A 53,521-nucleotide genomic window follows, 5' to 3' on the forward strand; every position below is an offset into this window, starting at 1 on the left:
ACCCGGCCCTCAAGCGCCGTGGCCAGCGCCGCCATCGATTCACCGACGAGCAGTGCATGGTCGACGTTCGCCGCCATGATCGGATCGACCAGGGCCGCGTGGAACGCCGGGCTGCCCTCGCCCAGTTCGCGCATCTCGCCCAGCACCACGATGCGCCGCGCGGCCGGCTCCTCCCCCAGCAGCCGGATGGTGGCATTCATCGACAGCGGATTGGCGTTGTAGCTCTCGTCGATCAGCAGCACATCGCCACCCGCAACCGGAACCCGGCTGCGCTCGCCCCGCCCCTTCAGGCCCGGCATCTCGGCCAGCGCCAGCCCCGCGGCGGCCAGATCGCCTTCGGCCGCGTGCACCGCCGCGATCACGGCCAGTGCGTTCGATACCCAGTGCGCGCCCGGCTGCGCGACTGTGAAGGTCAGCTCCGCCCCCGGCAGAACCGCGGTCACCAGCGTGCCGCGCAGCGATCGCACTTCCTCGCGCGCCCGCACGTCCGCGCCCTTGTCACGCCCGAACGTCCAGATCCGCGATGCATAGGGCGCCGCCGCCGCCGCCAGCCGGTCGCGATGCGGACTATCATAGGGGATGATGGCGACACCGCCCGGCTCCAGCCCCTGGAAGATCTCCCCCTTGGCATCGGCGATTGCAGATTCGTCCCTGAAATGCGCGACATGGGCGGGGGCGATCGCAGTCACCAGTGCCACATGCGGTCGAACAAGCCGGGTCAGCGCGGCCAGTTCGCCGGCATGGTTCATACCCATCTCGAAGATGCCGAAGCGACTGTCGGCCGGCATCCGCGCCAGGCTCAGCGGCACGCCGGTATGATTATTGTAGCTCTTGACCGAGCGGTGGGCGCAGCCCGGTTCCGGCCGGTCGAGCGCGGCGAACAGGGCTTCCTTGGTACCCGTCTTGCCGACTGATCCAGTGACCCCGATGATCCTGGCCGCAGTCCGCGCACGCGCCGCGCGGCCCAGCGCATCGAGCGCGGCCGTGGTGTCGGCGACGCGAACATGCGGATGGTCTACCGGCTCGGACACCACCGCACCCGCGGCGCCGGCTGCGAACGCCTTGTCGATGAAGCGATGGCCATCGGTCGCCTCGCCCGTCATCGCCACGAACAGATCGCCGGGGCCGACCTCGCGCGAATCGAAGGCGACGCCGCCGACCGCAAAATCGCCCGCGGCGGTGCCGCCGGTCGCCGCGGCGATCTCCGCTGCGGTCCACAAGGTCGTCATCCCGCGCACTCGCGCGCAACCTGGACATCGTCGAACGGCAGGACGCGGTCACCCACTATCTGCCCCTGTTCATGCCCCTTGCCGGCCAGCAGCACGATATCGTCCGGCCCGGCATCGCCGATCGCGCGCGCAATCGCTTCGCGCCGGCCGCCGACCTCGATCGCCCCGGGGGCCGCCGTCATGATCTGCGCGCGGATTGTGGCCGGATCCTCGCTGCGCGGATTGTCGTCGGTCACGATCACATGATCGGCGCCGGCCACCGCCACCGCACCCATCTCCGGCCGCTTGCCGGTATCGCGATCGCCGCCCGCGCCGAATAGCAGGATCAGCTTGCCCTTTGCGTGCGGGCGCAGCGCATCGATCGCGGCCTGCAGGCCATCGGGGGTGTGCGCATAGTCGACATAAACGGGGGCGCCAGCCTTCGAGATCACCGCGCGTTCCAGCCGGCCGCGGACCGGCGCGAGCCGCCCGAGACCCGCCAGCGTGGCCGCCACATCCCCGCCGGTCGCGATCACCAGTCCAGCCGCAGTCAGCGCGTTGGCCGCCTGATAGGCACCGATCAAGGGCAGCTTCACGGTGTGCCGCCCGCCATCCGCTTCGATCACCAGCGTCTGGCCAAGTTGGGTCGGCACCCGATCGATCAGCTTCAGCGTCTCGCCCGCGCGGCCGACCGTGATCAGCCGCAGCCCACGCTCGCGGGCCAGTTCGATCACCCGGATCGAGGCGGCATCGTCGCTCCAGATTACTGCAGCGCCATCCCTTTCCACGACCTCGGTGAACAGCCGCAGCTTCGCCTCGAGATAGGCTTCCATCGTACCGTGGTAATCGAGATGGTCGCGGCTCAGATTCGTGAAGGCAGCGGCATTTACCGGCAGCCCTTCGGTACGAAACTGGCTCAGGCCGTGGCTGGAAGCTTCGAACGCGACATGGCTGACGCCCTCGCGCCGCAGCCCGGCGACGTTGGACAGGAAGGTCACGATATCGGGCGTGGTCAGCCCGGTCGAAACCTGGTCGTCGCTGGTCGTGACGCCCAGCGTGCCGATCGACGCGGCGTGGAACCCCGCCATCCGCCACAGCTGGCGAGTCAGCTCCACCGTTGATGTCTTGCCGTTGGTGCCCGTAACCGCGACCACCTTATCCGGGAATGGCGCGAAGAAACGTGCGGCGGCGCGGGCGAAAGCGCGGCGCGGCTCCGCGTCGGCCACATGCAGCGCGCCTGCCACATCCGCTTCGGGCCGGGTGACGACCGCGATCGCGCCGGCTGCGATCGCCGCCGGGATATAGTCCTCACCATTGGCGGCCGCGCCGCGGAAGGCGCCGAACACGGTCCCGGGGGCCACCTTGCGGTGATCGATCGCGAAGCCGGTAACGCGGGCTTTGAGGGCGCCTTCGGCCTGATCGCCGAACAGATCAGTCAGCCACACGATGGCTCTCGCCTGCCGCCTTGGGCTTCCACAGCAAGGGCATCAGCTGCGACGTATCAATGTCGCGCTCCTCTTCGGGAATGATGTCCAGCATCGGCCCGATCCGCGAGACGACCCGGTTGATCACCGGGCCCACCGTCCAGGCGGCGGTGGCATAGCCATAGGTGTCCGCCGTGCCCTTGGGCTCGTCCAGCATCGCGATGATCACATAGCGCGGCTTGTCCATCGGGAACACGCCGGCAAAGGTGGAGACCAGCGAATTGCGCTTGTAGCCGCCCGCCGACGGCTTCTCGGCGGTGCCGGTCTTGCCGCCCACGCGCATGCCCGGCGCGTCCGCCTTGCGGCCCGACCCGTCCAGCACCACCAGCCGCATCAGCTGGCGCATCTTGTAGCTGGTCTCGGGCGAGATCACGCGGCGGCCGGCCGGCACATGCGCACCATCGCGCTTGATCAGCGTCGCCGGGCGCCACACGCCACCGTTCACCAGCGCGGCATAGGCCGATGCCAGGTGCAGCGGAGTCACCGCGATGCCGTGGCCGTAACCGGTCGTCATCGTCGTCGTGCGTGCCCAGAATTTCGGCCACAGCGGCATGCCGCGCGCGCCCAGTTCGATATCGGCCGGCTTGTCGAACCCGACCTGCTGAAAGAAGCGCCGCATCCGCGTCTCGCCCAGTTCGTCGGCGATCCGCGCAGTCACGATATTCGACGAATGAACCAGCATCTCGGGCAGGTTCATAAAACGGTTCTGGGCGTGGAAATCGGTGATCTTGTAACGGCCCACCTGCAGCGGATGGGTGGCATCGTAGCGCCGCGCCATATCGGTCACCACGCCATGTTCGAGCGCATTGGCCGCGGTCAGCATCTTGAAGGTGGAGCCAAGCTCGTAGACGTTGGTCGTCGATTTGTTGAGGAACGTCTCGAACGGAGTCCGCCCGGTCGCGTTGGGATTGAACGACGGCAACGACGCCATCGCCACAATTTCACCGGTATCGACGTCCAGCACCAGGCCGCTGGCGCCGATCGCCGAATGCTTGACCATCGCGGCGTTGAGTTCGGTTTCCATCGCCGCCTGCACGCGGCTGTCGATCGACAGCATCACCGGCCGGCCGCGCTTGGCGGGATCGGTCAGCGCCGCATCCATCACCTTTTCCATGCCGGATGCGGGATTGCCGTTCTGGTCGATCCAGCCCAGCACATGGCTGGCAAGGTTGGCGTTCGGATAGAGCCGCTCGGGCTCCCGCGTGAAGGCGATCGCGGGTTCGCCCAGCGCGTTCACGCGGCGCACCAAATCGGGCACCGCACGCCGGCGCAGATAGGCGAATTTCTTGCCGGATTTCAGGATCGCCAGATACTGCGCCTCGGTCTTCTCGGGCATCAGCTCGGCCAGGCGATAGGCCAGCAGCGCGGGATCGCCGATCAGCTTGTTGGGATGCACGCCCACCGACCAGGCGTCGATCGTGCGCGCCAGCGTGACGCCGTTGCGATCGACGATGTCGCCGCGGTCCGGCAGCAGCCCGGTCGCCGCCGCCCCGCGATCGGGCCGATCGGCAAAGATCGCGAGATAGGCCAGCTTCGATGCCACCACCCCCGTGACCAGCACGAACAGCAGCATCACCACCATCAGCCGGAAATGGGTGGTGGCGACAAGCTGCTGGCGCTGGCCGGAAACGCGCAGCCGGTCCGGTCGGGCGACGATCGCGGTCACTGGTCGCGCTTGCCCTGCCTGGCTTCGCGTGCGGCCATCCGCTCCAGCTCGGCAGCGAACCCGTCGTCATCGATCGCCGCGGTCTGGCGCACGGCCGCCAGCTTCTCGCCCTTGGGCTTCAGGAACGTCGCCTGACGCAGCATCGGCGGTTCCTCCGCCGATACCGGCACGGGCGCCGCCTGCACCGGCGCAGCGGCACGGGCCGGCGCGCTTGCCAGCTGCACCGCGGCCGGCGCCGGCGCGATCGACGGATCGATCAGCGGCCTGGGCGGCGCATCGAGACTTGCAAGCTGAAGCTCCCCCGCCAGGAACTGGCTCGCTTTCGCCGGGGTCAGCGCCAGTACTTCCTGGTTCCAGCGCTCGAGCTGCGGCAGCCGGCCACGCGTATCGAGTTCGGTCTCCAGCCGGCGTACCTCGCGCTTGCCCGCCAGGATCGATCGCTCGAGCTTCGCCAGCTCCGCCCGCTCGCCCGCCACCCGCTGGGTGACGACATAGCAGCCCAGCGCGGTCGTCGCGAAGACGCCGACCCAGACCAGCGAACGGAAACGCGAGGCGATCATGACGACGGACCTTTCGGAAGAGCGCTCCAGGCGGGAGCGGCGGTGCGGCGGGCGACGCGAAGGGTGGCGGAACGGGCACGGGGATTGCGATCGATCTCGCCCTCGTCGGGGCGGACCGGCTTGGCGACGGCATCGAAGCTGGGCTCGGCGGCAGGGCCGACCGCGGGGCGATGGCGCGACCCGGCCGGCATCGCGCCCGACCGCTCGCGCAGGAACAGCTTCACGATGCGATCCTCGGTGGAGTGGAACGAGACCACCGCCAGCCGGCCGCCAGGCTTCAACACCTGCTCGGCCGCGGCCAGCCCGTCGCGCAGCTCGTCCAGCTCGCGGTTCAGGTGGATGCGGATCGCCTGGAACGTGCGGGTTGCGGGATCCTTCTTGTCGTGCGGGCGATGGCCCAGCGCGCGGCGCACGACGGCGGCCAGTTCGCCCGTCGTCGCCAGCGGTCGCGCGGCCACGATGAAGCGCGCCACCCGCCGGGCGCGCGGCTCGTCGCCATAATCGGCCAGCACGCGCGCGATCTCGGCCTCGTCCGCCCCGTTCACGAAATCGGCGGCGCTTTCCCCTTCCCGGTCCATCCGCATGTCCAGCGGACCATCGGCCTGGAAGCTGAAGCCGCGCTCCGGCCTGTCCAGCTGCATCGAGGACACGCCGATGTCGAACGTCACGCCGTCCACTGCGTCGGCGTGCGCGGCCAGCGTCGAGAAGCGGTCATGCACCAGCCGCAGCCGCCCGCCGGCCGATGCGACCAGCGCCGCGCCTTCGGCAATGGCATCGGGATCACGGTCGAACGCGATCACGTCCGCGCCCGCCGCCAGGATCGCGGCGGAATAGCCGCCAGCACCGAACGTGCCGTCGACATGAGTTTCGCCGGCCGCCGGCGCGAGGCCCGCGATCACTGCATCCAGCAGCACCGGGACGTGAGGGGCCGCGCCGGTCACAGCAGGCCCCTGTCGCGCATCGCGCGTTCCAGGACGTTGACGATGCGAGGCTTGTCAGCCTGCTGCTCGCGGCAGGTAGCGGGGTTCCAGATCTGGAAGCGACCGCCTGCCGCACCGAACCAGGCATAGTCGGTGATGCCGGCGATATCGCGCAGGTCCGCCGACAGCACCATGCGGCCGGCGTCGTCGAATTTCACCCATTCCTTGGTCTGCAGGCCCTCGGCCTCGGCATCCTCGAGCGCGGCCATCTCGTCGATGCCTTCCTGCTGCGCGATCCGGCGGGCCAGCGCGGCGCTGAAGGTCGGCAGGTAGGTGGGGTCGAACGCTTCGAGGCAGCGGAACCGCTCATGCTCGCCGACCAGGATCATCTTCTGATCGGCTTCGCTGCGCTGGGTGCCGGCGGCGCGGAAACGACGCTCGATCGTCGAACGGAAGCTGGCCGGCAAGGACACGCGACCCTTCGCGTCCACTGCGTTCAGATATCCGCCGGCAAAAGGCTCGATGACGTCCAACAGTCGACCCCGTTTGGCCGGCGCCACCCCCCTTTGCCGCCCCACATCCGGAATGGCCGGTGCGGAACATCAAAGCATGGGAATGCGAGCCTGCCCCCTCATGCGAGAAGGCGTATCAGGGGAAACCATGGAATTCAATGGTACATCTTGGAACGGCGCTGTTGATCATGAGCCGTTGCGAAAATGTCTCCTCAGCCAGAAAAGCGCGGATTTCTGCGGCCCACGCGGCTCCATGGCCTGTGGATAACCATGTCCATGACTTTCTCTGCGGGGTCGGCTCGAATGGGAATTCATGGTCTGCGCAACCGTCGCCAAATCAGGGCGCACGCAACCGCGAGCCCGCCACCCAGGAACAACAATAGAACGTTTGGAACGAAAGGCAACGAGTCGTTCGAAAGCGGGGTATCGGCTGCCAGCGATTCGATCGCATACGCCAAACGTGCCGTCCCGGCCGGGGTGAACAGGAGGTCGGCATCGGCCACGATGATCGCCCGGCCGCGACCAAGCCGGCAATCGGCGGCCAGCCCGTCCCATGCCGTCATGCAGCCTTCGCCCGTGGCGCGATCCGGCGTGATCGACACGTGCCAGCGCGCGAGCAGCGGCAGCATCGTCGGGGATGCCGGTGGCCGGCCCGGATGGCCGAGCGGCAATCGGCTCGCGCGGGCAAGCGCCGGATCCGCCAGCCACAACAACCGTCCCCCGCGTCGCACCCAATCATCCAACGCCACGAGATCGGCCGGCGATTGATCGCGCGGCTGCGCGGCAAGCAGCAGGCGCTGGCCTGCAAGTGCTGGGCCGGCGCTGGTTTCGATGGGGATCGCGGCACGTCCACCCAGCGCGGCGCGCCAACTGTCGTCGATCGGCGGGCCGGCCAGGGTTTCGCCGATCCCGCCTTCGGGCCAGAACAGCGGCAGCCCCGTCAGAACCGCGATCGGCGGAGCAGCCGGCAACGGCGCGGGCGCCAGCAGGCCGATGCAGAGTGCCGCGATGAAACGGATCAGCGGGGCGCGGCCGGGGCGGGCGGCAGATCGGCCGTGGCCTGCCCGTTGGCCATGGTCTCCGTCGTCTCGGGCGTGCCGCCCGGCGTCACACCCAGTTCCGCCAGCGGTTCGGCGGGATCGCTGCCGTTGATCGATTCCTCGATCGCTGCAGCGCGCTGCTCCAGCCTCGCTTCCTCCGAATCCCGGGTAAGGCCGAACAGGGCCGCCGCGAGCAGCGTGAGCAGGAATACGATCGCCAGACCGGTCAGCCCGATACGGACTCGCTGCATGCCACCCCTGATTTCCCCGTCGATTGATCGACGGACCGCGACCGGCATGGTTTAGACCAGCCGGCCGCCGCAGTTCAACCCGCGGGACGCACGAGCCAACCCGGCACTGCGAGCCCCTTGGCAGCCAGCCAGTCCGGGTTGAACAGCGTCGAGAGGTAACGCATCCCGGAATTGCAGAGGATCGTGACGATCCGGTGCCCCGGGCCAAGCTGCCGCGCCAGCGCGATCGCCCCGGCCACGTTGATGCCCGACGACAGGCCCAGGCAAAGCCCCTCCCCGGTCAGCAGGCCGAACACCTGCTCCAATCCTTCCTCGTCGGAAATGCGGAACTGGGTATCGACCGGCGCACTCTCGAGATTGGCGGTGATCCGGCTTTGGCCGATCCCCTCCGCCACCGATGATCCTTCCGCACGCAATTCGCCATGCGCATAATATTCGTAGAGCGCGGCACCGTGCGGATCGGTGAGCGCGATTGTCACGTCGTCGCGATACTCCTTCAGGCCAAGCCCGACTCCCGCCAGCGTGCCGCCGGTGCCGACTGCGCAAGTGAAGCCGTCGATCCGGCCCTCGGTCTGCTCCCAGATCTCGCGCGCGGTGGTGCGGATATGGGCCAGCCGATTGGCGATATTGTCGAACTGGTTGGCCCAAAGCGCGTTCGGCGTCTCCTCCGCGATCCGGCGCGACTGATGGACGTAATGGGCGGGGCTCGAATAGCTGGCCGGCGCCACCTCGATCAATTCCGCGCCCAGCGCCCGCAGCGTATCCTTCTTCTCGCGGCTCTGCGTTTCCGGGATCACGATGATCGTACGATAGCCCTTGGCATTTGCGACCAGCGCCAGCCCGATGCCGGTGTTCCCCGCCGTCCCCTCGACGATCGTCCCGCCGGGCGCGATCAGGCCACGCGCCTCGGCATCCTCGACGATGAACAGCGCAGCGCGATCCTTCACCGATCCGCCGGGGTTCATGAATTCGCACTTGCCGAGAATCTCGCAGCCCGTGGCCTCGCTCGGCCCGTTCAGGCGGACAAGCGGGGTGTTACCGATCAGGGCGAGCGTCGAGGGGGCTGTGGCCATCGGCGCGGCATAGGCCAGCACCGCCGGCCGGCCAAGCTGCGAAGTCTTTAGCCGTTCATAGCTGGGTAGCGGGCGGCGCCACTGCGGCCGGCAGCCGCAGCCGCGACAACAGCCCACCCAGATCCTCGCTCTCTTCGAGCAAAATCGTGCCGCCATAGATCTCGACCACGTCGCGCACGATCGCGAGACCGAGGCCGGTGCCGGGCTTGCCGGTATCCAGTCGTGCGCCGCGTTCGAACAGCTTGCCGCGCTCGGCTTCCGGAATACCGCGACCGTCATCCTCGACCAGTATCTCGACGAAGCCCGCCTGCCGTTCCACCGTCACGAACACGCGCCCGCCGCCATATTTGGCGGCATTCTCCATCAGGTTGCCGATCATCTCGTCCAGATCCTGCCGCTCGACATGGACTGCGGCGGACTTGTCTCCCGCCAGATCGATGGTGACGTGGCGATAGAGCCGCGACACCGCGCGCTCGACCGCCTTCAGCGATGGCCAGACATCCGAATAGCTCTGGGCGGCGCCCCGCCGGCCGACCGCGCGTGCGCGGGCAAGGTGATGATCGACCTGGCGGCGCATCGTCGTGGCCTCGCGGATCACGGTGGCCTCCAGATCGCTGCTGCGCGCGGTCGCCTCGTTCATGATCACAGTCAGCGGGGTCTTCAGTGCGTGCGCCAGATTGCCGGCATGTCGGCGGGCTTCCTCGGCCTGGCGATCATTATGGGCAAGCAGGTCGTTCAACTCCTCGACCAGTGGCGCGATCTCGATCGGCAGGCGTTCGTCGACCCGCGCCAGCGCGCCGGTCCGCACCTGCGCGATCGCGCGGCGCAGCTTGCGCAGCGGCCACAGCCCGAACGTGGCCTGCAGCGCCGCCAGGATGATCAGGCCAAGCCCCAGCAGCGCGAACGAACGGATCAGCGTGCGGCGCAGTACCGAAATCTGCTCGTTCAGCCCGCTACGCGCCTGCGCGACCTGAAAATGCCAGGTGAGGGGTGATCCCGGCAGGCGCACGTCGCGCTCCAGTATCCGCAGCGGCCCTTCCTGGAATTCGTCGCTGTCGTAGAAGACGAAGCCATCGCCATGCGTGCCGGGCCGCTGCTTCAACCGCCGGTCCCACAGCGATCGCGACGGGAACGCCTCCTGCCCCGGTGCCGAGACCTGCCAGTAGAGCCCCGAGTTGGGCTCCAGGAAACGCTGGTCGCCGAGCGGCCGGTTGAACCGCACCTCGCCATCCGGCCCGATCTCGGACGAAGCGATCATCGCGGTCAGCACATATTCGAGCTGCGCGTCGAAATTGCGGGTCACCGCATCGGCCAGCACCCGATCGAGCGCGAAGCCGCCGCCCGCCAGCAGCAGGAAGATCCAGAGCGCCGCGATGCCAATCATCCGCCGGGTCAGCGAACCGGCATTGTTCGTGTTCGCAGCCGGCAGCAGGCCCAGCCGGCTGCGCATCAGCCGCCACCAAGCAGTGAGGCGCAGCGGGCGCGGCGCACGCTCCGCGACCGGTGGTGGCTCTGGCGCGGAATCGGCCATGGCGGGCTCAGCCGGCCGGCTTGGCCTCGACATCCTCGAGGCTGTAGCCGAGACCGCGGATTGTTGTGATCACATCCTGGCCCAGCTTCTTGCGGATCCGCGTGACGAACACTTCGATCGTGTTCGAATCACGGTCGAAATCCTGATCGTAGATATGCTCGATCAGTTCGGTGCGGCTGACGACCTTGCCCTTGTGGTGCATCAGATAGCTCAGCAGCTTATATTCCTGCGCCGTCAGCTTCACCGGCTCGCCCGCCAGCGTCACCTTGCCGCTCCGCGTATCCAGCCGCACGTCGCCGGCGATCAGCTCGGAGGATGCGTTGCCCGCCGCCCGGCGGATCAGCGCACGCAGCCGTGCGATCAGCTCCTCGGTTTGGAACGGCTTCGCCAGATAGTCGTCCGCGCCGGCGTCCAGCCCGGCAACCTTGTCGGACCAGCTGTCGCGCGCGGTCAGCACCAGCACGGGCGTGTCCTTGCCTTCCTTGCGCCAGCGATCGAGCACGGTCAGCCCATCGACTTCCGGCAGGCCGAGATCGAGGATGATCGCGTCATAGCTCTCGGTCGATCCCAGGAAATGGCCGTCCTCGCCATCGGTGGCGAGATCGATCGCATAGCCGGCACCTTCCAGCGTGGCACGCAGCTGGCGACCGAGATTGGGCTCGTCCTCGACGATCAGTACGCGCATCGAAATGTCATCCTCACGACATGGGTCCGGCGGGGGCGTTATCATGACGCCCCCGTTCAGGGAAATCGGCTGTCGCGGAGCTGAACCCTTCAGGCCGTCGCCAGTGCCATCACCGCGCGCGGACGCCGGCGGAGGCCGATCCCAGCGAGACCGAAGCCGCCGATCATCAGTGCCCAGGCCGCCGGTTCGGGCACCGCGCTGATCGTGGCCGGCGCCAGTGTAAGCGTGACATCGGCGAAGGTCTCGCCGTTGCTGCCGATCAGGCCGCTGATGGTGGACCCGGCCAACGCCGATTCGCCGAGGCTGAGCGGCCGGAAGATGGTGTATCCGCTGAGCGGGCCATCGACGAAGAACGATAGCCGGTCCGTCCTCAGCCCGCCGTCCGCATCCTCGACGATGAACAGCGGACCACCAAATTCGAAAAGCCCCAGGATCGGCGACAGCGTCTCGGCATAATCATAGCCGGCCTCGCCGGTGATGCCGGTCAGCGTGTAGATGGTGACGCCGTCTTCCAGCACGCCATCATCGGTTTCCAGCTGGCCGCTGCCCAGCGTGCCATCGCCGACGATCGGCGTACCGACGAACGAGAAGTCAAAATAGCGCGCGGCATGGGCCGGCATCGCGGATGCCAGCGAAAGGACAGCGGCAAACAGGACAGGCAAACGCATCTTCAATCCCCCATACGATATGGGAGATCCGATAAATGGCCGCTGTGACGCAGAAAAGCGGGCAAACGCGGTTTACGCCGTCCCGAAGCGGGATCAGTCAGCCCGACCGATGATCGCACCGGTCCGCGGATCGACATCGACCCAGATCACCGACCCGCGATCCATGAACTTCAGCCGATAGCGATCCTCGTGCAGTTCCGGCCCGAGATAGCGCGCGCCGCCCATCCGCGGGAGCACGCGGCCCTCGATCTCGCGAAGCGGCTTGATCCGCCCGGCGCGCGCATCTTCATAGGCGCTGTTCTGTTCCGGCCGCGGACGCGCATCCGCCGCGCCCGCCAAGCCCGTGGCCGCCAACATGCCGGAGACGAGAAGCAATTTCATGAACATGGGCGATGACATAGGGTACGCGCATTGAACAGGCCGTGAATGCAGGACGCGGCGTTTGTTCAGCCGGTGTTGCCGCATTGCGATCCCTCGCTCGATGCGGCGAGGATTTACATCGCCGGCCACCATCCCTAGCTGCCCGCGCATGTCGGCACCCATTCTCTCCATGCAGGATATCGGCCTCGTGCAGGGCCATGGCTGGCTGTTCAAGGGCCTGGATATCTTCATCGGCCCCCGCGATCGGCTGGCGCTGATTGGCCGTAACGGCGCGGGCAAGTCGACCCTGCTCAGGTTGCTTGCCGGTACGCTGGAGGCGGATGAGGGCCGCCGTACCATCGTGCCGGGGACGCGGGTGATCCTGCTGGAACAGGAACCGTCGATCGCAGGCCATGCCACGCTGCGCGAATTCGCGCTGGCGGGGCCGGATGCGCCGCTGCCGCACGAGATCGACGCGATCGCCGACCAGATCGGCGTCAACCTCGATCGGGAGGCAGCAACCGCCAGCGGAGGCGAACGCCGCCGCGCCGCGATCGTCCGCGCGCTCGCCCAGGAGCCGGACGTGCTGCTGCTGGACGAGCCGACCAACCATCTCGACATCGCCGCGATCGACTGGCTGGAACAGTGGCTGGCGCGCTTCAACGGCGCGTTCGTCGCGATCAGCCATGACCGTACCTTCCTGACCCGCCTCACGCGCCAGACATTGTGGCTCGATCGCGGCGCCATCCGCCGCCAGGAGATTGGCTTTGGCGGGTTCGAAGCGTGGACCGAGAAGGTGTTCGAGGAAGAGGCCCGCAATGCCCAGCGGCTGGATGCGCGGCTGAAGATCGAGGAACATTGGCTGCTGCGCGGGGTCACCGGGCGCCGGCGGCGCAACCAGGGCCGCCTGACCAAGCTTAAGGAAATGCGCGCCACCCGCGCCGCGATGCTGGGCCCGCAGGGCGCAGCCGCGCTGTCGATCGCTTCCGACGACGTGAAGACGAAGGTCGTGATCGACGCCGAGCATGTCACCAAGCGCTTCGGCGATCGCACCGTGATCCGCGATCTGAATTTCCGGGTGACCCGGGGTGACCGGATCGGCGTGGTCGGCGCGAACGGCGCGGGCAAGACGACGCTGCTCAAGCTGCTGACCGGGGAGCTTTCGACCGACGAAGGCCGGGTGAAGCTGGCGAAGACGCTGGACCGGATCGTGATCGATCAGCAGCGCAGCCTGATGGCCCCCGACAAGACGGTGCGCGAAGTGCTGGCGGACGGCGGCGACTGGATCGACGTGCAGGGCACGCGCAAGCATGTCCACGGCTATCTCAAGGAATTCCTGTTCGAACCCTCGCTGGCGGAGGCCAAGGTTGGCACGCTATCCGGCGGGGAGCGATCGCGGCTGCTGCTGGCGCGCGAATTCGCCCGGCCGTCCAACCTGCTGGTGCTGGACGAGCCGACCAACGACCTCGATCTCGAGACGCTCGATCTGCTGCAGGAAGTGATCTCGGATTATGACGGCACGGTGCTGATCGTGAGCCATGACCGCGATTTCCTCGATCGCACCGTCACGGTCACGCTCGGGCTCGACGGATCGGGCAAGGTCGATATCGTCGCCGGCGGCTACGAGGACTGGGTCCGCCAGCGCAGCCCGGCACGGACCGAGCAGAGGCGGCCGGCCGCGAAGGTCGAGGCCCCCGCCCCGCCGCGCGCCCGCACCAAGCTCAGCTACAAGGATCAGCGCGATCTCGATCTGCTGCCCAAACAGATCGAGGAGATCGAGGCCGCGATCGCCCGCGATGAAGCGGCGCTCGCCGATCCCGATCTCTACACACGCGATCCAGCGAAATTCGATGGCCTGATGGTTGGCCTGGAAACCGCGCGCCGCCGTAAAGAGGAGGCCGAGACTCGCTGGCTGGAACTGGCGGAACTGGCAGAAGGCCTGGGATAAGGATCGTCCCCGGCACGGGGAGGGGGACCGCGGCGAAGCCGTGGTGGAGGGGGGCTTTCGGCAGACGGAGCGTTCGCTGCGATCCCCCTCCACCATGCTGCGCATGATCCCCCTCCCAATTCCGGGGAGGATTTATCCCTTCGCCATTTTCGCCACGTCGAACTTGCGATCCGCGACGAACTCCGAGCGCAATGCGAACTTCTGCACCTTCGTCGCGCTCATCGGCCAATCCTGCACGAACCGGACATAGCGCGGCACCTTGTAGGTCGCGATCCGCCCCAGACAGTGGCGTACCACATCCTCCTCATCGATCGCGGCGCCAGGTTCGGGCTCGACGAAGGCGCACGCCACTTCCATCAGATGATCGTCGGGCACGCCCACCACCTGCGCCATCCGGATCGCCGGATGCGTCATCAAGAAACTTTCCAGCTCAACTGCGGCGACATTCTCTCCGCCGATTTTCAGCATGTCTTTCAGCCGGCCGTCGTAGATCAGCCGCCCGCCCGGCCCGATCCGACCGAGATCGCCGGTGCGCAACCACCCATCGGCCGGGATCGCGGCCGCGCTGGCCTCCGGATCGTCATAATAGCCGGCGAACAGGCAGAAGCCCTTGAGCTGGATCTCGCCCGCCTGCCCGTCCGGCGCAATCTCGCCGGTGTCCGGGTCGATGATACGCACCGCCATACCGTCGAACAGCCGGCCGTTGGTCTCGATCAGCAGATCAGTCGGGTCGTCAAGATCCGCCCAGCAGGGCACCCCCGTCGCCTCGGTCAGGCCGTAGCTGTTGACCGGTACCGCCGCCGGGAAAGCTGAAGCGAAGCGGCGCAGCAGATCGGGCGGGCCGACGACATGGCTGATCCGCAGGTGGCGCTGGTCGTACGCCGCGAACTCGGGATGCGAAACCAGCGCCTGCACGATCGTCGGGAAGCCGGCATAATGGATCGTGGTCCGCTCGGCTTCGAACATGCGCAGCGCCGTGCCCGGATCGAAATGGCTCATGCCCACGAAGCAGGCGCCGGCCGATCGGCAGGCGGCCAGAGGCAGCATGGTCGACATATGGAACAGCGGCAGCGGATCCCATAGCCGATCCTCCGGCGAAAGCCGGAAGCGCGCCGCCAGCGCCGCGCCGGTCTGTTCCAGCGTGCGGTGGGTGAGCATGCAGGCCTTTGGTCGCGCGGTCGTGCCCGAACTGAACATCATCATGCTGATGTCATCGGGGGCGACGCGTTCGGCCAGATCGAGCACCGCCTGGCGCGACACGGTTTCGGCGGCGCCGGCCAGCGCGTCCTCCCGCGGCCAGCGGCCGGGGCGGTCGTCGCCCAGTTCGATCAGCGATCGCAGCAGCGGCGCTTCTGGAATGACAAGCGGGTCACGCCCGTCCCAACTGCCGAGCGCAGGGAAGATCGCTGCCAGCGTCGGCCGGTAATCGACGGTGGGCTGGGCGTGGCCACCGATGAACAGGTGCCGGATATCGGCTTTCGGAATCACATAGGCCAGATCGTCAGCCCGGTAGCGCGCGTTGAGCATCACGGCCGGGGCGCCGATCAGGTTCGCTGCATAGAAGAGGATGATCGCATCCCAGCAGTTGGGCATCAGGATGCCGACATGGTCGCCGGGCGCCACGCCGATGCCGATCAGGCAGCGTGCGCGATCGATCGCCTCGTCCAGCAGCGCAGCATGGGTTGCGCGTCGATCGTCGTAGACCAGCGCCTCAACTGCTGCAAAACGATCGGCGGCACGCTGCAACGTGCCGCCGACAGTGGGGGAAAGGGACGGATCGGTAGCCGGGGACCGATCACCCGGGACGGTCGGGCTCATCGCGGATAAGGAAAGCGCAGGATGACGGCGCTGGCCGTCAGCCTTTGCGGTGCGCGGCACAAATCGAAGAGATGATCGGACGGACAATGCGCCGAGAGCGGACCCTGCGATGCTGTGGGCTCGCACTGACCGTCAGACGTCGCTCGTCGATAAGGTTGGTTGCGCCTGGCCGCCGCCATCAATCCGTCTCCCCGCCCCTGTCTGCGTCCTAGCGAACGCGTTTCCAGGTCGCGGGGGCCGAAGCGATCCTGATATAGGGCGAATGCTAAGACGGCGTCGTTTTTAAGGCAACTGCCTTTTTCAAACAGTGGTGCTAATTAGCTATGCCGTGATACGTACGAATGCAGTCTCGCGTGTTGGCGACCAGCGGGAACACAGATTGCTGCCGTTCATCATTAATCTTCCGCCATTTTTGAACGGTTTTAAGCGTCCTGATTAGCCGACCGGTTCGAACACGCCGCTACCCACGCCCGCGCCTCCGCGGTCGTCACCCAGCGCAACGCGTTTCCCACCAGCCGCCGATAGTTTGGGTCCGCGAATGTCTGAGGGCCGTCGCCCGGCTGGATATAGACCAGCGGGCTTGCGTCTGCCGCAGCGGCCCAGGCAGCGATTCCGGTCGCGGGCGGCGGCGTCCAGTCGGCGGGCTGCATCTGTCGCCGCACGGCGCTTTCAGCTGATTGGAAGCGGCTGTCTTCGATCGCGGTCTCGATCCGCAGCAACGGCAATACGGCCCGCGTCGCAATTCCGTGGCGGTAGGGCTCGTCGGTCAGCGTGAAGCGCGGCGCCAAACCAGCGACGACCGGATGATCGGGATCGACTGGCGCGACATCATAGCTGATATCGCCGGCAAAGCCCGAAGCGACGCTGGACTCGACAGCCTTGTAGCGGAAGCTGCCGCCGATCAGCTCTGCATAACGCGGCCAGGCCGGCCACCCCGCCAGCGCATGATGGATCGCGACGATCCCCTTGCCGCTCGCAACCAGCGCCTCGAACCCGGCCACGAACGCCGGATCGGGCGCGACATGACCGGGCCGTTCCTCGATCGGCGCGCGGAAGTCGAGCCCCCACATGTCATGCAGCAACAAGGCATCATGATCGCGCAGCCCATTCGGGTTCATCAACGCCGCGGCCGCCGGCTGATCGACGAAGGTCGGATCGCAATCCACCGCGCGCAGCATCGCCTCGAACGCGTCACGGGCAAAGGCATGGCCCTTGGTCGCGACGAACACGCGCAGCTTCGGCCGATCGGCCATCGCGCTACTTTGCCCGCCCTTCGGCAAAGGCAGCCACCCCTTCCTTCGATGCCACAGAGCCGAGCGTCGCCTCGCCGAAGGCACGGCCCAGGCGCAGGCTGTCATCGATCGGCATGTCGGCGGCATGATCGAACAGCAGCTTGGCGTTGCGCACTGCTTCCTGCGGATGGCTCAGGATGATCTCGGCGATCGCGATCGCGCGCGGCAGGACATCTGCGCCCGGCAGCACTTCAGTGATGAGGCCCAGCGCGTGCAACCGCGCCGCCGGCAGCGCCTCGCCGGTCAGGATCATCGCGAGCCCGGTCTGTCGCGGCACCGCCCGCGCCAGACGCTGCACGCCGCCGGCGAAGGGGAACAGGCCGCGCTTCACTTCGCTCAGCCCGAACAGCGCATGATCGGCCGCGATCACGATGTCGCAGGCCAGTGCGATCTCCATGCCGCCCGCCACCGCGGTGCCGTTGATCGCGGCGATCAGCGGCTTGGTACGGCGGCGTTCGGTGATGCCGGCGAAGCCGCGGCCCGGCACCAGCCCGTGGCCGACGCCGATCGCGGCCGCCTCCTTCATGTCCATACCCGAACAGAAGGCGCGGTCGCCAACGGCGGTCAGGATCACGACGCCGATCGCGGGATCAGCTTCGGCCTCGCCGATCGCTTGGTCGATCGCGGCGGATGTAGCCGCATCCAGCGCATTGCGACGATGCTCGCGGTCGATCGTCAGCAGCAGCAGGCCACCGCGACGATCGACGCGCAGGCCGGCCTCAGCCATGCGCCGCCTCATAGCTTTTCCACGTTGCCAGCCCTTCGGGGAAGTCGGCGGGCTTCGGGCTATCGTAAGCGCGGTTGCGATCACGCTGCAGCATGATCGTCGGATAGTCGGCCGCATCGATATAGTAGAGGAAGTGGATGTTGCGGTCGGCGAACTTCCAGCCCTTGGCCGTGTTGCGATAGACGTCGCGATAGTGGAGGCCGACCATCATCATCTTGCCGTTGCGCTCGAGCTCGGCATGGCCCGCCACCTTGCCATGCGCCTCCTGTGTGCCGTCGCCCACGAAATCGATCTGGATGTCATGCATGAAGTGCATGCCCGGCCCCAACGCTTTGAAGCGGCCCTGATACTGTTCCATGATCGCATCGATGCCGGTCGCGTTCATCACGCCGTCTGCGGATCGCACCACCGCATCGTCGGTGAACAACGCGGCCACGTTCGGCAGATCACGTTCGTCGATCGTGAAGCAATAGCGCGCGATCAGCTGGCGGATCTGGGATTCGGCTTCGAGACGGGCGATGCGGGCTTCGATGTCCATCGGTCACTCTCCTGGTTATGCATTGAGCGCGCGGGCGAGCGCGCCGTCGCGATCCGCGCGGAACCGGCGCGAGACGGTCGCGTCCGGCGCGAACAGGTCGAAGCCGTGGACCGCGCCGGGATAGACATGCAGCTCGACCGGCACGTCGCCATCCAGCAGGGCCTGCGCATAAGCGATATTCTCGTCCACGAAGAGGTCGAGGTCGCCGGTCCCGATGAAGGCCGGCGGGAGGCCGGACAGGTCGGTCGCGCGCGCAGGCGCAGCATAGGCGGGCACCGCGTCGCCGCCGCTCAGCTCGCCCAGATATGCCGCCCAGCCGCGCCGGTTGCAGTCGTCGTTCCAGATCCTGGAATCGGTGATGGTGCGGCTCGATTTCGTGATCCCGCGATCGTCCAGCATCGGATAGACCAGCCACTGGAAGCAGGGCTGCGGCCCGCCCGCATCCCGCGCGCGCAGCGCCAGCGCGGCTGCCACACCTCCGCCCGAGCTCGCTCCGCCGATCGCGATCCGGCGCGGATCGATGCCCAGCGCCGCCGCCTCGTTAAACGCGTGGCGCAGCACCGCCCAGGCATCGTCCAGCGCTGCCGGATAGGGATGCTCGGGGGCCTGCCGCCAATCGACAGACAGGCACACGCAGCCCATCGTCGCCGCGACAGTCTCCATCAGCGGATCATCCTGATCGATCGCGCCTAGCACATGGCCGCCGCCATGCACCCATACCAGCGCCGGGGCCGGCAGGTCCGGGGTCGCCGCGCGCCGCCGATAGAGCCGCATGCGCGCGCCATGATCGCCCACTACCCGGTCCTCGGCGATCACGTCGTCGCGGCGCACCGCAGTCGCCAGCGTCGTCTGAGCCAGTGCGGCACGCTGCGCGCGCGCGCTGGGAATGTCGGTCAGATCGAACCGCGGCAGCAGATCGATGATCGCCGCGATCTCGGGATCCAGCCGCTCGGCAAAGCTCATGCGCCCGCTCCCGGCCCGGCCGCGATCAGGTGGCGGGCGGCGCGATAGGCGAAGGTCATCGCGGGGCCCAGTGTCGATCCGGCACCCGGATAGGCGCCCGCGAACACGCTCGTCTGGTCGTTGCCGACCGCATAGAGGCCGGGGATCGGATCGCCGGTTTCGCTGAGAACCCGCGCATCGACATCGGTGCGCAGCCCGGCATAGGTACCGATCTCCGACGCATAGACCTTCACCGCGTAGAACGGCCCGGTTTCCAGCGGGCCGAGGCAGGGATTGGGCTGGTGGCCTTCCTCGCCCTGATAGAGATCATAGGCGCGCTGGCCGCGGCCGAATTCCGGATCGATGCCCTGTCTCGCATTGACGTTGAACGCAGTTACCGTCGCCTCCAGCTGCGCGGCATCGATCCCGGTCGCGGCGGCCAATCCGGCCAGCGTACCCGCCTTCTTCAGATAGCCCGAACGCAGATGCTGGCCGTGCGGCACCGGATAGGGCCGCACGACGCCGATACCCCAGCGCTTCACCCCGCGGGCATCGCCGATCAGCCAGCAGCTGGCTTCGGCATAGCCAGCCCTCTCGCTGGCAGACACGAGCTGAGGGATGAAATCATGATAGGCCGAACTTTCGTCGCCGAAGCGCTTGCCGTTCGGCAGTACCGAGATGAAACCCGGCTTCTGCCGGTCGACCAGATGCGGCCACACGCCATCGGACCCCGCCTTCCCCGGGATCACCGAGATCGGCATCCACGGCGCGACATGCGCCACCCGGTCGTTGAACGCGCCACCGGCCGCCTCCGCCATGCGAATGCCGTCGCCGGTATTGCCCACCGGCGTCGGATTGCGGTGATCCGGGATCGCCACCGATGCCGGGAAGGTGCGCGCGCGGCGCTCGGGATCGTTGGGAAAGCCGCCGCACGCCAGCACCACGCCGCGCCGCGCGCGGATCGCGCCGTCGGAAAGGGTCACACCCTTCACCGCGCCGGCCTCGACGATCAACGACGACACCGGGGAAGAAAGCCTGATCTCGGTGCCGGCATCGAACAGGGTTTTCGCCAGCCGCGCCACGAGCGCGCGCCCGCGCACTACCTGCTGCGCCTCGCCGTAACGCGCGACGTCGACGAAATGCTTGAGCATCTTCTTCACGACGAAGCCCATCGCCTTGATCGACCGTCCCGCGCGCATGAACTGGATCATCTCCACGCCCGATCCAACCGCGAGCCCCAGGAACAGCGTTTGCGGCAACATGTTCTTCAGCTGGCGAACGCGCGGGCCCAGGTCGCGCGCCCTGAAATCGACCGTGCCGATCGATCGCACGCTGGAGGCATGCGCGCTTTCCGAATGATAATCGGGATAATCCATCCCGTAGAACTTCACATGGCTGTTCGCTTCCAGCCAGTCGACCATCTCGGGGCCGGTGGCGAGATACGCCTCGACCCGATCGCGATCGATATAGTTGCCGGTCTCCTCCTCCAGATAGGCGCGGGCATTCTCGATCGAGTTCGTTTTGCCAGTGGCCCGCTGAATGGCGGCGCTGTGGCGGTTGCCGGGGATCCACAACACCCCGCCCGACGTAGCGGTGGTGCCGCCGAAGACCGCTTCCTTCTCCAGAACCAGAACGTCCAGCCCGGCGTGCCGCGCCACCACCGCCGCCGTCAGCCCGGCGGCGCCGGTGCCGACCACGATGACGTCGACTTCGGTGGGCAGCTCAGCTGGCATCGACATAGGTGGCATCCTTGCTGGCATAATCGGTGGCGGCCGGGCACGCGGTCAGCCCGGCATCGACCGCAAGCACATGGCCGGTGATGTTGCGCCCATCCGGCCCCGCCAGATACGCGAAGGCACCGGCGATCTCGTCCGCCTCCACCCCGCGCCGCAACGGGTTCGCCCGCTCGTTCTTGGCGCGCACGCCATCGGCGCTGCCATATACGGCATTGGTCAGCCCGCTCGGCACCGTCCCCGGCGCGACCGAATTCACCCGGATGCCGTGCCGCGCCAGTTCCGACGCGGCTGATTTGGTGAGGCCAACCACGCCGTGCTTGGCGGCGGTGTAGGCCAGCGGCCCCAGCGCGGCGATCCCAGCCGCACTGGATGTCGTGAGGATGCAGCCGGCACCTTGCGGGATCATCACGCGCGCCGCATGCTTGATCGAATAGAACACGCTGGTCAGCAGCACTTCGATCGTGCGCCGGAACGCCGCGCCCTCGATCTCGGCAACGCTGCCGACTGCGCCGAGCAGCCCGGCATTGGCGATCATCACGTCCAGCCGGCCATGCGCGTCCACCGCCGCCTGAACCAGCGCCGCGACCTGATCCTCGTCGGTCACGTCGCACGGCACGAAGCGCTGGCCGATTTCGTCCGCGATCGCGCAGCCACGGTCGGCAGCGATATCGGAAAGAATGACGTGCGCGCCGGACGCCGCAAAACGGCGCGCTGTCGCCTCACCGAGGCCGCTTGCCGCGCCGGTCACGATTGTCACCAGCCCATCGAGTCCGCTCATGCCGTCCGCTCCGTTACCGCGGCTGCGTCGGCCGCCGCATTGCGCCCGGCCACACGCCCGAAGATCACTGCGTTGGCGATCGATGCGCCGCCCGATGCATAGCAGTCGCCGAACATGCCGCCGGTCGTCTCGCCCGCGGCATAGAGGCCGGGGATCGCCCGCCCCGCCTCGTCCAGCACATGCGCCTCGACGTCGATGCGCAGGCCGGTGCCGGTCCAGCAGACGATCGCGGCACGGAGGGTGGCCGCGTAGAAGGGCGCGCGACGGATCGGATGGAGCAGGTCTGCCGACTTGAAGAAATCGGCGTCGGCACCGGCATCGGCCATCGCATTGTAGCGCGCCACTGCGGTTTCCAGCGCATCCGCCGATACGCCGATCGCATCCGCCAGGCCCGCGATCGTGTCGGCCCGCGCGAGCAGACCCTTGTCGGCGAATTCGGCCAGTCGATCCGCCGTCCAGTTCGGCGCGGGGCGATAGGCGCTGGTCCGTGCTGCCGTCCGGCGTTCCTCGTCGAACAGCGCGAAGCACACGCCGCCCGGCTGATCGCGCAGCAACCCGGCCAGCACCGAATATTCGATCGCCTCGTCCACGAAGCGTCGCCCGGCCGGCGTCACGTGCATCAACCAGCTGGGCAGGTAGGATTCGAGATCCTTGGCGAAGCCGGGGCTCAGCAGCAGCAGGCCTTTGTTAAGCCCGTCCACGCCAGCCCCGGCTTCCCGGCCCATGACAAGGCCATCCCCGCGCGACCCGGGGGCACCGATGTACCAATGCGCATCGCCGTGGCGCGCCGCATCGGGATAGAGTTCGGCCAGCAACCCCGGGTTCGCCCCGAAGCCGCCCGTGGCCAGGATAACCGCCGCGGCACGCACCGGCGCGCCATCGACGACGATACCGGAGACCCGGCCGTCCTCGACAAGCAGACGCTCCACCCGCGTGGCGGTGGCGATGTCGACACCCTGCAGACTGCCCTGGATCGCTTCCACGATCGCGGCCCCGCCGCCCGCCGCGCGGTGCCCGCGCGGTATCTTGTCGACGCCGGCGGCGTAGAGATCGGTGGCGTGGAACGCGCAGCCCAGCGCGCGCAGCCATTCGAACGCATCGGGCGCGTCGTCGCACAGTCGCCGTACCAGCGCCGCTTCCAGCCGATACTGGTTCAGCGTCATATAATAGCGATACTGATCGTCCGGCCCCGGATCCTCGATCCCCGCCTCGCGCTGCAACGACGTGCCGGCCGCATAGAAGACGCCGCCCGACAGCGCCGTTGAACCGCCGGTGCGCGGCTCGGATTCAACGACAAGCACTGCCGCACCGGCGGTGCTGGCGGCGGCGGCGGCACTTAATCCAGCACCGCCGGCACCGACCACGATCACGTCATAATCGATCGTGGTCACCGCTCGCCCCGATCAGTAGCGCAGCGTCAGCTGCAGCTGCACGGTGCGCGGGATGTTGGCGAAGCCGCGCTGATCGGATGCGCGCGCGGTGGCTTCGGCGGCAGATCCCGGTGCAGCACCGGTGCCACGCCCGGTCGACGGCGAATCCAGCGATCCCGAGATCCAGAACTCGTTGGTCAGGTTCTTGCCGATCAAGGCCAGCGTCGCGCCGCGGTCCGGAATCTCCAGCCGCAGGCCGGCATCCAGCGACGCATATTTCGGCTGGAAGCTGAACGGATTGCCGAAACCGGAGCCCAGATAGCTGCTGGAATAGCGCGCGTCGGACGAAATGCCGAGCCGCATGCCGTTCGACAGTTCATGATCATAGGCGAAGCCGAACGACCCCGTCCATTCGGGTGCGACCGATGTCGGCGTGCCCGACAGATCCTGGCCCAGGCCACCGAACGCGGTGGTGTTGCACCCTTGTGCCACGGTCTGCCCGGTCCAGCATGGCGCGACGAAATTCTTATAGCGCGCCTTGTTGTAGTTGATCGATCCGCGTGCCGTATATCCCGGGATCGCACGTGGCGCGAATTCGGCCTGGAACTCGATGCCCTTGGTCCGCGCCGAGCCGGCATTGGTGGTGATGAACGCGAAGGTCTGCCCGTTGAAGAAGTCGATCTGCAGGTTCGAGTACAGGAAATTATAGGCGGTCAGGTCCATCCGCAGCTGACGGTCGAAGGTCGTCGTCTTGAAGCCGACTTCGAAGCCTTCCGCCTTTTCCTGGTCGAACGACAGATCCTGCGGCCGGCTGGTGACGAGGAACGCGGATGAGTTGGAGAAGCCGCCGGATTTGTAGGCGGTCTTGTACGCGCCGTAGAGCGTGACATTCTCGACCGGCTTCCAGGTCACGGTCGCTTCAGGCGCCCAGTTGGTGAACTTCTGCTGATCGCGGATCGGCACGCCGACGACATAGTTGGCCAGCAGCGCGGTGTTCTGCAGGAACTCGCTGTTCTTGGTTTCCCAGGTGTAGCGCAGGCCGCCGGTGATCTCGACCTGCGGGATCAGGTTCAGCGTAACCTGCCCGAACGGCGAAACCGTCTTGCCGTTGGTATAGCTCTGCTTGCCGAACGCCACGAAGCGATCGATCGGCGCCTTGCGGCTGTCCTCGATATTGCCGGTCAGCACGTCCTGGTCGATCTCGCGGCGGATATCCTGATACAGGACGCCGGCCAGGAAATTGATGCCGCCGTCGAAGTCGGAAACGGCGCGGAACTCGCTCGAGATCGAGCGGTATTTGGACAGATCGGCGACGTTGGTCTGCGTCACGAACTGCTGATAGTCCGAATCCGAGACGAAGGTCGAGCGGCCCCACTGATAGTTGTTGACCGAGGTCAGCGAGATGTCGCCGATCGTGTGCTCGGCGGTGAAAGTGCCGGAAAAGCTGCGATAGGTCGCTTCGATATCGCCATTCTTCTGCGCGCCCGGGAACACGGCCGCGATGCCTTCATCCCAGCGGTTGTGATAGGCTTTCCAGCGCCGTTCGCAGCGCACGCCCGGCTGCAGCTGGCTGAACCCGCCGGGGCAGGAAAAGATGAGGTTGTTCCAGGCCGGATCGTTGACATGGGTAACGGTGCCGCCTGCCTTGAAGGTCAGCACAGTGTTGTCGTCGAACGGCTCCCACTGCAGGGTCACGCGACCGACGAATTCCTTCTCCTTGCCCAGATCCTTGGGGCCGGCCTTTGCCAGCCGCGGCGTGATCGTGCCGGTCGCGATGTCACGCGTGGTATAAGGCTGATCGGTGGCCAGGTTTTCGGTGTAGCCGCGGAAGCTGCGCGAAAGGCGGATCGCAGCACGCCCCTTCAGCGTATCCGTCAGCGGGCCCGACAGGATCTGCTCGCCATAGACTTGCTGCGCCTGGAATTCGTAGCCCAGCTTCGACGAGCCTTCGAACGTGTCGGTCGGGTTTGCGGTGGTGATCGAAACCACGCCCGCAGTCGCGTTCTTGCCGAAGAACAGCGCCTGCGGCCCCTTCAGCAGTTCCAGCCGGCCGAGGTCGAAGAAGCCTTCGTTGATGACGCGGCCATTCCCGTAATAGACGCCGTCCACGATGATCGCGACGGACTGCTCGATGCCCACCGACGAGTTGTTCGAGCCGATGCCGCGCAGCGTGAGCTGGGCACCCGATCCGGTCGTGCCCTTGCCGACCTGAAACTGCGGGGTGACCGCGGCCACCTTTTCCAGGCTGTTGAGGTCGTAGCGCTGCAGCTGCTCACCCGACAGTGCGGTGACGGCGACCGGAATGTCCTGCGCCGTCTCGACGCGCTTGCGCGCGGTGACGACAATATCTTCGAGGCCGCCGGACTGCCCGGCATCGGCGGCAGGCTCGGGATTGGACGGCGACGGCAGCGGACCTGCGCTGGCGGGCGCGGGCGCGGCATCGGGGGCGGCGGCATCCTGCGCCTGCGCCGCGCCGGCGAAGGCAATCGACGACAGCGACGCGAGCAGCAGCACGCGCGCATGAAATGGCTTGGTGCGACGGATGTTCATAACCCCCTCCCTGAAGATGCAGCCCTGGCCGCACAATGTGATCCGCCCGCTTGATGCGGGTTCGGCGTTCGATGAGCTGAGGATGCCTCATCAATTCAGCGATTGCCAGCAAAATTTCAGGCAGCAAACTTAAAATGACGATTGAGCGCCCGAGCGAAGCGGGTATCGTAAAGGCAGAAAAGTGCGGCGGTCGGTCGCGGGGGAGAGCGCGTGCAGGACCGATCAAGCAAGGCCTATCGCTATTACGTTCTGGCGCTGCTGACGCTGGCCTACACGATCGGTTTCATCGACCGGCAGATCCTCAATCTACTCGTCCAGCCGATCAAGGCAGATCTCGTGCTGACCGATGTCCAGGTCAGCCTGCTGCAGGGATTGGCCTTTTCGATCGGCTATCTGGGTCTCAGCCCGCTCTTCGGTCGCTGGGTCGATGTCTCCCCCCGCCGCAACATCCTGATCGGAGTGGTGGTGATCTGGAGCCTGTTCACTGCGCTGTGCGGCGTCGTACGCGGCTTCGCGCTGCTGTTCGCCGCGCGCTGCGGCGTCGGGAGCGCCGAAGCCGGGCTGACGCCCGCCTGCTGGTCGATCATCAGCGATACGTTCGACGATGATGAGTTGCCACGCGCCTTCAGCATCTATCTGATGGGTCCTTATCTAGGCGGGGGCCTGGCGCTGCTGGCGGGCGGCGCGATCATCGAGATGACTGCCCACTGGGATCGTTCCGGCATACCGCTGCTGGCCGATGCGGCGGCCTGGCAGATCGTGTTCCTGCTGGTCGCCATTCCCGGGCTGATCCTGGGCCTGCTGCTGCTCACGATCGGGGAACCGGTGCGCCGCGCCCGGCCCGGCGTCGACACGAGCGTGGTGATCCCCCTTGCAGACGTATTCGCGGTGCTGCGCGACGATCGCCGCTTCTACCTCAATTTCTACCTCGGCATGGCGCTGATCCTGATGCCGATCTACGCTTTTCCGGCCTGGATCCCCGCGCTGCTGATGCGCCGGTTCGATATGCCGATCTCCGACGTCGGCTACCAATATGGCATCATCACGCTCGTCACCGGATCGATCGGGGTGTTCGCGGGGCCGACGATCGGGCGGCTGTTCGCTGGCCGGCCCGATGCCGCGCTGCGCGTACCTCTGGTCGCAGCCGCGGGGATCGCCTTGTGTTGCGTGCTTGTCTATCTAGCGCCGTCGCCGACGCTGGTGCTGGCCGCCGCGGGTTTCGCCGGTTTCTGCTATTCGCTGCCGAACGCGATGGCGGCCAGTGCGGTGCAGATCGCATCGCCGGTCCGGATGCGCGGGCTGACCTCGTCGATCTATGTCATCGTCGTCACGATCGCGGGGCTGGCACTCGCGCCGACCGCGGTGGCGCTGATCACCGACCATGTGTTTCAGGATGAAGCGCGCGTGGCCGAATCGCTGGCGATCGTCTGCGCGGCCTGCTCCGCCTGCGGCGCAGCCTTCCTGGTCCGCGCGCTCCCGGCCTATCGCGCGATCCTGGCGGGCGGCCCGGGCGCTTCGAAAACAACCCTGGCCTGATCACCGCCAACTTCAGGCAAACGCCTTAGCGGCCCAGCCGCTTGCGAGGCATGGTCAGGCCCGGCCGGCGGGACGGAAAGTCATCGCCACGCCGTTCATGCAATAGCGCTTGCCGGTCGGTCTGGGACCATCGTCGAATACATGCCCCAGATGCCCGCCGCAGCGCCGGCAATGCACCTCGACGCGCTCATAGCCGAGCAGCGTATCGCTCGACGTACCAACCGCATTGGCGAGCGGTGCCCAGAAGCTGGGCCACCCGGTTCCGCTCTCGAACTTGGTCTTCGACGAGAAGAGCGGCAGCGCGCAGCCCTTGCACAGGAAGGTGCCGGCGCGGTGCTCCTTGTTGAGCGGGCTCGTATAGGGCCGCTCGGTCAATTCCTGGCGCAGCACCGCAAACGCCTCCGGGCCCAACTGCTGGCGCCAGGCCGCATCGCTCTTGGTCACGGCGAACGGCCCCTTGGGCTTCGCGCGCGCGCTGGTGCCCCAGCCGACCAGCGCCATCACCGCCGCGGTTCCGCCTAGGCCGATCAGTTCCCGCCGTGTCGCCGCCATCGTCTCGTCTCCTCGCAGCGCAGCTACGCAGCCGGCCGGCACGCGGTTTCAGGATCGGGCGCGCCGCAGCCCGAACCAGCGCCGCCCACCGCCCGATTTGAGCACGCTGCGGCGGAACAGCAAGGATGCGCCGCGAATGATCAGCGCCACCCACGCGGCCTGCCAGCCGATCGCCAGCAGATGCGGCCAGATCGCATCCGACTGCGCCGCTCGCGCGATCATCGCGAAGGGGGAGCTCCACGGAAAGATCGCGGCGGACAGGCCGAGCGGCCCATCCATGTCACCGATCGCGGTCGCGGCGAAGGCGACCACGCCCAGCTGCGCCATCGTGACCGGCATCGACAGCGTCTGCACCTCGCGCACCGTCGACGCCTGCGCGCCGATGCCCAGGAACAGCGCGCCCAGCAGCAGATAACAGGCCGCGAAATAGACGGCGCCCAGGCCGATGAAGGCCGGCCAGCCCACCGCCGGGGTCGGCATCGCGGCCAGGTTGGGCAGCGTCAGCAGCGCCACGGCGGCCGCCCCGCCACCCCAGATCGCGATCCCGGTGAACGACATTGCCAGCATCGCCAGCAGCTTGCCGAAGAAGATCGCATCCACCGGCACCGCCGCCGCCAACACCTCGATCACCTTGTTCGACTTCTCCTCGATCAGGTTCGAAAGCAGCATACCGCTCAAGATCACGGTCAGCAGCATCAGCACCAGCTGGCCCAGCCGCGCCACCAGCCGCCGGCCGCTGGCATCGACGCCGGCCGCGCGCGCAACGGGCAGCTCTGCGATTGCGACCGCGGCCGGCGGGTTGCCGCCCTGGGCGCGGGCATCGCGGGCATCGTCGATCAGCAGGCCGATCCGCCCGCTCACCCGATCGATCGCATCGCGCGGGCCGGACAGGCGCGGCGCATCGAGCCCGCCATCCAGCACCGCCACCGCGCGGTGATCGATATCGGCCAGCAGCGCCGCCCGCTGCACCGCATAGTCGCCCGCCGGCCGCACCAGCAGCAGATCGGGAACCGACAGCGGCCCCAGCCGAGCGCTCAGCCGGGCGCGCGCCTCGGTCAGCAGCCGGGCATCGGTGGCTGGCGCGATCACTGCCACTGTCGGGTGCGCCTCGATCCGATCCTCTTCCTGCCCCATCGTGCCGAACAGCCCGGCGGCCAGCAGCGGCAGCAGCGGCCCGATCAGGAACAGCAGGAAGGTGCGCGAAAACACGCTCGCCACATAATCGCGGCGGGCGATCACCAGCGCGGCGCGCAGCGGCCCGTTCATGCCATCACCTCATCCGCGACCGGCCGATCCAGCGCCTCGGCGGCCGCGTCGCCGGCGATCGAGACGAACGCATCGTGCAGGCCCGGCCGCTCGATGGCCAGCGTCTCGATCCCCGCCCCGCCGGCGATCAGCGCGGTCAGCAGCGGTTCGATCCCGGCCGGTGGAGCCGCGAACCGCCAGACGCCGTCGATCCGTTCGGCATCGGCGGGCAACGTGGCGCGCCAAGGCCCGTCCGTCGCCCGCGTCTCCAGCCGCACCTGCTGCGGCAACCGCGCCCGCGCCTCGTCGACCGTGCCAGAGAAGCGCACCCGCCCGCCGGCGATGATCGCGATCCGCTCGCATAGCCGCTCGGCATGGGCGATGACATGGGTGGAGAACAGCACCGTCACGCCATCCGCCGCCTGCGCGCGGATCATCGCTTCCAGCCGCTGCTGGTTGAGCGCATCGAGCCCGGAGAAAGGCTCGTCCAGCACGATCAGCCGGGGGCGATGGATGATCGTGCCGATCAGCTGCACGGTCTGCGCCATGCCCTTGCTGAGCGTGCGGATCGGCTTTCTCGCGGCATCGCCTAGGCCGTGCGCCTCGAGCAGCTCCAGCGCCCGCGCGCGCGCCGGCTTCAGCTTCATGCCACGCAGCGCGCCCATGAACGCGATCGCATCGACCGCGTGCATCGCAGGATAAAGGCCGCGTTCCTCGGGCAGATAGCCGACGCGGGTGGCGGCACGCAGCGGCCGCGTCTCGCCAAGCAGGGTGCGGCTGCCCGTATCGGGATCGATGATACCCAGCAGCATCCGGAGCGTGGTCGTTTTGCCCGCGCCGTTGGGGCCGAGCACGCCGAAGATGCTGCCGGCCGGCACGCTGAGATCGATGCCGTCCACCGCACGCTTGTCGCCGAAATTCTTGATCAGGCCGCGCGCTTCGATGGCGGGCGGCGCGAGCGCGTCGGCGGCGGCTATGGCGGCTTGCATCGGCATGTCCTAATCGGCGGGCGTGGTAGCGGCATCGCACGAGAATCCCAACAGCGCGTTGACGGCGGCGCTGAAGGCGCGCGCGCTGGCCGAGGGCTTCGCCGCCTGCGGGATCGCGCCGGCCACCGCCGCCCCCCGCAGCGCCGCCCGGCTGCGCGAGTGGCTGGACGAGGGTCGCCATGGCGACATGATCTGGATGGAGGAGCGCAGCCATCAGCGCGGCAGTCCGCAGGCGCTGTGGCCCGAGGCGCGATCGGTGGTGATGCTGGGGATGAGCTATGCCCCGGCGCGCGATCCGCTGGCGCTGGCGGCCGAAGCCGGGATCGGCCGCATCTCCGCTTATGCGCAGGGCCAGGATTATCATGGTGTGGTGAAGAAGGCGCTGAAGGCGCTGGCCCGCTGGCTGGTGGAGGCGGCGCCATGCGACCTGAAGGTGTTCGTGGATACGGCGCCGGTGATGGAAAAGCCGCTGGCCGAAGCCGCGGGGCTCGGCTGGCAGGGCAAGCACAGCAACCTGGTGAGCCGCGCGCATGGCAGCTGGCTGTTCCTGGGCGCGATCATGACGACGCTGGAGCTGGCCCCCGACGCGCCCGGCGGTGACCGCTGCGGATCATGCGACGCCTGCCAGCGCGCCTGCCCGACCGATGCCTTTCCTGCCCCCTACCGGGTCGATGCGCGGCGCTGCATCTCCTATCTCACGATCGAGCATAAGGGGCCGATCCCGGTGGATCTGCGCGCGGGCATCGGCAACCGCATCTATGGCTGCGACGATTGCCTGGCGGTGTGCCCCTGGAACAAGTTTGCCGAGAGCGCGGCGGCCAACCGCGCCTTCCTGCCGCGCGCCGAGCTGGCCGCGCCCGCGCTGGCCGATCTGCTGGTGCTGGACGATGCCGCCTTCCGGCAGGTCTTCTCGGGATCCCCGATCAAGCGGATCGGGCGGGACCGGATGGTGCGCAATGCGCTGATCGCGGCGGGCAATGGTGGCGATGCGGCGCTGGCAACGCGCGTTGCGGCCTTGCTCGACGATCCGACGCCGGTAGTGCGTGGGGCGGCGGCGTGGGCGCTGGCGCGGATCGATGCGGCGCGCTGGCAGGCGGAGCGGGAGGCGCGGCAGGCGGGCGAGCCGGACGCCACGGTGCGGGCGGAATGGTGGGCGGAGGCTCGCTGACATGCCGCCGTCGGGTGCCTGGATACCCGAAAGCAGCGAATGCAGCGATTGTGCACGGGGTCGGCAGTGCCCGCTGGCTTTGCTGGCGATCGACGATTTGAAAGAGCCGGCGCGATCTTAACCGAATCGGTACGCTGTAGGAAAGCGTTTTTGGGCTTTCCGGTTTGTCGGCAATTGGTCAGTCAGAGTGCCCGGTTCCGCCGATCTGATCGCCGCGCCGGTCGGAAAAGGCGATGGCCCCATCACGTCCGTTCGTCCCGAGCGAGGTCGAGGGACGTGCCGCAGGCGTAGCGCAGCGTGTCTCGACTACGCTCGACACGAACGGAGACAGGAAGGGATCAACGCGCGTCGGAGCGGCGGCTGAGCGCGGCGATGCAGCTGGCGCGGTCGAAATCGTCGCCGTTCGGGGTGCGGGCGTCGAGATATGTGACAACGGGTTCGCGGCCCGCTGCTTGCGGATAAAGATAGGCATCCAGCACGCAGGCCGCGCCCGCGAATTGCAGCCGACGGGCGCGATCCTCGCGCGTATCCATGTTCGGCTGGCCGAACAGCAGCTGCAACGCGCGCGCATCGCGGCCCAGCACCCGTTCCAGCCCCTGCGGCGCCAGCGCGGGCGGACGCGCGGAGACGGTGACGGGCGCCACCGGCTTGCTGGCGGTGCACGCCCCCAGCAGGGCGAGCGCAGCGATCGACGACAGGCGGGCGATGCGGATCATGCCGCTATCAACCCCGGAACGGGATCGATGGCAAGCAAGGGCCGCATCGCCCGGCCGCATCAGGCCTTCAGCAGGGCGCGGGCGCGTTCCTCGACGCGGCGCTCGAACAGGGTGATCGGCAGCGGTCCGTCGCGCAGCACTTCGTGGAACTGGCGCAGATCGAACTTGTCACCCAGCATTTGCTGCGCCTTCGCGCGCATCTTCACCCAGCTGTTGTGACCCACCTTGTAGCTGCAGGCCTGGCCGGGGGAAACGCAGTAACGCTCGATCTCGCGCTGCGCGCGCGGCTGGGCGAAGCCGGTGGTCTCGACCATGTAGGCGGTCGCCTTCTCGCGGCTCCAGCCCTTCGAATGAATGCCGGTATCGACCACCAGCCGCGCCGCACGGAACAGATAGGATTGCAGGAAGCCGGCGCGCTCGATCGGTGTCTTGTAGCCGCCCAGCTCGTCCGCCACGCTTTCGGCGTAGAGCGCCCAGCCCTCGCCATATGCTGAGAACCAGACGAGCTTGCGGATCAGCGGCACGTCCGTCTTGTTGACGATCGACCCCTGCAGGTGATGGCCGGGCTCGGCTTCGTGATAGGTCAGCGCGGGCAGGCTGTATTTCGGCCAGTCGGCCACGCTCTTCAGGTTGATGAAGTAGATCGCGGCGCGCGATCCATCGAGCGCGGCCGGGTAATAATAGCCGTTCGGCGCGCCATCCTGGATGTCGGTCGGCACCGCGCGGATCTGAATGGGATCGTTCGGCAGCGTGGCGAACGCCTTGGGCAGCACCTTGCGCAGATCGGCGACACCCTGGTTCAATGATGCCAGCAGATCGGCGCGGCCGGCCGCGGTATCGGGATAGAGCTGTGCCGGATCCTTGTTGAGCGCCGTCAGCCGCGCGCCGACCGATCCTTGTGTGCGGCCCTGCGCTTTCAGGATCGTATCGAGCTGGGCGCTGATCTCCGCCACCTGGGTCAGTCCCATCTGGTGGATCTCGGCGGCGCTGAGCTTGCCGGTCGTCGCCGATTCCAGCGCCATCGCATAGATCGCATCGCCCTTGGGCAGCGCGCCGATGCCGGCGGTATCACGACCCTTGGCGCGATACTGCTTCACCAGCGCGATCTGGCGATCGAGCGCGGGATAGACCTTCTCGGACACGATCTTCGCGGCGCGGCCCTGCCAGTCCCCTGCCAGATTCTTGGCTTTCGCGCGATCGGCGAGCGACTTCACCAAGCCGTTCTCGGCCGCGGCCGGGCTGCGCAGCGCGGCCATCTGGCCCAGCGCGAGATCGAGGCAGAAGGCAGGCGGCACATAGCCGCGATCGGCATCATGCGCGAACACCTGGTTGTCGCCGTCCAGCGCGGCGGGGAACTGCTCCAGCCGGGCCAGATAGGCTTCGGCATCGTCGGTATTGTTGACCGGATGCTGGCTGTTCAGGAAATCGGGGATGTTGAAATAAGCGCCGCCCTGCTGGCTGATCTGAAACGGATAGACTGCCGAGCCGAGATCGAAAGTGGCGATCGGCGCGATCGTGTCATCGAGCTGATAGTCCACCACATCGCGGTGGATCTTCATCTGCTCGGACAGTTTCGACGTATCGACCGCAATCAGCTTCTTGGCGGCGCGGGCATCGGTCAGGTCGTTGCGGCGATCGGCGAGCGTGTAATCACCCAGCTCGCGCTTCAGCTTCGCATTCTTGCCGGTATCGAGCCCGAACGCAGTCGCCACGGTCGGGTTATTCTCGAGCACCTTCTGGAAGATCGTGTCGAACGCCGCACTCAGCTGCGCATCGCCGGGCCCGGCTGGGGCTGCAGGCGCTGCAGCAGCCTGCGCGAGCAATTCGGCCGGCAGCGAAGCGGCAAGCGCGGCGAGCCCGCCCGAAGCGAGGAAGTTGCGGCGGTCCATGAAGCTATCCCCTTGATCGGAAATCCGTGGGCTGGAACCTGCCCGGCCCGATCGCGGGATTCAACCCGTCCCTTTCCGCCCGCCGGACGCCGCGCCGCGCTTTCGACCAGCGCGGCACGGCGTTCGACGAACGTCCACGCCTCAGGCGGCGTAGGCGACGTGCACGCGCTGGCGACGCATCGCGCCGCCGATCAGGCCGAAGCCACCGATCATCAGCGCCCAAGACGCCGGTTCCGGCACGGCCGGGCCGGCAGCGAGCGTGAAGTTCAGATTGTCGACCCCAACCCAATCGAAGAAATCGCCGGGGGTGACGACCAGCCGCGTGATCGACGGTGCCGCGAAGCTGAGTGTGAACTGCCCGCCCGTAGAGCCGGCGACGCTGCCAATCAGGGTCGAACCGTTATAGGCGAAGATCTGCGTGCTCGACGGCGTGGTGACACCGGCGAAATCGAGGCTGACTGCGCTGGCCGCGGCCGTGAAATCGATCGCGAAGCTGGCATCGCCATCCTCGCCGAGCCAGCCGTTGAACGAGCGCAGCAGATTGCCGCTGACCAGCGACGGGGTGCCCAGACCGCCGACGTCGCTGCCGCTCGCCGATACGATCGTCATGTCGGTGTTGGTCGCCCAATCGCCGGTCGGCCCGCCCGCGCCGGAAAAGGCGTTCGGGGAGAAGGTGACACCCTGAGCGGCATATTGGGTCGAAAGCGTGGTGCCTTCCGCCAGATCGTCGAAATTGATCAGAACGGCGGAGGCCGGTGCGGCCGGCAGCGCGGCGACGGCGCCCGCAAGAGCGAGCAGAGCGAATTTGGTCATCATGATCCCCTGTCAGAATCCAAACGGAAGAATGCTCCGCGGCGACCATATCCTTGTCGGAACATCGGACAGTCTGGCTCGAGACCCTGCGGAATGACAGCCGGTTGTGCTTTTCACGATCCCATTTCGGGACGCCTGCCTATCCGCCCTGCCAGACCTTGATCGCTTCGACCGGCCAGACCAGCATCAATATGTTCAGCGTCAGATTGTCGCGGATCAGCCAGAGCGTGAGCAATTCGAACAGGATGGCGATCGCGACCGTCAGCCGCACCGGCGCGCGCATCGCGAACAGGAAGCCGAGCGCCATCCAGCCGATGTCGGCGACCGAATTGATCACGCTGTCGCCGGTATAGCCAAGCGCCATCGTCGCTTCGCGGTAGCGATCGATGATGACCGGCGAATTTTCGAGGATCTCCCACCCCGCCTCGATCGCGACCGCGAGCACGAAGCGTTCGCCGACCGGGCGGCGGCGCAGCAGCCACCAGCCGAGCCCATAGAACAGGAAGCCGTGGATGATGTGGCTGGGCGTGTACCAATCGGCCAGATGCTGGCTGTTCTCGGCCGACTGGACCAGCCCGTGCCAGAGCTTGACGGTGCCGCAGGTGCAGATCGGCGGGCGGCCCATCGCCAGCAGGATCGCCGCGGCCAGCGCCACCAGCAGCAGCGCGGTGAGCAGCGGGCGGCGCGCGATCATGACGAGACCATCTCCAGCAGTTTCAGTGCGGTGCGATAGTTGCGCGCCGTCGCGGGTGATCCCATCGCCTTGTCGATAAAGGCGGGGGCGAGCCTAGACTGGCCGGCACCATCGCCGAAATCGATCCAGATCGCCTCGCCTGCGCGTTCGATGATCTCGCAGTCGCGGGCGCGGGATCGCAGCCGCTCGACTGCGTCGGCCGCGGGGGCGGCACGCGATAGCAGCACATGCACGATGTTGCCCGCCGTCTCGCCCCGTGCGCGCATCGGGCAGGCCGCGACGATCGCGCGCCACTGATCCGCGGTGCGCGCGACCACCGGCACCTGCAGGCCGAAGCGATCCGCGATCAGCGCGGAGACGCGCTCCTCCACGTCAGGCCCGCCCGCCGGCAGGATCAGGTTGCCGCTCTGGATATAGCTGCGGGCGGGGCCGAGCCCGGCCTCGTCGAGCGCGGCGCGCAGATCCGCCATCGGCAGCTTGCGCGTGGCGCCGACGTTCACGCCGCGCAGCAGGACGATATGATCGGTCAGCCGGTATTCCCCCCAGCGGCATGATTGACGAACCGGCCCCCACGCGGTCAAGAGGGGCATGGCCGATGCGACCGATACGCCCGCGCTGCCCGAACGGCGCGCCCCCCACGAGATCGAGCATCAGCGGCGCGGCCTGCTGTTCGTACTGTCGTCGCCATCGGGCGCGGGCAAGTCCACGATCGCCAAGAAGCTGCTGAAAGCCGATCCCTCGATCGAGATGTCGGTCAGCGCGACCACCCGGCCGATCCGCCCGGACGAAACCGATGGCATCGACTATCATTTCGTCGATACGCCGCGTTTTAAGGAAATGGTCGCGGCGGGCGACTTCCTGGAATGGGCGCATGTCTTCGACCACCGATACGGCACGCCGCGCGCGCCAGTGGAGGAGATACTGGCGGCGGGGCGCGACGTGCTGTTCGATATCGATTGGCAGGGGGCCCAGCAGCTGTTCCAGCAGGCCGGCGGCGATGTGGTGCGCGTGTTCATCCTGCCGCCATCGGTCGAGGAACTGCGCCGCCGGCTGATGAGCCGCAACACCGACGATGCGGTGGTGATCGAGCGGCGGATGGAGCGTGCGGCCAGCGAGATCAGCCACTGGGACGGCTATGATTATGTGCTGATCAACGACGATGTCGAACGCTGTTTCGCGCAGGTGCGGCTGGTATTGCGTGCGGAGCGTCTGAAGCGCCAGCGCCAGCGCGGCCTGATCGGCTTCGTGCGCAAGCTGATGGGGTGATCGCGCGCTGCGGCGATCAGTTGGGGAAATGGGCGCGCAGGGCTTCCGGGAATTTTTCCAGCCGGCGCTGCATGCCGAGATCGAACTCGTCGGCGGATGCCGATCCGTCGCGCAGCGCCATGCTCCAATAGCCGAATTCACGGCTTTCGATGCGGCGATCGCTGAGCAGTTCGAGATCGCGGTGGCGCCGGTCGCGACCGATCCGCGTGAAGGCCTCGACGATGCTGGGCTCCGGTCCCTCGATCACCTGCAGGAAGCGCGCGCCATCGCTCCACAACAATCCGGTGATCCCGTCCAGCGCATTGTTATGGCGCGATTGTTCGAGGATCTGGTGGACATCGGCGCCCTCGGTCGCATGGCTGCGGTAGAGGATCTGGCGCAGGGGTAGCTCGGTCACGCGGCCGCATATCCTTCCCGCCGGCCGAACACAAGCCGCCGCCGGTCAGCCGAGCAGCGCGATGAACCGTGCCGCCGCCACGAAATCGGCCTTGCGGGCCGTGCGCGCGGCTATGGCCTCGGCATCCTCGCCCCAGCGGCCGGCCTGCCACACTTCATCGAGATGCGCGGCATCGAAGCCGGCCTCCGCGGTGATCTCCGCTTCGGCCACCGCCAGCGCGATCACCAGCGATCCGGCGATCCGTACCAGCGGCGATAGCGCGGCCAGCGCGAAATCGTCACGCGCGAACACGGCTTCGGCCAGCCGGGCAACGGTGGCAGGCGGCTGTGCGCGGTGGACGATGCCGGTCGCGATCTCGAAATGGATATCGTAGCGCGCCTGCGCCCAGCCGAGCAGCGGATCCCAGGCTGCCGCCTCGGCCGCCACCAGATCGGCCGGATCGCCGGCGCGGTAACAGAGCAGGTCGCTTTCGCCATATTTCGCCAGATCCGCGGCGAAGGCTGCGCGCGCAGGGCGGACTTTGTCGATCGCGGCATTGGCGAGCCCGATCAGTCTCATCGTGGCGGGCGAAACCGTATCGCCTTGCGCGCGCCACTCGTCAGCGATCGCATCGGCCAGCGCGGCGGTCGGCAGCGCCAGATCCGCGCGATCCGGCGTCCGCACGGTGCGGCCGTCGAGCTGGATGGTAAAGCCGCCCGCACCCGGGGCGACTGAAACCTCGCGATAGAAGCGCTTCATCGATCGCGCGGGCTCCGCCAGCGGCGGACCAGCCATTGCGGCAGCACCAGCGATTCCAGCATGCCCAGGATGAACAGTGGCACGCCGATCTCCGGCCAGCCGCCGGTGCGCAGGATATCGCCGTTCCAGATCCACATGCCCAGCAGCATCAGCAGCACGCCGGACGCGCGGGCCATGGTGATGATCGTGTAGCGGGTCTGCGCCAGCGCGTCTTCGGGGTCGGTCATCCAGCAAGCGTCTCCATCAGCCGCGGCAGATCGGCCGGATCCTCGGCCACCGCATCGGCACCTTCGGCCAGCAGCTCGGCGCGGTCGTGATAGCCCCAGGCCACCCCGATCGCGCGCGCGCCAGCGGCCTTCGCCATCCCGATATCGTAAGCGGTATCGCCGATGACAATGGTGGTCTCGGGCGCGGCCCCGGCATCCGCCATCGCCTGCAGCGCCATCGACGGGTGCGGCTTCGACGGGTGGCGATCGGCGGTCTGCAGCGTCACGAAGCGCGCCAGCAGCCCATGATGATCGAGGCAATAGTTCAATCCGCGATCGGACTTGCCGGTGGCGACACCCAGCAGCCAGCCGGCCGCATCCAGCGCCTCGATCGCCGCCGCGATGCCGGGAAAAAGCGGCTCGGCGATCCGGCCCTGCCCGCGCAGCAGGTGAAAGGCGCGCTTGTAGCGTTCGGCCAGCGCGACATGATCGGCCGGCACGCCACCGGGATGCAATACGGTCATCGCCTCGACCAGGCTCAGGCCCACCACGCGGCGAGTAGCGGTCCGCGGGGGCGGCGGCAGGCCGGCATCGACGAAGGTCGATTCCATCGCGGTGCAGATATTGGCCGCGCTATCGACCAGCGTGCCATCGCAATCGAACAGCGCGAGGCGGTTTATCATGCGCCCGGCGTGCCCGTCACCGCGTGCCCCTGCCGCGGCGTTCGCCCTTGCGCTCCTTGCGGCGATCCTTCGCCTGGTGGAGCGCGGCGCGGCGCTTGCCTTCGGGCGTGTCCTTGGCCTTCACGTCGTCCAGCGGCAGATCGGCCAGCGCCGGATCGAACGCCAGCGTGGCGATGCTCTCGGCGAAATGGGGCGGCGGTTCGGCGATGATGTCGATCGGCGGGCCGCTCGGGCTGTCCACCTTCAACCGGCGCGCATGCAGGTGCAGCTTCCGGCTGATACCCCCGGTCAGATAGGCATCCTGCCCGCCATATTTTCCGTCGCCCACGATCGGATGGCCGATCGCAGCCATGTGCACGCGCAGCTGATGGGTGCGGCCGGTGAAGGGCTGCAGCTCGACCCAGGCGGCACGGTTGCCGGCGCGATCGATCACGCGATAGCGGGTGCGCGCGGGGCTGCCTTCCTTCTCGTCGACATGCATCTTCTCGCCGCCGGTGCCGGGCTGCTTGGCGATCGGCAGCTCGACCATGCCATCCTCGATCGAAGGCACGCCCACGATCAGCGCCCAATAAACCTTCCGCGCGGTGCGACTGGAAAAGCTCTTGGCGAAATGGCCGGCGGCGCGTGCGTTGCGCGCCAACAGCAGCACCCCCGACGTATCCTTATCCAGCCGGTGCACCAGCTTGGGCCGCCCTTCCGCCTCGAACTGGATGCCGTCGAGCAGGCCATCGACATGGCGCTCGGTCTTGGTGCCACCTTGGGTGGCGAGACCCGGCGGCTTGTCGATCACGATCGCGTTGGCATCGCGGTGGATGACCAGGCTCTGGATGAATTCCGCTTCCTCGGGCGGCAGCGGCGGCCGTTCCTTCTTCGGCTTCGCGGTCGGCACGGCCGGCGCCTCGGCCGGGGGGACGCGGATCACCTGGCCCGCCAGCACCCGATCGCCCGGCGCCACGCGCTTGCCGTCGACGCGCAGCTGCCCGGTGCGCGCCCAGCGCGACACAATGTTGAAGCTGGCATCGGGCAAATGCCGCTTGAACCAGCGATCGACGCGGATGCCGTCATCCTCGTCAGCCACGGTAAAGCTGCGGACGTCGTCGGAAATCGCGCTGCCGGTCATGCCAGCGTCCTCGTCAGTTGCAGGCCGATCACCAGCATCACCACCGATCCAGCCACCGAGGACACCGCATAGGCTGCAGCCATCACAGGCTGGCCGCGCTCCAGCATCGCGAAGGTTTCCAGGCTGAAGGCGGAAAAGGTGGTGAAGCCGCCAAGCACGCCGACCCCGAGGAACAGCCGCAGCGGCTCCCCCTGCGTGCCGAACCGCGCGAGCATGCCGGCCAGCACCCCCATCAGCATGCCGCCCAGCAGGTTCACGATCCAGGTGCCCCACGGGAATGCGGGGCCGAGATTGGCGAGCGCGACGCGGCCGATATGATAGCGGAAGCCGGCGCCGATCGCACCGCCGACCATGACGAGGAGCAAGGGGGGCATGGGGGCGCTGTAGCTTGCGCGGCGAGGAGTGACCAGTGGGCGCGACAATGCTCGCGCAGGGTAGCCGGACTGTACCCGTTCCGTCACCCCGGCGCATGCCGGGGTCCAGGGTATCATGCGGAGTCGCTCGGGGCTCTGGATCCCGGCATGCGCCGGGATGACGGGTTCAGCGCAGCGCGATCAGCGACCGACGCTGGTCACCAGATCGACATCGCTGCCGCCGCCCGGGCGGGCGACCAGCGTGATGACATAGGCATTCTCGCCGCTTGTGCCGCCCAGCACCTGTTCGCTGCCGCGCTGCTGGCTTTCGAACGTATAGCCGGCGCGCTTGGCCAGGCCCGCATACCAGGCGGCCAGCTTGGGCGGCGCCGCACCGGTGGCGAAGCTCACGACGCGCAGGCCGCAGCCGGCCTCGTCGCTGCCGGCGGCTTCCGCCACGCGCGCATCGCGCGGCAGCGGCGTGTGGGCCGGCAGCTTGGTCGACCAGCCGAAGCCATATTTCACATCCTTGGGGCAGCGGCCGGTGGCCTGCGCGGCGGCCATCTGGCCCAGCGTCACGCGATCAGGGCGCGGCGCGGCGCCTTCGCGCGGCTCGGTGCCGGCCGGCACCCCGCCCTCCACCGGGCGATCCGCGGCGCGCGCGGCCTTTGCGTTCGATTGCTGGCTCAGCTTGGGATCGACCATGATCTGATCGGCCAGCGCCGCAGTCAGCGCCGGATCGTCGGCACCGTCCGCCCCGTTGACGAGCGCGCTGTCGAGCGCATTCACATCCTTGGCGGGATCGGATCCGCAGGCGGCGATCGCCAGCGGCAGCAGCAGAATCGAAAGGCGGCGGGACATGCGCGAAGCTCCGGGATCAGGGTCGCGTGCTTCTACCATCGGGACGGTTGAGGAAGCGTTGACCTTCGACCGGATCAGTTCGGATCGGTCACCACGATCTCCCCGCTGGCACCGTTCGCGGCCGGGCTGGTCGTGACTGCGAAGCGCTTGCCGCCCGGCTTCTCGCCGCTCGCGCTGCGCGCATCGCCGGTCATCGTGAAGCCCGCCGCCTTCCCGGCCTCGCGATAATGGGCGATCAGCTTGGCAGGCGCATCGGTGCTGGTGAAGCCGATCTTGACGACATCCCCGCCCTTGGCCGCATCGTCGCCGACGACATCGACTCTGGTCACAGTGGTGTTGGCGGCCAGCGCCATGCCATCGATATCCATCTCGGCGCCATCGATGTCGAGGCCGGGGATCTTCACCTTGGCGCTGAAGCCCGGCACGTCGATCGCCACGCCATTGTCACCCGATTTCAGCGAGACGCCATCCTTGCCGTCGCCACCGATGCTGACCGATGCACCGGCCTGATTGCCGCCCGTATCGCCCGTGGTCGATACTTCGCAGCCGGCCAGCAGACCGCAGATCAGGATGGGGATGGCTCGCCGCGCGCGCATGGCAGACTCCGAAATCGAACGACGCTGCTATACCCCAAGGTGTATTACACATGCAAGACACCTTTTCGCTTGCAACCGTCACGATCGCGCACGACATAGGCGCCATGCTCAACATCCTCTCGCTCCTCATCGGCATCGTCAGCCTGATCGCGGCGCTGTTCGCCTTCATCCCCTTCCTTGGCTGGGCGAACTGGATGATCATCCCGGTCGCTGTCGTCGGCCTGGTGTGCGGCATGCTGTCGCGCCACCGCAGCGGCGCCATCGTGAACTTCGTGGTGATCCTCGTGGGTGGCTTCCGGCTGATGCTGGGCGGCGGCATCTTCTGACCGATCCTGCGGGCGAAGCGCCGCGGCGTCCTGCTGGGCGTCGCCGCCTATGGCATCTGGGGACTGCTCCCGCTCTATCTGAAGCTGCTGTCGGGCGTACCTGCACTGCAGATCCTGGCGCATCGCGTGCTGTGGTCGCTGCTGCTGCTGGCGGGCGCGGCGCTGCTGCTGGGCCGCGGCCGCACGATCCTGGCTGCGGTCAGCGCCGGGCGTACCGCGCTGATGCTGGCGGCCAGCGCCGCGCTGATCGCGGTCAACTGGCTGGTCTATATCTGGGCGGTCAATGGCGGTCATGTGCTGGAAGCGAGCCTCGGCTACTTCATCAACCCGCTGGTGAATGTCGCGCTGGGCGTGGCGGTGCTGGGCGAACGGCTGCGGCCGCGCCAGGGGGTGGCGGTCGCGCTGGCGGCGATTGGCGTGCTGGCGATGGCCATCGCCGGCGGCGGCGCGATCTGGGTGCCGCTCACCCTGGCGTTCAGCTTCGGAACCTACGGGCTGGTGCGCAAGCTGGCACCGATCGATGCGCTGGGCGGCCTGCTTGTGGAAACTGCGCTGCTGGCGCCGGCCTGCCTGGCCGTGCTGGCCTGGGCGGGGGCAACCGGCGCGGGCGTGTTCGGCGCCGACCGCGCAACCGATGGATTACTGATCCTGGCCGGCGCGGTCACGGCGATCCCGCTGCTGCTGTTCGCCGCCGCCGCCAAGCGGCTGCGCTACGCCACGATCGGGCTGCTGCAATATATCGCGCCGACCCTGCAATTCGTACTGGCGGTGACGCTGTTCGGCGAAGCGCTGCTGCCGATCCATCTCTTCACGTTCGGCTGCATCTGGGCGGGCTGCGCGATCTACGCGTTCGACATGCTGCGCGCGCCCCGCCCCGCCGCCGCCTGAACTTGGCGGCGCGCTCCGCTTGGGGCACTATCGCTCGGCGCACGGCAGGGGGGAGCGGGCATGATCGGACAAGGGGCGGGGCCGGTGGCCGCCTATCTCGAGGCGCTGGCCGCGGCGCTGCGCCCGATCCGCGACGGCAAGCCCGCCACCTACATCCCTGAACTGGGCAAGGCCGATCCGGATCTGTTTGGCATCGCCGTCGCCACGATCGACGGGCAGGTCTATACCGCCGGCGATGCGGGCCACCGCTTCACGATCCAGTCGATCTCGAAGCCGTTCAGCTATGGCCATGCGCTCGATCGGCTGGGCCGCGATGCGGTGCTTGGCCATGTCGGGGTGGAGCCGACCGGCGAGAGCTTCAATTCGATCCTGCTCGACGAAGCGCACAACCGCCCGTTCAACCCGATGGTCAATGCCGGCGCGATCGCGGTGGCCGAACTGATCGAAGGCGCGGACGAGACCGCGCGCCGGGCCGCGCTGGACGAGCTGATGGCGCGCTTCGCCGGTCGACCGCTGGCGCTGGACGAACCCGTCTATCTTTCCGAGAAAGCAACTGGCCACCGCAACCGCGCGATCGCTTGGATGATGCTTAATTCGGGAATGATCAAGGGCGATCCCGAAGCCGTGCTCGATCTCTATTTCCGGCAATGCTCGCTGCTGGTCGACTGCCGCGATCTGGCGCTGATGGGAGCGACCCTGGCCAATGACGGGGTGAACCCCGCGACCGGCGAGCGCGCCTTGAAGCGCGTACACGTCCCCGACGTGCTGACCGTGATGAACATGTGCGGCATGTACAACTATGCCGGTCAGTGGAGCTACGAGATCGGGCTGCCCGCGAAGAGCGGGGTTTCGGGCGGCATCCTGCTGGTAATCCCGGGCCAGGCCGGCATCGCGATCTTCTCGCCCCCGCTTGACGAGAATGGCAACAGCGTGCGCGGCATCGCCGCCTGCGCGCGGATCGCGGACGATTTCGGGCTGCACATCTTCGGCACTCACCCCAACGTCCGCAGCGCGATCCGGCTCGATTATCGCGGCGATCGGGTGCGATCGAAACGCGCGCGCAGCCCCGCCGAACGCGCGCTGCTGGATCGGGCGGCACGCCGCGTCCACATCATCGAGGCGCAGGACGCGCTGTTCTTCGGTTCGACAGAGCGGCTGCTGCGCCGCGCCACCGCGCTGGCGGAAGGCGCGGACTGGCTGGTGATCGATCTGCGCCGGGTATGGTCCGCCGACATGGCCGCCGCGCGGCTGCTGGCCGGGTTCGCCGACGACATGGCGGCGGCGGACAAGCGGCTGGTGCTCGCCAACCTCGACCCGACCGGGCCGCTGGCCGAAATCGCGGAGGCCGTAAGCGGACGCTGCGCGGCAATGTTCGACAGCCGCGATGCCGCGCTCGAGCATGTCGAGGAAGCGCTGATCGCGGAACAGGCGCCCGATCTGCGCGATGCGGCGGCCGATTTCGACGCGCTCGACATCGTGGCGGGGCTCGATGCCGATCAGGTCGCCCGCGTGCGCGCGTTGGCGATCCCCTTACGCTTCGCCGAAGGGGAGTATCTGGCGCGCGAGGGCGAGGAAGCCCCCCTGTTCTTCGCGATCGCCACCGGTCGCGCTTCGATCCGGCTGCCGGTCGGCGATGGCCGCCACGTCCGGATCGGATCGGTCGGCCCCGGCATGACCTGTGGCGAGATGGCGCTGGTCGATCGCGGCCGCCGATCGGCCGACATCGTCGCGGACGACGATGTCTCCGCCTGGGGCTTCGGTATCGAGGAACTGCACGCGCTCGCCAAGGACGACCCAGCGCTGCTGATCACCATGATCGGCAACATCACCCGCGACCTGGCCGCCCGCCTGCGCATCGCCAATGCCGAGATCAGGGCGCTGGAGGCTTAGAGGTCAGATCCTCCCCGGCACGGGGAGGGGGGACCATGCGCAGCATGGTGGAGGGGGGCCTCGTCAAACGCTGCGCTTGCGGCGAGCCACCTCCACCACGGCTTCGCCGCGGTCCCCCTCCCCGTACCGGGGAGGATCAGCGTCTCAAACCACGCCGTAGGCCAGCATCGCGTCGGCAACCTTCTTGAAGCCGGCGATGTTCGCGCCCTTCACATAGTCGATATAGTCGCTGCCGGGCTCGCGGCCATATTCCTCGCAGCGGTGGTGGATGCCTTCCATGATGTCGATCAGCAGCTTCTGCAGCTCGGCTTCCTTCCACGAGATGCGCGCCGAATTCTGGCTCATCTCGAGGCCGGACACCGCGACGCCCCCGGCATTGGCCGCCTTGCCCGGCGCATAGAGGATGCGCGCGCCCTTGAAGACGTGCACGCCATCCAGGTCGGTCGGCATGTTGGCGCCTTCGGATACCGCGATGCAGCCATTGGACACGAGCAGCTTGGCTTCCGCGCCGTTGAGTTCGTTCTGCGTGGCGCAGGGCAGCGCCACATCGCACGGCACGATCCACGGCTTCTTGCCGGCGTGGAATTCCGCGCCCGAAAACTCCTTGGCATAGTCCGAGATACGGCCGCGCCGGCGGGTCTTGTGCTGCTTGACCCAGTTGACCTTGTCCTGCGTGATCCCGTCCGGATCGTGGACGAAGCCTTCGGAATCGGACAGCGTCAGCACCTTGCCACCGAGCTGGTTGATCTTCTCCGCAGCATGGGTGGCGACATTGCCAGAGCCGGAGATCACTGCGGAGAGGCCCGCCAGATCCTTGCCCTTGGTCCGCAGCATGTTGGCGAGGAAATAGACCGCGCCATAGCCGGTGGCTTCCGGTCGGATCAGCGAGCCGCCATATTCCAGCCCCTTGCCGGTCAGCACGCCGGTGAACTGGTTGGTGATCCGCTTGTACTGGCCGAACATGTAGCCGATCTCGCGGCCGCCGACGCCGATATCGCCCGCGGGCACGTCCACGTCCGCGCCGACATGTCGATAGAGCTCGGTCATGAAGCTCTGGCAGAAGCGCATCACCTCGCCGTCGCTCTTGCCCTTGGGGTTGAAGTTGGCGCCGCCCTTGCCGCCGCCCATCGGCAGGCCGGTCAGCGAATTCTTGAAGGTCTGCTCGAAGGCGAGGAACTTCAGCACGCTTTCGGTGACGGAGGGGTGGAAGCGGATGCCCCCCTTGTAGGGGCCGATCGCATTGTTGTTCTGCACGCGCCATCCGCGCTGGACGCGGATGTTGTGGTTGTCATCCTCCCAGCAGACGCGGAACGAGATCACGCGGTCCGGCTCGGCCAGGCGGCGCAGGATTTGCGCGGCGTGATACTGCTCCTTGTCCTCGATGAAGTCGTAGATGTCCTCGGCGACTTCCTGCACGGCCTGGACGAACTCCGTCTGGCCGGGATTGCGCTTCTTCACACCCTCGATGAACGTATTCAGGTCGACATGGTCGGTGACGGCCATCTTCTGATCCCCCGGAACTGGCTGGAACTGACGACGACCCTGGCGCGGCGCGCCCTCTTGAGTCGGGCGCGTCCACGCGCGCTTCCTAGCATGGATTTCGCGGCCGAAAGCGGACTATTTCCGTAATGAAGCGATCGTCTTGGCCAGCGAATCGAGCTGCTGGCGCAGCACGGAATCGATCAGCGGCGCCATCACCGGCCACGGCGTTCGCGCCACGCCCGAGACGGCATAACGCTGGACGATCCGCGTGCCCTGCCCGTCCGGCTGCAGCGTCCAGCTGAGCGGGCCGGTGGCGGCATCGCCCTGCAGCGGGCCGAGCCCGCCGGTCAGCCGCAGCAGCTTGCCCGGATCGGCATAGACGACGCGCAGATGCTCGACCGACCCGCCACCGGGCAGCGATTCGCAGAAGCAGCCGCCGGCGCGCAGATCGAGTGAGAAATTCTCCGCCTTGCCCGACCAGCTGTGCGCGGCCTGCCACCAGCGCTTCGGCTCGATCAGCACGGCCCATACCGCCGCCGGCGGCGCGGCGACGAACGCCTCGTTCTCCACGACCATGCCGGCCTCGCCGACCGAAGCGACCTTGGCAGCGACCGGCAGCGGCGTGGCCAGCAATGCGCCCGCAAGCGCCACGCGGATCATTCCGCGCGCCAGCCGGCAGGCAGGCCGATACCGGACAGCGTAACGCTGTCGACGGCATTGCCGAAAGGAACGCTGTCGTGACGCGCATAGGCGCCATCCTTCAGTCCGGCGAACCGCTCGATCCGCCGGGTGCGCATCACTGCGACCCAATATTCGGCGATGCCATGCGCGGCATAGATGCGCTTCTTGCGGCCGAGATCGCGCCGTTCGGAACTGTCGGCCACTTCGATCACCAGCTTCACGCTGCCGTCTGGCGCCCCACGCTCGGCCGGCTGCGGGGCCCAGATAAACAGATCGGGCTCGGGAAGATTGTGACGGCCCAGCTCAATCGCCCCCTCGACCAGCAATTGCAGACCAGTGCCATTCGCACGCACGGCATCCCGAAGGGCATCGTACAGCGCCATCTTGAGCCGCGCATGAGGCAGGTGCTGCGCGTTCACGACGCTGATCTTGCCATCCAGCAGCTCCGCCTTGGAAAAGTCGTCGAGCGCGCCGCTCTCGTTGATCGCGACGAACTGCTCGATCGTAAGCTTCAGATCGCGTGGGCGGGTGGCGCGGGCACCGCGTTCCGGAATGGCAATGGAGGCAGGCCGGTTCATGCCGCCACCCTATCGCATCGCCCCGGGCGCGTCACCGCCCGTCGAGGATGGCCGCGATCGCGGCTGCGACATGATCCATATCGGCCATGCCGTCGACGCGGTGGACCAGCCCACGCGCTTCGTAGATCGGCAGGATCGGCGCGGTCTTGGCGCGATATTCGGCCATCCGGGTGCGGACCGCTTCTTCATTGTCGTCGGCACGGCGCTTGAATTCGGTCGCGCCGCAGACATCGCAGACATTCGCGATCTTCGGCTGCTTGAAACGATCATGATAGCCCGCACCGCAGCGTGCGCAGGTGAAACGGCCGGTGATCCGCTCCACCAGCGCATCCTCGTTCACCTCGAGCTCGATTACATGATCGAGATGGCGGCCGCGATCGGCCAGCAGCGTATCCAGCGCGGCGGCCTGCGCCTCGGTGCGGGGATAGCCATCGAAGATCACGCCGGAAACGGTGTCCGGCTCGTCCAGCCGCGCACCCAGGATCTGGCTCATCAGATCATCCGGAAACAGCTTGCCGGCCTTCATGATGCCGTCGGCCAGCTTGCCGATCTCGCTGCCGGATGAAACCGCCGCGCGCAGCATGTCGCCGGTCGATACCTGGACCATGCCGCGTTCGGCCACCAGCCGGCTCGCCTGCGTGCCCTTGCCGGCACCAGGCGGCCCCAGCAGGATGATATTCAGCGCCATTCCAGTATATCCCCCCGGGCCGCTTCGCTCTGCGTACCGTCCTTAACCTTGTGCGACAGAATGGCGACAGGCAATTCTGCCGGGGCAGACTGCGCCGAGCGGGCTGTCAGCGGCGCAGCGCCCCGCCCTTCAGCTTGGCCTTCTTGATCAAGTCGCCATATTGATGGGCCAGCAGATGGCTCTGGATCTGGGTCACCGTATCGATCGTGACGTTGACGACGATCAGCAGGCTGGTGCCGCCCAGATAGAACGGGATCCCCATCCGCGCGACCAGCAATTCGGGCACCAGGCAGATCAAGGTCAGATAGGCCGCGCCGATCACGGTGATGCGCGTCAGCACATAATCGAGATAGGTCTCGGTCGCCTTGCCGGGGCGGATGCCGGGAATGAAGCCGCCGTAGCGCTTCAGATTGTCCGCCGTCTCCTCTGGGTTGAAGACCACTGCGGTATAGAAGAAGCAGAAGAAGATGATGCCGGCGGCATAGAGGGTCATGTACAGCGGCGTGCCGTGCTGCAGCCACTGGTTCATGCCGATCAGGAAATCGCCCCAGAAACTTTCGCCTGCCACGCGGTTGCCCGCGAACTGGCTGATCGTCAGCGGCATCAGCAGCAGCGACGACGCGAAGATCGGGGGGATCACGTTGGCGGTGTTGATCTTCAGCGGCAGGTGGCTCTTGTCGGCCTGCATCATGCCGCGCTGGGTCTGTCGCTTGGGATACTGGATCAGCACCCGGCGCTGCGCGCGTTCCATGAAGCAGATGAACAGGATCAGGCCCAGCACCAGCACAAGCACGCCGATGATCAGCAGCGGCGACAGCGAACCGGTGCGGCCGCCTTCGAACACCTGCGCCAGCGCGCGCGGCAGATTGGCGACGATGCCGGCCATGATGATCAGTGACACGCCATTGCCGATGCCACGGCTGGTGATCTGTTCGCCCAGCCACATCAGGAACATCGTGCCGCCGATCAGCGAGATCACGACGGTGACGCGGAATAGCATGCCCGGATCGACGACCGCGGACATGCCCTGGTCGGCACCCCAGCTTTCGAGCCCGACCGCGATGAAATAGCCCTGGATCGCAGTCAGCAGCACGGTGCCGTAGCGGGTATATTGGTTTAGCTTCTTGCGGCCGCTCTCACCTTCCTTCTTGATCGCGGCCAGCGTCGGCGACAGCGAAGTCGACAGCTGCACCACGATCGAGGCGGTGATGTACGGCATCACGCCCAGCGCGATCAGCGACATACGCTCCAGCGCGCCGCCCGAGAAATTGTTGAAGAAATCCAGCACGCCGCCGCGCGTCGTCTCGAACAGGCTGGCCATGGCGCGCGGATCGATGCCGGGCAGTGGCACGAATGACAGCAGGCGGAAGATCACCAGCGCACCCAGGGTGAACCAGAGCCGCTTCTTCAGCTCGGTCGCCTTGGCGAACTGCGACAGGCTGATGTTGGCGGCCAGTTGCTCGGCTGCTGATGCCATATCTGATACTCGACCCCGGAATGTGTAAAGGGCGGCGGAGTGCGTCCACGCCCCCCGCCGCCCCATATAGTGTCCGGCACGGGCTTGTCAGCCCGCCGCCGGCGAAAGGCGGATCAGGCTTTCGCCGCCGCCTTCTTCTCGGCCTTCGCGTCGGCGCGCGCCTTCTGCACGGTACGGTGCTTGGCCTTGGCCTTGTCCGCCGCGGGCACGACCTCGATCACGTCGACCGAACCGCCGGCCGCCTCGATCGCCTCGCGCGCCGTCTTCGAAACGCCGGCGACACGGAACGACAGCTTCGCCGAATAATCGCCCTTGGCCAGGATCCGCACGCCATGCTTGCCGCCGCGGCCGACGCCCGCCGCCTTCAGCGCGTCATGGTCGATCGTGCCGTCGCTCGACAGCTTGCCGGCGTCGACCAGCTTCTGGATCGCGCCGAGATTGACTTCGGCATGGTCCTTGCTGAACGGATTGTTGAAGCCACGCTTCGGGATCCGCATGTGGAGCGGCATCTGGCCGCCCTCGAACCCGTTGATCGAGACGCCTTCGCGGCTCTTCTGGCCCTTCTGGCCGCGGCCGGCGGTCTTGCCCTTGCCGGAACCGATACCCCGGCCGACGCGCATCCGGCTCTTGCGGGCGCCATCATTGTCGCGGATTTCGTTCAGTTTCATGATCTGCACTCGCTTTCGCTTTTGTCGCGCTGAAATGAGGAAGGGGGCCGCATAGCCCCCTTGCCCCTGACTGTCACCCCGCGAACGCGGGGCAGGCCGGAAGGCTCAGGCCTCCTCGACCTTCACCATATGATGCACCTTGCGGATCATGCCGCGCACCTCGGGGGTATCCTCGAGCTCGCGGGTCTTGTGCATCTTGTTCAGGCCGAGGCCGATCAGCGTCGCGCGCTGCTTGCCGATCCGGCGGATCGGCGACCCGGTCTGGGTTACCTTGATGGTCGCCATGTCTGTCACTCCACAATCGCGGCCGCTTCGGCCTCGGCGACCGGCGCGGAAGCTCCGCCATGACCCAGCAGGTCGGCGATCTTCTTGCCCCGGCGCTGCGCGACCGACTTCGGCGACGTCTGCTCCGTCAGCGCCTCGAAGGTCGCACGGATCATGTTGTACGGGTTGTTAGTGCCGACCGACTTGGTCACCACGTCGGCCACGCCCAGGCTCTCGAAGATGGCGCGCATCGGGCCACCCGCGATGATGCCGGTGCCGGCCGGGGCCGCACGGACATAGACCAGGCCCGCGCCGAAATGGCCGCGGCCATCGTGATGCAGGGTCCGGCCCTCGCGCAGCGGCACGCGGACCATCGCCTTCTTGGCGGCGGCAGTGGCCTTGGTGATCGCCTCCGGCACTTCGCGCGCCTTGCCATGGCCGAAGCCGACCCGGCCCTTGCCATCGCCGACCACGACGAGCGCCGCGAAGCCGAAGCGCTTGCCGCCCTTCACGGTCTTGGAGACGCGGTTGATGTGGACGAGCTTCTCGATCAGCTCCTCGCCACCATCCTCGCCGCCGGTGCGGTTGTTGTCGCGACGGCCACGATTGCCGTCACGACCGCCACGGCCGCGATTGTCGCCGCCCGGGCCACGGCCACGGCCGCCACGCGGACCACGGCCCTGGCGCTCGCCCTCGGGCGCGCTGCCGGCATTGGCGGCACCGGCCTCGGCGGGTGCGCCGGCCTGGTTCTCGGTTTCGTCAGCCATTTAGAACTCCAATCCGCCTTCGCGGGCCGCGTCGGCAAGCGCCTTGACACGTCCGTGGAACAGGAAACCGCCGCGATCGAACACGACGCGCGTCACGCCGGCGGCCGAAGCGCGCTCGGCGATCCGCTTGCCGACCGATGCCGCCGACTCCGCGGTCGCGCCGGTCGTGCCGCGCACGTCCTTGTCGAGCGTCGAGGCCGCGGCCAGCGTGCGGCCAGCCTCGTCGTCGATCACCTGGGCGTAGATATGACGCCCTGAACGGTGGATCGACAGCCGCGGGCGGACACTGCCCTTGGCACGCAGCGCGGTACGGACGCGCTGGCGCCGCTTCGCGAACAGAGAGAGCTTGGCCATTACTTCTTCTTCCCTTCCTTGCGGAAGATGAACTCGCCGGCATATTTGATGCCCTTGCCCTTGTAGGGCTCGGGCTTGCGCCAGCGGCGGATCTCCGCGGCAAGCTGGCCAACGGCCTGCTTGTCGTTGCCACTGATGTTGATCGTGGTCTGATCCGGGGTCGCCACCGTGATGCCTTCCGGCACGTCGATGTCGACATCGTGGCTGTAGCCCAGCTGCAGCTTCAGCTTGCGGCCCTGCGCATTGGCGCGATAGCCGACGCCGGTGATCTGCAGCGTCTTGGTGAAGCCGTCGGTCACGCCGGTGACCAGGTTCTGCACCATCGTGCGCTGCATGCCCCAGAAGGAACGTGCCCGCTTCGTGCCGTTGGCCGGCTGGACCGCGACCGCGCCATCCTCGACGCTATAGGTCACCTCGTCCTGCAGCGGCATGGACAGGCTGCCCTTCGGCCCCTTCACGGTCAGCGTGCGGCCTTCGATATTGGCGGTCACGCCCGACGGGACGGGGACCGGCTTCTTGCCGATGCGGCTCATCAGAAGACCTCCGCGAGAACCTCGCCGCCGACATTCTGCTCGCGCGCTTCCGCGTCGGACAGAACGCCACGTGGCGTCGAGACGATGGTGATGCCCAGGCCGTTGCGGATGCGCGGCAGATCCTGCGCCCCCGAATAGACCCGGCGACCGGGCTTGGACACGCGCGCCAGATGCTGGATCGCGGGCTGGCCCTCGAAATATTTCAGCTCGATGCGCAGGCCGTCATGGCCGGCAACGGGCTCGGCCGCATAGCCGCGGATGTAACCCTCGCGCTGCAGCACGTCGAGCACACGGGCGCGCAGCTTGGACGCGGGCGAGACCACGCTGTCCTTGCGGGCGCGCTGGCCATTGCGGATACGGGTGAGCAGATCGCCCACGGGATCGGTCATCGACATATCTTGACCCTTACCAGCTCGACTTCGTGACGCCCGGGATCATGCCCTTGTTGGCAAGATCGCGGAGCATGACGCGCGCGAGACGGAACTTGCGGTAATAAGCGCGCGGGCGGCCCGTGACTTCGCAGCGGTTGCGCACCCGGGTCGGGTTCGCGTTGCGCGGCAGTTCGGCCATCTTGAGCCGGGCGATCAGCCGCTCGGTCTCGTCCTTGGACTCGTCGTCCGCGATCGCCTTCAGCCGGGCATATTTGCCGGCATACTGCTTCACGAGCTTCTTGCGACGCTCATTCTTGTTGATCGAACTCAGTTTCGCCATGGACTTAAGCTCTTCCTTCTTCGCGCCGTCAGGCGGCCTGCTTCTGCTCAGCCTGCGGCTGCGGGAACGGGAAACCGAACAGGCGGAGCAGCTCGCGCGCCTCCTCGTCGGTGTTGGCAGTGGTCGCGATGATCACGTCCATGCCGCGGATCTTGTCGACCTTGTCGTAGCTGATCTCCGGGAAGATCAGCTGTTCCTTCAGGCCGGTGGCATAATTGCCGCGGCCGTCGAACGACTTGTCGCTGAGGCCACGGAAATCGCGCACGCGCGGCAGCGCGATCGTCACGAAGCGGTCGAGAAACTCGTACATCCGCTCGCGACGCAGCGTCACCTTGGTGCCGATCGGCATGCCTTCACGCAGCTTGAACTGCGCGATCGACTTCTTCGCCTTGGTGACCACGGCCTTCTGGCCGGCGATCTGGGTCAGTTCGGAAGCGGCCTGCTCGACCTTCTTCTTGTCCTGCGTCGCCTCACCCACGCCCATGTTGAGCACGATCTTGGTCAGCTTGGGGACCTGCATCGGGTTGGTGTACCCGAACTTCTCGGTCATCGCCTTGACGATCGTCTCGTCATACATCTTGTGGAGCCTGGGCTTCACATTCTTGGCTTCAGCCATTGATCGTCTCCCCGGACTTGACGGCCACGCGGACCTTCTTTCCGTCCTTGGTCTCGAACCGGACGCGGGTCGCGCGGCCATCCTTGGGATCGGCCATCGCCACCTTCGACACGTGCAGC

At 67.3% G+C, this 53,521-nt stretch carries 59 protein-coding genes (2 of these 59 cut by a window edge); 7 read left to right on the forward strand and 52 right to left on the reverse strand.

All coding sequences use genetic code 11. From position 1 onward, the window contains the following. The 13 genes from ABC347_RS09790 to ABC347_RS09850 all read right to left on the reverse strand — a co-directional run. Window positions 1-1,229: the 5' portion of a UDP-N-acetylmuramoyl-tripeptide--D-alanyl-D-alanine ligase gene (locus ABC347_RS09790; protein WP_413245545.1), read on the reverse strand. 145 nt of this gene lie to the left of the window's left edge; 1,229 of the gene's 1,374 nt are visible here — the first part of the coding sequence; it begins with the start codon at window positions 1,227-1,229; its stop codon lies beyond the left edge, outside the window. Further along, window positions 1,226-2,653 (reverse strand): UDP-N-acetylmuramoyl-L-alanyl-D-glutamate--2,6-diaminopimelate ligase, encoded by a 1,428-nt coding sequence (locus tag ABC347_RS09795; RefSeq protein WP_413245546.1) that lies wholly within the window; start codon window positions 2,651-2,653, stop codon window positions 1,226-1,228. The genes ABC347_RS09790 and ABC347_RS09795 overlap by 4 nt, the downstream gene beginning before the upstream one ends. Beyond that, window positions 2,640-4,358 carry a peptidoglycan D,D-transpeptidase FtsI family protein gene (locus tag ABC347_RS09800; RefSeq protein ID WP_413245547.1) on the reverse strand — a complete coding sequence of 573 codons (1,719 nt, stop codon included), beginning with the start codon at window positions 4,356-4,358 and terminating at the stop codon, window positions 2,640-2,642. The genes ABC347_RS09795 and ABC347_RS09800 overlap by 14 nt, the downstream gene beginning before the upstream one ends. Next, window positions 4,355-4,918 carry a hypothetical protein gene (locus tag ABC347_RS09805; protein WP_413245548.1) on the reverse strand — a complete coding sequence of 188 codons (564 nt, stop codon included), beginning with the start codon at window positions 4,916-4,918 and terminating at the stop codon, window positions 4,355-4,357. Before ABC347_RS09805 ends, ABC347_RS09800 begins: the two co-directional genes overlap by 4 nt. Beyond that, complete coding sequence (rsmH, locus tag ABC347_RS09810; RefSeq protein ID WP_413245549.1) at window positions 4,915-5,859, reverse strand: 16S rRNA (cytosine(1402)-N(4))-methyltransferase RsmH; 945 nt, start codon at window positions 5,857-5,859, stop codon at window positions 4,915-4,917. The genes ABC347_RS09805 and rsmH overlap by 4 nt, the downstream gene beginning before the upstream one ends. Continuing rightward, a complete protein-coding gene (locus ABC347_RS09815; RefSeq protein WP_413245550.1) occupies window positions 5,856-6,329 on the reverse strand; it encodes a division/cell wall cluster transcriptional repressor MraZ in 474 nt (157 codons plus the stop codon). Before ABC347_RS09815 ends, rsmH begins: the two co-directional genes overlap by 4 nt. 332 nt (window positions 6,330-6,661) lie before the next feature. Beyond that, window positions 6,662-7,321: a Gldg family protein gene (locus ABC347_RS09820; protein WP_413245551.1), complete on the reverse strand. Its 660-nt coding sequence runs from the start codon at window positions 7,319-7,321 to the stop codon at window positions 6,662-6,664. Between the two features lie 47 nt (window positions 7,322-7,368). Next, the gene (locus ABC347_RS09825; RefSeq protein ID WP_413245552.1) at window positions 7,369-7,641 is read right to left on the reverse strand and encodes a hypothetical protein; all 273 of its coding nucleotides are present in this window, start codon (window positions 7,639-7,641) and stop codon (window positions 7,369-7,371) included. Between the two features lie 74 nt (window positions 7,642-7,715). After that, entirely contained in the window at window positions 7,716-8,714 is a 999-nt protein-coding gene (locus ABC347_RS09830) for a cysteine synthase A (RefSeq protein ID WP_413245553.1), read from the reverse strand. A 55-nt stretch (window positions 8,715-8,769) separates the two neighbouring features. After that, entirely contained in the window at window positions 8,770-10,164 is a 1,395-nt protein-coding gene (locus ABC347_RS09835; protein ID WP_413247030.1) for a sensor histidine kinase, read from the reverse strand. Between the two features lie 88 nt (window positions 10,165-10,252). Then, window positions 10,253-10,930, reverse strand: a complete 678-nt coding sequence (locus ABC347_RS09840; protein ID WP_413245554.1) for a response regulator transcription factor — start codon at window positions 10,928-10,930, stop codon at window positions 10,253-10,255. Window positions 10,931-11,019: 89 nt separating this feature from the next. Further along, window positions 11,020-11,598 (reverse strand): PEPxxWA-CTERM sorting domain-containing protein, encoded by a 579-nt coding sequence (locus ABC347_RS09845; RefSeq protein WP_413245555.1) that lies wholly within the window; start codon window positions 11,596-11,598, stop codon window positions 11,020-11,022. 93 nt (window positions 11,599-11,691) lie between these two features. After that, the gene (locus ABC347_RS09850) at window positions 11,692-11,979 is read right to left on the reverse strand and encodes a hypothetical protein (RefSeq protein ID WP_413245556.1); all 288 of its coding nucleotides are present in this window, start codon (window positions 11,977-11,979) and stop codon (window positions 11,692-11,694) included. Between the two features lie 148 nt (window positions 11,980-12,127). Between ABC347_RS09850 and ABC347_RS09855 the strand changes: the two genes are divergently transcribed. Beyond that, entirely contained in the window at window positions 12,128-13,906 is a 1,779-nt protein-coding gene (locus tag ABC347_RS09855) for an ABC-F family ATP-binding cassette domain-containing protein (RefSeq protein ID WP_413245557.1), read from the forward strand. 132 nt (window positions 13,907-14,038) lie between these two features. Here the strand turns inward: ABC347_RS09855 and ABC347_RS09860 are convergent, their stop codons facing one another. The 9 genes from ABC347_RS09860 to ABC347_RS09900 all read right to left on the reverse strand — a co-directional run bounded on the left by ABC347_RS09860 (window position 14,039) and on the right by ABC347_RS09900 (window position 25,657). Continuing rightward, window positions 14,039-15,724 carry an AMP-binding protein gene (locus ABC347_RS09860; RefSeq protein ID WP_413245558.1) on the reverse strand — a complete coding sequence of 562 codons (1,686 nt, stop codon included), beginning with the start codon at window positions 15,722-15,724 and terminating at the stop codon, window positions 14,039-14,041. A gap of 422 nt (window positions 15,725-16,146) precedes the next feature. Beyond that, window positions 16,147-16,977: a ThuA domain-containing protein gene (locus ABC347_RS09865; RefSeq protein WP_413245559.1), complete on the reverse strand. Its 831-nt coding sequence runs from the start codon at window positions 16,975-16,977 to the stop codon at window positions 16,147-16,149. 4 nt (window positions 16,978-16,981) lie between these two features. Then, window positions 16,982-17,743: an enoyl-CoA hydratase/isomerase family protein gene (locus ABC347_RS09870; RefSeq protein WP_413245560.1), complete on the reverse strand. Its 762-nt coding sequence runs from the start codon at window positions 17,741-17,743 to the stop codon at window positions 16,982-16,984. Continuing rightward, entirely contained in the window at window positions 17,736-18,281 is a 546-nt protein-coding gene (locus ABC347_RS09875; RefSeq protein ID WP_413245561.1) for a nuclear transport factor 2 family protein, read from the reverse strand. The genes ABC347_RS09870 and ABC347_RS09875 overlap by 8 nt, the downstream gene beginning before the upstream one ends. Window positions 18,282-18,296: 15 nt before the next feature. Next, on the reverse strand, window positions 18,297-19,244 hold the full coding sequence (locus ABC347_RS09880; RefSeq protein WP_413245562.1) for an alpha/beta hydrolase: 948 nt from the start codon (window positions 19,242-19,244) through the stop codon (window positions 18,297-18,299). Then, a complete protein-coding gene (locus ABC347_RS09885; protein WP_413245563.1) occupies window positions 19,241-20,962 on the reverse strand; it encodes an FAD-dependent oxidoreductase in 1,722 nt (573 codons plus the stop codon). Before ABC347_RS09885 ends, ABC347_RS09880 begins: the two co-directional genes overlap by 4 nt. Further along, window positions 20,946-21,737: an SDR family NAD(P)-dependent oxidoreductase gene (locus ABC347_RS09890; RefSeq protein WP_413245564.1), complete on the reverse strand. Its 792-nt coding sequence runs from the start codon at window positions 21,735-21,737 to the stop codon at window positions 20,946-20,948. The genes ABC347_RS09885 and ABC347_RS09890 overlap by 17 nt, the downstream gene beginning before the upstream one ends. Beyond that, window positions 21,734-23,128: an FAD-dependent oxidoreductase gene (locus tag ABC347_RS09895; RefSeq protein WP_413245565.1), complete on the reverse strand. Its 1,395-nt coding sequence runs from the start codon at window positions 23,126-23,128 to the stop codon at window positions 21,734-21,736. The genes ABC347_RS09890 and ABC347_RS09895 overlap by 4 nt, the downstream gene beginning before the upstream one ends. A 12-nt stretch (window positions 23,129-23,140) precedes the next feature. After that, window positions 23,141-25,657, reverse strand: a complete 2,517-nt coding sequence (locus tag ABC347_RS09900) for a TonB-dependent receptor (RefSeq protein ID WP_413245566.1) — start codon at window positions 25,655-25,657, stop codon at window positions 23,141-23,143. A gap of 210 nt (window positions 25,658-25,867) precedes the next feature. Between ABC347_RS09900 and ABC347_RS09905 the strand changes: the two genes are divergently transcribed. Further along, window positions 25,868-27,193 carry an MFS transporter gene (locus ABC347_RS09905; RefSeq protein WP_413245567.1) on the forward strand — a complete coding sequence of 442 codons (1,326 nt, stop codon included), beginning with the start codon at window positions 25,868-25,870 and terminating at the stop codon, window positions 27,191-27,193. 54 nt (window positions 27,194-27,247) lie between these two features. On the opposite strand, the gene msrB is transcribed toward ABC347_RS09905, so the two are convergent. Genes msrB through ABC347_RS09920 form a run of 3 tightly spaced genes read right to left on the reverse strand, consistent with a single transcriptional unit; the run spans window position 27,248 to window position 29,979 of the window. Then, window positions 27,248-27,745 (reverse strand): peptide-methionine (R)-S-oxide reductase MsrB, encoded by a 498-nt coding sequence (gene msrB / locus ABC347_RS09910; protein WP_413245568.1) that lies wholly within the window; start codon window positions 27,743-27,745, stop codon window positions 27,248-27,250. A 48-nt stretch (window positions 27,746-27,793) separates the two neighbouring features. Continuing rightward, complete coding sequence (locus ABC347_RS09915) at window positions 27,794-29,011, reverse strand: ABC transporter permease (RefSeq protein ID WP_413245569.1); 1,218 nt, start codon at window positions 29,009-29,011, stop codon at window positions 27,794-27,796. Then, the gene (locus ABC347_RS09920) at window positions 29,008-29,979 is read right to left on the reverse strand and encodes an ABC transporter ATP-binding protein (protein WP_413245570.1); all 972 of its coding nucleotides are present in this window, start codon (window positions 29,977-29,979) and stop codon (window positions 29,008-29,010) included. Before ABC347_RS09920 ends, ABC347_RS09915 begins: the two co-directional genes overlap by 4 nt. 58 nt (window positions 29,980-30,037) lie before the next feature. Here ABC347_RS09920 and queG point away from each other — a divergent pair, with 58 nt between their 5' ends. Continuing rightward, window positions 30,038-31,147: a tRNA epoxyqueuosine(34) reductase QueG gene (gene queG, locus ABC347_RS09925; protein ID WP_413247031.1), complete on the forward strand. Its 1,110-nt coding sequence runs from the start codon at window positions 30,038-30,040 to the stop codon at window positions 31,145-31,147. Between the two features lie 338 nt (window positions 31,148-31,485). Here queG and ABC347_RS09930 read toward each other — a convergent pair whose 3' ends face one another. The 5 genes from ABC347_RS09930 to ABC347_RS09950 form a co-directional block, all read right to left on the reverse strand. Further along, window positions 31,486-31,863, reverse strand: a complete 378-nt coding sequence (locus ABC347_RS09930) for a hypothetical protein (RefSeq protein ID WP_413245571.1) — start codon at window positions 31,861-31,863, stop codon at window positions 31,486-31,488. A 59-nt stretch (window positions 31,864-31,922) separates the two neighbouring features. Further along, window positions 31,923-33,752 carry a DUF885 domain-containing protein gene (locus tag ABC347_RS09935; protein ID WP_413245572.1) on the reverse strand — a complete coding sequence of 610 codons (1,830 nt, stop codon included), beginning with the start codon at window positions 33,750-33,752 and terminating at the stop codon, window positions 31,923-31,925. Window positions 33,753-33,893: 141 nt separating this feature from the next. After that, window positions 33,894-34,565 (reverse strand): PEPxxWA-CTERM sorting domain-containing protein, encoded by a 672-nt coding sequence (locus tag ABC347_RS09940; protein WP_413245573.1) that lies wholly within the window; start codon window positions 34,563-34,565, stop codon window positions 33,894-33,896. Window positions 34,566-34,704: 139 nt separating this feature from the next. Next, complete coding sequence (locus tag ABC347_RS09945) at window positions 34,705-35,259, reverse strand: DUF2585 domain-containing protein (protein ID WP_413245574.1); 555 nt, start codon at window positions 35,257-35,259, stop codon at window positions 34,705-34,707. Further along, window positions 35,256-35,849, reverse strand: a complete 594-nt coding sequence (locus ABC347_RS09950) for a DUF1697 domain-containing protein (protein WP_413245575.1) — start codon at window positions 35,847-35,849, stop codon at window positions 35,256-35,258. Before ABC347_RS09950 ends, ABC347_RS09945 begins: the two co-directional genes overlap by 4 nt. On the opposite strand from ABC347_RS09950, the gene gmk reads away from it, so the two are divergent. Beyond that, complete coding sequence (gene gmk / locus ABC347_RS09955) at window positions 35,848-36,525, forward strand: guanylate kinase (protein ID WP_413245576.1); 678 nt, start codon at window positions 35,848-35,850, stop codon at window positions 36,523-36,525. The genes ABC347_RS09950 and gmk overlap by 2 nt on opposite strands. A 16-nt stretch (window positions 36,526-36,541) precedes the next feature. Here the strand turns inward: gmk and ABC347_RS09960 are convergent, their stop codons facing one another. The 8 genes from ABC347_RS09960 to ABC347_RS09995 all read right to left on the reverse strand — a co-directional run bounded on the left by ABC347_RS09960 (window position 36,542) and on the right by ABC347_RS09995 (window position 41,479). Beyond that, window positions 36,542-36,922 (reverse strand): BLUF domain-containing protein, encoded by a 381-nt coding sequence (locus ABC347_RS09960; protein ID WP_413245577.1) that lies wholly within the window; start codon window positions 36,920-36,922, stop codon window positions 36,542-36,544. A gap of 45 nt (window positions 36,923-36,967) precedes the next feature. Continuing rightward, entirely contained in the window at window positions 36,968-37,660 is a 693-nt protein-coding gene (locus ABC347_RS09965) for an ATP12 family chaperone protein (RefSeq protein WP_413245578.1), read from the reverse strand. Continuing rightward, window positions 37,657-37,887: a hypothetical protein gene (locus ABC347_RS09970; RefSeq protein ID WP_413245579.1), complete on the reverse strand. Its 231-nt coding sequence runs from the start codon at window positions 37,885-37,887 to the stop codon at window positions 37,657-37,659. The genes ABC347_RS09965 and ABC347_RS09970 overlap by 4 nt, the downstream gene beginning before the upstream one ends. Beyond that, window positions 37,884-38,549, reverse strand: a complete 666-nt coding sequence (locus ABC347_RS09975; protein WP_413245580.1) for an HAD-IA family hydrolase — start codon at window positions 38,547-38,549, stop codon at window positions 37,884-37,886. Before ABC347_RS09975 ends, ABC347_RS09970 begins: the two co-directional genes overlap by 4 nt. A 16-nt stretch (window positions 38,550-38,565) precedes the next feature. Beyond that, window positions 38,566-39,669 carry an RluA family pseudouridine synthase gene (locus tag ABC347_RS09980; protein WP_413245581.1) on the reverse strand — a complete coding sequence of 368 codons (1,104 nt, stop codon included), beginning with the start codon at window positions 39,667-39,669 and terminating at the stop codon, window positions 38,566-38,568. Next, window positions 39,666-40,043: a fluoride efflux transporter CrcB gene (gene crcB, locus ABC347_RS09985; RefSeq protein ID WP_413245582.1), complete on the reverse strand. Its 378-nt coding sequence runs from the start codon at window positions 40,041-40,043 to the stop codon at window positions 39,666-39,668. Before crcB ends, ABC347_RS09980 begins: the two co-directional genes overlap by 4 nt. Window positions 40,044-40,223: 180 nt before the next feature. After that, window positions 40,224-40,883, reverse strand: coding sequence for a hypothetical protein (locus ABC347_RS09990; protein WP_413245583.1), 660 nt, complete (start codon window positions 40,881-40,883; stop codon window positions 40,224-40,226). A gap of 74 nt (window positions 40,884-40,957) precedes the next feature. Further along, a complete protein-coding gene (locus ABC347_RS09995) occupies window positions 40,958-41,479 on the reverse strand; it encodes a hypothetical protein (protein WP_413245584.1) in 522 nt (173 codons plus the stop codon). Between the two features lie 50 nt (window positions 41,480-41,529). On the opposite strand from ABC347_RS09995, the gene ABC347_RS10000 reads away from it, so the two are divergent. The 3 genes from ABC347_RS10000 to glsA are packed head-to-tail and all read left to right on the forward strand — an operon-like array spanning window position 41,530 to window position 44,583. After that, a complete protein-coding gene (locus ABC347_RS10000; RefSeq protein ID WP_413245585.1) occupies window positions 41,530-41,805 on the forward strand; it encodes a hypothetical protein in 276 nt (91 codons plus the stop codon). Between the two features lie 33 nt (window positions 41,806-41,838). After that, the gene (gene rarD, locus ABC347_RS10005; protein WP_413247032.1) at window positions 41,839-42,693 is read left to right on the forward strand and encodes an EamA family transporter RarD; all 855 of its coding nucleotides are present in this window, start codon (window positions 41,839-41,841) and stop codon (window positions 42,691-42,693) included. Between the two features lie 60 nt (window positions 42,694-42,753). After that, a complete protein-coding gene (gene glsA / locus ABC347_RS10010; RefSeq protein WP_413245586.1) occupies window positions 42,754-44,583 on the forward strand; it encodes a glutaminase A in 1,830 nt (609 codons plus the stop codon). A gap of 144 nt (window positions 44,584-44,727) precedes the next feature. On the opposite strand, the gene gdhA is transcribed toward glsA, so the two are convergent. The 14 genes from gdhA to rplX all read right to left on the reverse strand — a co-directional run. Then, window positions 44,728-46,086 (reverse strand): NADP-specific glutamate dehydrogenase, encoded by a 1,359-nt coding sequence (gene gdhA / locus ABC347_RS10015; protein ID WP_413245587.1) that lies wholly within the window; start codon window positions 46,084-46,086, stop codon window positions 44,728-44,730. A gap of 114 nt (window positions 46,087-46,200) precedes the next feature. Beyond that, a complete protein-coding gene (locus tag ABC347_RS10020; protein ID WP_413245588.1) occupies window positions 46,201-46,725 on the reverse strand; it encodes an SRPBCC family protein in 525 nt (174 codons plus the stop codon). Next, window positions 46,722-47,324 (reverse strand): Uma2 family endonuclease, encoded by a 603-nt coding sequence (locus ABC347_RS10025; protein WP_413245589.1) that lies wholly within the window; start codon window positions 47,322-47,324, stop codon window positions 46,722-46,724. The genes ABC347_RS10020 and ABC347_RS10025 overlap by 4 nt, the downstream gene beginning before the upstream one ends. Before the next feature lie 31 nt (window positions 47,325-47,355). Beyond that, window positions 47,356-48,006 carry an adenylate kinase gene (locus ABC347_RS10030; RefSeq protein ID WP_413247033.1) on the reverse strand — a complete coding sequence of 217 codons (651 nt, stop codon included), beginning with the start codon at window positions 48,004-48,006 and terminating at the stop codon, window positions 47,356-47,358. A gap of 112 nt (window positions 48,007-48,118) precedes the next feature. Continuing rightward, complete coding sequence (secY, locus tag ABC347_RS10035) at window positions 48,119-49,489, reverse strand: preprotein translocase subunit SecY (RefSeq protein ID WP_413245590.1); 1,371 nt, start codon at window positions 49,487-49,489, stop codon at window positions 48,119-48,121. Window positions 49,490-49,602: 113 nt separating this feature from the next. Beyond that, window positions 49,603-50,157, reverse strand: coding sequence for a 50S ribosomal protein L15 (gene rplO, locus ABC347_RS10040; protein WP_413245591.1), 555 nt, complete (start codon window positions 50,155-50,157; stop codon window positions 49,603-49,605). 105 nt (window positions 50,158-50,262) lie between these two features. Then, complete coding sequence (gene rpmD / locus ABC347_RS10045; protein ID WP_413245592.1) at window positions 50,263-50,442, reverse strand: 50S ribosomal protein L30; 180 nt, start codon at window positions 50,440-50,442, stop codon at window positions 50,263-50,265. A 5-nt stretch (window positions 50,443-50,447) separates the two neighbouring features. Beyond that, entirely contained in the window at window positions 50,448-51,188 is a 741-nt protein-coding gene (rpsE, locus tag ABC347_RS10050) for a 30S ribosomal protein S5 (protein ID WP_413245593.1), read from the reverse strand. After that, complete coding sequence (rplR, locus tag ABC347_RS10055) at window positions 51,189-51,542, reverse strand: 50S ribosomal protein L18 (RefSeq protein ID WP_413245594.1); 354 nt, start codon at window positions 51,540-51,542, stop codon at window positions 51,189-51,191. Continuing rightward, window positions 51,542-52,075 (reverse strand): 50S ribosomal protein L6, encoded by a 534-nt coding sequence (gene rplF / locus ABC347_RS10060; RefSeq protein ID WP_413245595.1) that lies wholly within the window; start codon window positions 52,073-52,075, stop codon window positions 51,542-51,544. The genes rplR and rplF overlap by 1 nt, the downstream gene beginning before the upstream one ends. Beyond that, entirely contained in the window at window positions 52,075-52,470 is a 396-nt protein-coding gene (rpsH, locus tag ABC347_RS10065) for a 30S ribosomal protein S8 (RefSeq protein WP_413245596.1), read from the reverse strand. Before rpsH ends, rplF begins: the two co-directional genes overlap by 1 nt. A gap of 10 nt (window positions 52,471-52,480) precedes the next feature. Continuing rightward, window positions 52,481-52,786 (reverse strand): 30S ribosomal protein S14, encoded by a 306-nt coding sequence (rpsN, locus tag ABC347_RS10070; RefSeq protein WP_413245597.1) that lies wholly within the window; start codon window positions 52,784-52,786, stop codon window positions 52,481-52,483. Between the two features lie 28 nt (window positions 52,787-52,814). Beyond that, window positions 52,815-53,402, reverse strand: a complete 588-nt coding sequence (gene rplE, locus ABC347_RS10075; protein ID WP_413245598.1) for a 50S ribosomal protein L5 — start codon at window positions 53,400-53,402, stop codon at window positions 52,815-52,817. Further along, window positions 53,395-53,521, reverse strand: partial view of a 50S ribosomal protein L24 gene (rplX, locus tag ABC347_RS10080; protein ID WP_413245599.1) — the 3' portion only. The gene runs 194 nt beyond the window's last position; only the last 127 of its 321 coding nucleotides appear in the window; its start codon lies beyond the right edge, outside the window; the stop codon is at window positions 53,395-53,397. The genes rplE and rplX overlap by 8 nt, the downstream gene beginning before the upstream one ends.

The sequence above is a fragment of the Sphingomonas canaveralia genome (genome assembly GCF_047238125.1).
GTDB lineage: Bacteria > Pseudomonadota > Alphaproteobacteria > Sphingomonadales > Sphingomonadaceae > JBDFMH01.

Excerpts from the sequence above, each read along its gene's own strand:
- ABC347_RS09805 (WP_413245548.1), bottom strand. The coding sequence starts at position 4,918 with ATGATCGCCTCGCGTTTCCGTTCGCTGGTCTGGGTCGGCGTCTTCGCG.
- ABC347_RS09825 (WP_413245552.1), bottom strand. The coding sequence starts at position 7,641 with ATGCAGCGAGTCCGTATCGGGCTGACCGGTCTGGCGATCGTATTCCTG.
- ABC347_RS09830 (WP_413245553.1), bottom strand. The coding sequence starts at position 8,714 with ATGGCCACAGCCCCCTCGACGCTCGCCCTGATCGGTAACACCCCGCTT.
- ABC347_RS09835 (WP_413247030.1), bottom strand. The coding sequence starts at position 10,164 with ATGCGCAGCCGGCTGGGCCTGCTGCCGGCTGCGAACACGAACAATGCC.
- ABC347_RS09840 (WP_413245554.1), bottom strand. The coding sequence starts at position 10,930 with ATGCGCGTACTGATCGTCGAGGACGAGCCCAATCTCGGTCGCCAGCTG.
- ABC347_RS09845 (WP_413245555.1), bottom strand. The coding sequence starts at position 11,598 with ATGCGTTTGCCTGTCCTGTTTGCCGCTGTCCTTTCGCTGGCATCCGCG.
- ABC347_RS09850 (WP_413245556.1), bottom strand. The coding sequence starts at position 11,979 with ATGAAATTGCTTCTCGTCTCCGGCATGTTGGCGGCCACGGGCTTGGCG.
- ABC347_RS09855 (WP_413245557.1), top strand. The coding sequence starts at position 12,128 with ATGTCGGCACCCATTCTCTCCATGCAGGATATCGGCCTCGTGCAGGGC.
- ABC347_RS09860 (WP_413245558.1), bottom strand. The coding sequence starts at position 15,724 with ATGAGCCCGACCGTCCCGGGTGATCGGTCCCCGGCTACCGATCCGTCC.
- ABC347_RS09865 (WP_413245559.1), bottom strand. The coding sequence starts at position 16,977 with ATGGCCGATCGGCCGAAGCTGCGCGTGTTCGTCGCGACCAAGGGCCAT.
- ABC347_RS09870 (WP_413245560.1), bottom strand. The coding sequence starts at position 17,743 with ATGGCTGAGGCCGGCCTGCGCGTCGATCGTCGCGGTGGCCTGCTGCTG.
- ABC347_RS09875 (WP_413245561.1), bottom strand. The coding sequence starts at position 18,281 with ATGGACATCGAAGCCCGCATCGCCCGTCTCGAAGCCGAATCCCAGATC.
- ABC347_RS09880 (WP_413245562.1), bottom strand. The coding sequence starts at position 19,244 with ATGAGCTTTGCCGAGCGGCTGGATCCCGAGATCGCGGCGATCATCGAT.
- ABC347_RS09885 (WP_413245563.1), bottom strand. The coding sequence starts at position 20,962 with ATGTCGATGCCAGCTGAGCTGCCCACCGAAGTCGACGTCATCGTGGTC.
- ABC347_RS09890 (WP_413245564.1), bottom strand. The coding sequence starts at position 21,737 with ATGAGCGGACTCGATGGGCTGGTGACAATCGTGACCGGCGCGGCAAGC.
- ABC347_RS09900 (WP_413245566.1), bottom strand. The coding sequence starts at position 25,657 with ATGAACATCCGTCGCACCAAGCCATTTCATGCGCGCGTGCTGCTGCTC.
- msrB (WP_413245568.1), bottom strand. The coding sequence starts at position 27,745 with ATGGCGGCGACACGGCGGGAACTGATCGGCCTAGGCGGAACCGCGGCG.
- ABC347_RS09915 (WP_413245569.1), bottom strand. The coding sequence starts at position 29,011 with ATGAACGGGCCGCTGCGCGCCGCGCTGGTGATCGCCCGCCGCGATTAT.
- ABC347_RS09920 (WP_413245570.1), bottom strand. The coding sequence starts at position 29,979 with ATGCAAGCCGCCATAGCCGCCGCCGACGCGCTCGCGCCGCCCGCCATC.
- ABC347_RS09930 (WP_413245571.1), bottom strand. The coding sequence starts at position 31,863 with ATGATCCGCATCGCCCGCCTGTCGTCGATCGCTGCGCTCGCCCTGCTG.
- ABC347_RS09935 (WP_413245572.1), bottom strand. The coding sequence starts at position 33,752 with ATGGACCGCCGCAACTTCCTCGCTTCGGGCGGGCTCGCCGCGCTTGCC.
- ABC347_RS09940 (WP_413245573.1), bottom strand. The coding sequence starts at position 34,565 with ATGACCAAATTCGCTCTGCTCGCTCTTGCGGGCGCCGTCGCCGCGCTG.
- ABC347_RS09945 (WP_413245574.1), bottom strand. The coding sequence starts at position 35,259 with ATGATCGCGCGCCGCCCGCTGCTCACCGCGCTGCTGCTGGTGGCGCTG.
- gmk (WP_413245576.1), top strand. The coding sequence starts at position 35,848 with ATGGCCGATGCGACCGATACGCCCGCGCTGCCCGAACGGCGCGCCCCC.
- ABC347_RS09950 (WP_413245575.1), bottom strand. The coding sequence starts at position 35,849 with ATGCCCCTCTTGACCGCGTGGGGGCCGGTTCGTCAATCATGCCGCTGG.
- ABC347_RS09965 (WP_413245578.1), bottom strand. The coding sequence starts at position 37,660 with ATGAAGCGCTTCTATCGCGAGGTTTCAGTCGCCCCGGGTGCGGGCGGC.
- ABC347_RS09970 (WP_413245579.1), bottom strand. The coding sequence starts at position 37,887 with ATGACCGACCCCGAAGACGCGCTGGCGCAGACCCGCTACACGATCATC.
- ABC347_RS09975 (WP_413245580.1), bottom strand. The coding sequence starts at position 38,549 with ATGATAAACCGCCTCGCGCTGTTCGATTGCGATGGCACGCTGGTCGAT.
- ABC347_RS09980 (WP_413245581.1), bottom strand. The coding sequence starts at position 39,669 with ATGACCGGCAGCGCGATTTCCGACGACGTCCGCAGCTTTACCGTGGCT.
- crcB (WP_413245582.1), bottom strand. The coding sequence starts at position 40,043 with ATGCCCCCCTTGCTCCTCGTCATGGTCGGCGGTGCGATCGGCGCCGGC.
- ABC347_RS09990 (WP_413245583.1), bottom strand. The coding sequence starts at position 40,883 with ATGTCCCGCCGCCTTTCGATTCTGCTGCTGCCGCTGGCGATCGCCGCC.
- ABC347_RS09995 (WP_413245584.1), bottom strand. The coding sequence starts at position 41,479 with ATGCGCGCGCGGCGAGCCATCCCCATCCTGATCTGCGGTCTGCTGGCC.
- ABC347_RS10000 (WP_413245585.1), top strand. The coding sequence starts at position 41,530 with ATGCAAGACACCTTTTCGCTTGCAACCGTCACGATCGCGCACGACATA.
- glsA (WP_413245586.1), top strand. The coding sequence starts at position 42,754 with ATGATCGGACAAGGGGCGGGGCCGGTGGCCGCCTATCTCGAGGCGCTG.
- gdhA (WP_413245587.1), bottom strand. The coding sequence starts at position 46,086 with ATGGCCGTCACCGACCATGTCGACCTGAATACGTTCATCGAGGGTGTG.
- ABC347_RS10020 (WP_413245588.1), bottom strand. The coding sequence starts at position 46,725 with ATGATCCGCGTGGCGCTTGCGGGCGCATTGCTGGCCACGCCGCTGCCG.
- ABC347_RS10025 (WP_413245589.1), bottom strand. The coding sequence starts at position 47,324 with ATGAACCGGCCTGCCTCCATTGCCATTCCGGAACGCGGTGCCCGCGCC.
- secY (WP_413245590.1), bottom strand. The coding sequence starts at position 49,489 with ATGGCATCAGCAGCCGAGCAACTGGCCGCCAACATCAGCCTGTCGCAG.
- rplO (WP_413245591.1), bottom strand. The coding sequence starts at position 50,157 with ATGAAACTGAACGAAATCCGCGACAATGATGGCGCCCGCAAGAGCCGG.
- rpmD (WP_413245592.1), bottom strand. The coding sequence starts at position 50,442 with ATGGCGACCATCAAGGTAACCCAGACCGGGTCGCCGATCCGCCGGATC.
- rpsE (WP_413245593.1), bottom strand. The coding sequence starts at position 51,188 with ATGGCTGACGAAACCGAGAACCAGGCCGGCGCACCCGCCGAGGCCGGT.
- rplR (WP_413245594.1), bottom strand. The coding sequence starts at position 51,542 with ATGGCCAAGCTCTCTCTGTTCGCGAAGCGGCGCCAGCGCGTCCGTACC.
- rplF (WP_413245595.1), bottom strand. The coding sequence starts at position 52,075 with ATGAGCCGCATCGGCAAGAAGCCGGTCCCCGTCCCGTCGGGCGTGACC.
- rpsH (WP_413245596.1), bottom strand. The coding sequence starts at position 52,470 with ATGTCGATGACCGATCCCGTGGGCGATCTGCTCACCCGTATCCGCAAT.
- rpsN (WP_413245597.1), bottom strand. The coding sequence starts at position 52,786 with ATGGCGAAACTGAGTTCGATCAACAAGAATGAGCGTCGCAAGAAGCTC.
- rplE (WP_413245598.1), bottom strand. The coding sequence starts at position 53,402 with ATGGCTGAAGCCAAGAATGTGAAGCCCAGGCTCCACAAGATGTATGAC.